Raw genomic sequence first — 57,671 nt, 5'->3', positions numbered from 1 at the left:
GACCTAAGCCAACACGTGGAGCGCAATCCTAACCAGTTCATGGTATACGCAAAGGCTTGCATAGGCATCATCTGCTGCGTAGAGCAGTTGACGATCGGACAGTGTTTTAGCGGCCCAATTCGAGGTTGTTAGTTTCTTGGATTTTTGTAAGTATTGACCAAGCACAACCGCTACCGCCGCTTGCACGCCAACTTGCTGTTTGTAACCTAAACGGCGTACCGCTGCGGATAGCTCTATGGTCGGATCAAGCGTAGTGCCGAGTTTATTGCAGATTGGGCCGCGGTCCGACTTGAGCCCAAACCCTACCTTTACAATTTTATCCGACCGGATAATCTCGCTGAGAAGTTCATTGCCCGGCGAGTAATCAAGTGTAAACAGAAACGCATACTGCCGGGTGGAGATTTGGACAAGGTGGGGGCCGGTTGTCGGTTGATTGGCAACGAAGTTTGGCTTGCTCTCTGTATCGAATCCGACATGACCCACTTTGAAGATTTCATCGTGCGCAAAAAATAAGTCATCCGCTGTACGCACTAAACAAATTTTTTGTAGCGGCAATCCTTCGAACTTTGGCAGTTCGCGAATGGCTTCTTTTGTTGGCCTTTCCAAAAATTGATGGACATTCATATCATTATGACGCTTGAGTTTGTCGTTTTAATTGTCGGGCAACAAAACGCAGTTGCTCGATCTACTGGCTGCTTAATATCTGTCATACTGATTTCCTAGCTTCTGATAGAGCCAGATACAAATCCTGATTTACCACATCACCTGACTACACTAGCGGGGCCGATTGGTCGCTTCGTAAAATTTATCAATCATATGCTCAAACAGTGCTGTTTTACCCAGCATCAATTTAGAACATATAATTCTAAATTTACGTGAATAGTCCCTACTACTTTTGAAATTAAAGCGTTCTGTTTTTGGGTTATCCTCATCATGCTGACTATTCATCTTTTCTCACTATTTCGTGCTTACGCTTAATGGCTTACATCAAGCTGTGATTTGAAGCGAATTCTTAATTCATTATAACTTAACCCGTAGCCCGTAAGGCGGTTTCGCGTAGCAAACCGCCACAGACGCACAACGCCGATGACAGCCTGTCGTAATGTGGTGGATTGCCTAACGGCGAATCCACGTTACAGCCTTAATAAAAATTGAGGGTCGTAGCTTGTGCTGCCGATTCCCTGCGTCGGTCAGCGGAAGTTTATTCAGCCAGTTATCTACATGTCAGCAAAATAGATAAAAAAATTTTAACAGTTTAAGTTTAAGCCACTTGAAAAAAATCATTGCCATCCCCAAATGGGCACCGGGAAAAATTAGTTTTTCCTAAACACGAAACTGTATTAGATAATTTGATTATTGATGGTGAATAAAATGAAAAAAATAACACTGATTTGCTCAAGTTTATTGTTGGCAACAAGCTCTGCCGTTTTTGCAGTTGAAAATCATGGAAAGGCCGCACTTGACCGTGCGAATGCGGCGGCTAAAGCGAGCGATGCAAAAGAAATTGTGAAGCAGGCAAGCGCTGCATTAGAACATAGCCTGGCATCAGCTATAGTACTTAAAGGCGCTCCACAAAAACACATGGAATCTGCTTCCAACCATCTGGAAGAAGCTATTAATGCGGGTAATTTGGGTCAAGCAGATCAGGCTAAAACACATGTTAACGCGGCAATAACCGAAATCCAGGGAGCTAATTCATAAAGTAAATTTAATAGAGGTAGATTGAATTTAACGGAAGCCGGTTTTATACCGGCTTCTTTGTATTTAACAGAATGCTATCCCGAACCTGTTGTTTTTTGCAGCGGCGGGTTGAATATAATGAACCCCAGCGGGTGGCATCAGTTCCGTAGCAAACCGCCACATACGTATAACGCCGATGACAGCCTGCCGCAGTGTGGTGGCTTGCCTAGCGGCGAATCCACCTTAGAGCTTTTCTGAAATAACAGCGCGTAGATTGGATCTCGCATGTGATGATATGGCCGAGTATTTTAAAACGTGGGGAAAATGAGTCTGTCACTTAAGCGTTGAGATACCGTACCCTATAGCCCACCGCATAGATTAAATATTCGCCAGCCTCAACAGCGGTAAATCGGGCATGCTGTTTATGCCCGACATCAACACTGGATAGACATTTCGGATTTTTCAGGAACGACTACTTCGCCAAAAATGCCGATTTTTCAAGGTTGCTTTTAGTTGACCAGTGTATGGCCGCGCTGACGCATACAGGTTTTGAATGATCGTTTAAAGTCCTCGTTGGCTTCATAACCTTTCCACACACCAGCGGGAATGGCCAAAATAGCGCCACCCGCGGCACCTGTGGCAGCACTACCCGCTATAGCGCCAACAGCTGCGCCGCCAGCTGCACCAGTAACAGCGCCAACACCAGCGCCCATACCGACTTCTTTCGTGATATCCGATGCTTGATCTGCCAGTGTCTTGCACTCCAGCATGTCGCGCTGAGCGGTTTCCGGATGTTGATCCATGCGCGGATCGACAATCGGACGCCAACCACTCATTGATGCGCACCCAGTGGCTAATGCAGAAAGCACCAACAGTGTTAATAAACTATTTTTTTTCATGTTTTTTCCCAAAAAAGGCAATCGTTTGAATTAATAAAATAAACTTTCTCATAAGCTTTGACCCTGGGTGCTTGAAGCCAACTGGCTCTATTTTATAAGCAATTATGGTTGGCTAAGATTATCCATGTATGAAATGAATGGGGACTTAACAGAGTTTCAGTGCGTAGTTCCCGCGTAGCAAACCGCCACAGATGCACATCGCCGATGACAGCTTGTAGTCATGTGTAGTGGATTGCCTCAAGGCAAATCCACCTTACAGCTTTCATTTGACCGGCGAAGCTTGAGCCCGCTCTGTTCTGCATAAAAACAGGAAAAAATCGAGCAAATAGAGCGGGCAATCATGCCACAATTCGCTCTAACTGAATAAAGCTCAAGTCCAAGGCAGAGCCGAACAAACCAAAAGCAAAGTCAAGGAAAGGTGATAATAAATGTGAATTGAGAGATCCGTGATAGAAGCCGGGTTAAATCTCATCACGTATAGATTATTTAAGATTCAAGACAAAATGGAGGTTTTAAAATGAAACCCAGAAAATTCATTCCAATCTTTTTCATCCTTTCCTTGCCGGCTCTTAGCGCGTGCATTTCCAGTAGTGATGGCGGTTCATCGAGGCCAAACGATGTCAATGTCATCGTTCCGCCTAGTTCCACAATGATTGATCCGTCTAATGCTAAAACCGACTCACGCAGAATAGACTCACGGTAAAACTTTGCACTGTTCTACAGCCGCTTCGGCAATACGGGCCATTACTTGATTCGAGATGATTACGTTGTCACTGGACACCGAAAGCCCTGAATCATGTAAAGCTTCGGCTACCCAAGTATTGCAGGTGTGAAACAAGTTATATTCGCTCTGCGCCTCGTAAAACAATCCGGCGGGATCATGGCTGTATGAAAGCATCTTCGGCTTTCCTGATGAGTCCTTGACGATATCTTTCCAGATATAAGCCGACAGGGATTGACTGCCATTCGGCGGCAAAAGAAGCGTGACGGTATTTTCGGGAAGATAAGCCTCTACCGGCGTGACACTAAGTCCCACAACCTGAATCGCTGCTGGACCTGGAAAGGGACCCAGCAAATAATCATTCAGGGTGTGGGTTGGCGCAGTGAAGAACGTCTTTTTGCCATAACTAAACATAAGCACGCGAGCGCCGGGAAAAATTTTGCGGTAGAACAACATATTCTCATCCAGCTCCTCAACGGGAATACCGATTTCAACGTGCCATCCTTGATCGACAATATACACCACATCGCCTGTCATAGAGAGCGGGCAGAGAGGCCGGGCAACAGAGCTGCATGCTGAAACCGCAAGGGTGATGAACATAAAATATAAACACTTCATCATGCACATCCTATTGACTAGGTATAAGGGTTCGTTCGTAAATGAGTAAAGCTAATCTACGGACTTTTAGCCGACATTCGTAAGTTATCATTGTCAATGGCACCGCAGGTTGTTATGTTATGCGATAATTGCATGCACTTGATACAAATCCATAATCGACCTGCATTTATCAGTTCAGCGACGATTTTCCTTTAGAGCCGTCGTAGCCGGATCAAAGTTACTTTAACGATACACGTTACCCACCAACCGATATGACAGATATCACTTTTACCTCCGCCGCTTACCCCGAGATTCGCCGTCGAGGCACTTTACTGAATGCTAAGATTTTCAAAAAGCTTAGCAGAGAAGATATCAAAACTTGTGGCCGCCATCTTGGGATATGGCACCAAAAAGCATTGGTGATAGCTAACGAAGAAGAAATGGATTTATTTGCCGATTACGCTACTTACGGCTATCGCCCCCATGGCTTCAATATGGCCGAGAAATTCCTGCGCTTATTCCATAAAGAGGCAGACGATTTTGAACTTGAATTGCTTCGACGTATGCGTTTCGCCCACTACGCAATTTATCAAGTCGAAGAAACGAATGGCACGGATACTCTTAAGATCGTGGATATGTTTAGTAAGGTTCAGTACAACCTCATAGATTACCAGATGGCTAAGACCGCTTTTCGAGGTTTGATCTTGGCCGGTTATCTGGTCGATTTTGATCAATTCTCCATCCAAACAGGCGGAACGGTGAAGGTGACGCGGGAGATTCTAGAGTCTGATGAAGTGATTAGAGTAATTGACAGTATTGATGACAATCAACTTGGCGATTTTTTGAGTAATCCGGTTAATAGCGCTAAGCTCGCAAAAGCGGTTGTTTCTGCGAGCTTTAAGCTAGGACAAGCTTCAAATTTCAGGCATGAGTCATTTTGACTGACAAGGGCCTTAGGCTGTGGATGAATACAATGAAACCCAGCGTGGTTTGCATCAAATCTGGGTTTCGCGATGCTCTACCCAGCCTACCGTGCTGACGCAAGAAAGCCCAACATATCGGAGCCGCAAATTGTTGGGCTTCGTACCTCAACCCAACCTACGCACTGCTTTATCAAGCGGCATGTTCTTTAAGCCACTCTTTCAGCGCGTCATTCATACGTTTTTGCCAGCCGTGGCCGGTGGCGCGGAATGCGTCCAACACATCGCGGTCGAAACGCACTGTAGTGGATACTTTAGTGGGCGACTGTTGTTTACCACGTCCTTTTAAGCTTCGTAGCGTGGTTTGTAACGATTCAGGCAAGGCTGAAAACGGCACGGCGTTTTTAACGTCGTCTTCGGACCATTCCGGGTTGTCATTATCAATCGATTCTGGATTGGCTTTCATAATGCTGTACCTCGCGTTTATTGGCTTTTCTAAAACTAATCACTCGAATGCCGCCGATAATTTCAACGAATACCAAGGCATGCAGGCGATGGTCGACAGATCCCAAAGCGCGATAGCGGGTTTCGCCATAATCGCGCCGGTTATCGATAGTAAATAGAGCGGTTTCAAAATCGAACTCCGCCACACGTTCAAAGCCCAAGCCGCGTTCCAGGATATTCTTCGCGTTTTTGTCCGGGTCAAAGTCGATTTTCATATTTTATTGTAGTAACAAAAAAATATTTAAGCTAATGTTTTGTTTTGTGAGGATATACCCTAAAGCGATGATGAAGTCGGGCATACACGCAAACGTTCCAGCTCTTCGGCGATCCGCTCCCTTGCAAAAAATGGCAAATTTTGAAAAAACGCATAAAGCCCAATGCACAGAAAAATCAGTGCGTAGGTTGGGCTTACGCAAGGAAGCCCAACAGATCGGTGCTGGTAATTGTTGGGCTTCGTACCTCAGCCCAACCTACTCGCTGTATATACGTTTATTTAGCGCGTCAAGGGCCGTAGGATGTGCTGAGGCACGAAGCGCATCAATCGCGAACGATGCGCTTCACTTTGTTTAGCGCATCCTACGTGCTGGTTACAAAACTGTATAAGGATTCAATTCTGTTACTTCTTCTAGCTGCACCTTTTGTGCCGGCACTCATTGTGACTCGATAATTTTTAACAAATTCATTATTATCTTTCTGTTTATATAAACTATAAAATTCTTCTATTTTAATATCTATATCAGGAATATTACGTGTTTCTTTCCATAATTTCCATGCAAGTCCCCATAATCCGTATATATGACTAACACCATAAAATCTATACTCATCAAAATGTAAATTAAATAACGCGAATATATTTGCTACTGAAAGGAAGTTATTCTTAATATTAGTAATTTTTGTGAGATTATAATCTGAATAAGTTTTGTAAAGTTCATCTATCTCTAATGGTTTATCACCGGCAAGTATTTTATCTTCAGATACAAGGAATAGAAGTTCCGTTATAAACTCATGATGCTCGAGCCTATTAGATTGCAATTTTGACACAATGTTAGAAAAAACTGGTAACTCTGAAAGTTCTGAAATTGTTTTGTAAAATAATGTATTCCCATACTGTGCTTTTCTTAATTCTTGATTTGTTAAAGGTTGTCCATTTCTGTTTAATCTATCAAATATATGATTTACAACTGTAACCTCATCAGTCTCTATGTATTCAATAGTTAATTCATACTTCCATAAAACTTTTTTCCATTCAGATAATTCTGGATTATCAAAGTCTCTAAAATAAAGACCGCCTAGCTTTTCGTCACCAAACCCATCTTCTGCAAAGTTCTCTGGGACAGAAATTTTATTTTTTAAAAAGCTAATTATGGCTGATAACCTTTGTTTTCCATCCACGACATCATATACGGTTTTTCCAGTATCATTATCGATATGTTGATGGAGAAATATAGGGGGCATTGGGAAGTTTTTTAAAATAGTATCGATTAAATAAGACTTTTCTATTTCGTTCCATACGTCACCTTCACGCTGATAAACAGGTGAAAATTCATATTTATTAAGGTTGTAATTTTCCCAAAACGTTGCAATATTTATACTATTACTATTTCTGTTTAATATCATCATAATTAGGCCAGAGGTGATGAATCTTTAAAAAATTTTACATTTGTAAATAGAGTGGTTATGACAGCATTAAATACTTCAGGGGAGTTTGGGTTTACTACTTTGACATCTGAAATATCAGCGCTTATTGAAGTTAATATACTATCTATCTCCAATCTATCAACATGCCAGTAAGAAGTTCCACAAATAATAAGCTCATCGGAACTTTTTAGATTTTTTGAGACATTTAATATCGACTTTCGTATTTCACTAGCCCATTCAAAGTCTAACCTATTTGAATCACCTGCTGGAGGCACCATTGCATTAATTGAGTTTAGTGCGGTTAATTCCTCATAATTAACAACAAATTCACTAATTTTACCATCCATTATGTCTTGATTATAATCAACTTTGAATACATCTTTAACTTTAGATATATTATGTGCGAAACTTATTGAACCATGAGGTTTATATATAATAATTTTTTCATCTGTTGGTTCAAAATTCGATATGGTAAAAGAAATACCATTTTTTTTTAAAACTCGCTCAAGCCATACGTCATAATTAAGAGTCACAATATGAATTTTTTCTATTTCTTGGTTATGAGTTGCAGCAACTAAGTATTTGCACCACCCCCAAGAGGATAGATCAATATTTGGAACATTAATTTTGTCATTGTAATAGATAAACAACGCCTTTAAGTACGTCACCAGTTCCTTATAGGCTCTAATATATATACTATCTACATCTCTTGATTGCTTGTTCAATGTATTGGCACAAGTAATAATATTTTCAATTAAGTTTATAGTTTTTGTGGCATCTAAGTTAGGTCTAGCACCTAATATCTATAAATTTGGACAGTGTTTATAAGAAAGAAAGCCAGCGGAATTATCACCTGGCCATGGAACAAGCTCCCCATTTTCAAACAAGTTTGACAGTGAAATATCACTCGCCTGTGGTAAATTGGTTTTTAAATGATTCAAGAAATCAATTGAAAAACCATTTCCCAGTATGATGAATAGATCCTTCATTCTATTAAAATCCCCTTTTCATAGTTAATAAACCGGTTTATTGTTAAAGCTGCCTTAACCGAAGCCTTTACATAAACTTGGATGAAGTCTACAAAATTAAATTAGTTCCTTAGGGTGGTTTCTCGCCAGCAAACCGCCCCACTCTCGCAACGTCGATTATAACCTGTCGTCGTGTGGTGGATTGCCTAGCGGCGAATCCACCTTACAGCTTTAATATATCAAAACCGATTGAGAGCATATCCCTACAAATCAAAAAAATGGTGGACAATAAAAAAACGCCAAGCCATACGGCTCTACTGATCTAAAGCAGTCTATCGGTTGCAAATGCATATTTTCATATGTAAATTGTAACTATAGACTTCACCTGCAACCCGATTAAAAACGAAACTAATATCCGTGAATGTGGGTTGCCGCTGTTGACAGCAAGATTGATGTTTAACAGAGGAATGCTGGTTCGAGAAGCCCCCCGCAAGACAATATTCTGAGCGACGTTTTATCGGCTATAACACAATAGACGGGCGGTTAATGGTAGTAGTATTTTGTACGCCCTCCGATGACTGTATCCACATTATTTCTTTTAGAAAGGCGAATCGACGTGAGGTGAAAACCAAGCCCTCTGATATCGACTGGGCGGCCGTGGATGCCGCACCCTTGGCTGACCCAGCCGGATGAGGACGGCCCGGAATTAACCTCTGCCGAATTCTCCGAACTGCGGCCATTGGTCGAGGTATTGCCGGGGCTGAACTTAAGCAAACAGCGCGTCACTATTATGCTGGATGAAGCAGTGGTTCAGGCATACAAGGCTAAAGCAGGCGGGCGCGGATACCAGACGCTTATTAATGACACATTGCGTCGGGCATTGGAGAGCGATAACGTAAAAGAGGCGTTGCGAGAGGTGATTCGGGAAGAATTGCATCGGGCTTGATGTTGCCAAATACCCACTAATCCGGAGCAATCGCCAAAATAATACGAAAATATTAAAAGGCTTGGCTGACTTTTATTTCCTGCTTAAACCATAATCAGGATGTCTACGTTGGTGCTTAACCACCGTTACCCGAAGCACATCATTTGCCAAAACCCGAAAATAAATAACGTAAGGAAAGCGTTTCATCAACGCTCGACGTATATCACTTTCAACAATTTGCCATTGGGTTGGCAATGCCGCTATCTTAAATATTTGGCGCTCAAACTCGTTCAGAAACTCAATCCCTAAACTTTGCGAGCACTGATTATAGTAGTCGATAATGTCGCGTAATTCCTGCTCAATGGCTGGATGATATTCAACCCGCATTTCGTAGTCTTGCCATTAGCTGCGTATGCGATAAGGGCTCTACTTCACCGTTTTCAATCTCGCTATCACGCCGTTTTGCTAATACGATCGCCTCATCGTCTGAAAGCTCCGGCACTACAAGATACGGGGTTTCAAGGCTTTCCCATAAAGTCTCGGCAAGCATCGCCCTGTCATGCGGGCTTAACTTTAAAACTTCACTAGCAATCTGCTCAATATTCATAAAATAGCCCCAAAATATCGTTTAAAACTGGTGTATAGAGGCAGTTTGCCATAGCCGGGTATGGTTGGGCAAAATCTTTTCGTTGTTCAACATTTGAACATTCGGTAAAGGAAGAGCTTTATCCATTTGCATTTTATTGGGCAATAAAAAACCCGCTAAGCCTTCCGGCTTGCGGGTTTCTATCTATCGGTTTAATAATTTGGTGGAGGCGGGGGGAATTGAACCCCCGTCCGCAAGTACTCCGCCACAAGGTCTACATGCTTATCCCGCTCTTTTGATTTAGCTAGTGACTACCCGTCGGGCCAAGAAAATCACCAGCGATTCCGTAAGGTTTTAGCGCATCCACACCGGACAGATTTCAGCGCGATCTTATGTAGATGACCTCTGAGCGCCTCTCATACCTAAAAGGTACTAAAAACTCCACCCGCATAAGCACAGATGGTCAGAGGAATGGTGCTGTTATTAAGCAGCTATAGCCATTGAGTAGTTTTCGTCATTTGCGAATACTTTAGTTTCAGTAGATTTTACGAGGTGTACTGTCCTCGGCATGCGCTTAAGGTTTCGCTACCCACGTCGAAGCCATGTCGCCCCCGTGATGTGTATATTAAACGAATTGACCAAAAATTGTACAATTATTTTTTTAGGCCAGTATTCATGCGGCTTTTAGGGTGATCATCGGTTGTTTTCAGAAATTTAAATCTATCCTTCTTAAGGATGCGATTATCAAAATGCGGTTAAAACCTAAGGTAACGATCACTCAATCAGCATTCGAGCCAAGGGGCTGTTGCTGTCTATTGCTGGTTGTCGGTCGGCAACACTGCAAAACTCAATAATTCTGTCCAGCTGATTGATCTGCTCGGCATGTTGATTGCCGATGTTTTCTATCGCCAACAACACTTCGCCATCTATCATATTAATGGCGTTGTTCACTCCCTTGTTTAGCCCGCCTAATGCGCTTTTTTCCAACGACGGCTTTAATTTTTTCAATATAAAAAACGGAGTCAGCCAAGTAATGGCAATTAACAGGCTGCTATGTATCGCGAAATCGACGCCCAAATAATCTACATCCGTCATATTGCTGGTGTAATAGCCGATAAAAACCTGATAGCCGACCCAGCAAATGGCAGCAAGCGGCAGGATGATTTCGCATAGGCGCATAAACTTTAAAAAACCGCGATGCAAGGCATTGCCGGGGTTTGCCAGTGCGTGTCGGGCGGCCAGTTCGCTTTGCGCCTGGATGATTTTGGGCGCTTTTTCGCGTACTGGGGACAACTGTTTTTTAAGCGGGCTAACCGGAACGCTATGCTGGTCGGCATTGCTGACAAATTCATCCAGCGCATCGTCAAAGCGTGCCGCGGCCCAGTCATCCCATAAATTGAATTTAGCGCCGGTTGTTACGTATCTGGACGCGGCCGGATTGCTTAATAAATCCGCCGCGTGATCTGCATAGTGTCGCGCCAATTGCTGGATCGGCCATGCAAAACCCTGTTGCAACATTTGCGTTGTACGCTGCCATTGATCCTGCCACAGTGCCGGTAATTGCTGAAGAGCCGAACGGGAGCCCAATAGTCGGCTGATATGTTGCAGGTTTTGCTTTAACTCGTCTTTTTTAATCCGGGAGCTTCTTTGTTCAAGTTGCGCGACGATATGCCCGGTCGCCAACGAGCTGATAGTCGATTCCAATGCCGCAAACTCATCGGCTTGCAGACTTTCGCCGCACACGGTTTTGAATATGACCGGGTCGGTAAAAGCGGCTTTATGCAGTTGCCGTTTAAAATCTTCATACTGCTCGGTCTGGCCTCTGTCCCACTGATTCAGGACAAACAGCCAGGCATGCCTGCCGCCTTCTGAAAGCAGCAAACGCCATGCTTTTTCGTCCCGATAGCGTTCGGGACTGACCACATAAATCAATACATCGATATGCGGCAGCCATTCCAGCACCTGATGCTTGTTGCTTTGTTCGGTGCTGTCGAAATCGGGCATATCGATCCAGATGACACTTTTCCTCGACTCGTTGTCATGCTCGGCAATTTTGATTTGCGCCAGCGGCAGTTGCTCAGGCAGATGCTTTATCGAGACGCTATGGTGATGATATAAGGTAACTTCCCGCGAAGTGGGACGCTCGACTCCGGCTCTGGCGATGGCTTTGCCTGCCAAGCGGTTGAGCAAGGAGCTCTTGCCCACGCCGGTGCCGCCCATGAATGCCACAATCAGTGGTCGTGAGCCGTTATGGTTAAAAAGCGTATCGGGCGTTCGGGTATCAATGTCGCTTAACTGTTGCGCAGCGTCTGCATCAATCCAGCCCGCTGCCAGTGCTTGCTCGGCCCAGCATTTTGTTGTTTGTACCAAACTAGAGTAGTCGTAAGCCATGGCGCTTTTCTGTCAGTTGAAGCTCTGCCGCACGCAGCTGGTCAGGGGATATATTAAAATGATTTGTCATCGATAATTGCTCGGGCAGTTGCAACAACTTCTTGCGCAGACTGTCGATAAATAACGTCTGTTTTACGGTATTGAATTGATTTTGTTTTAATTCGGCTTCCACTTTCTGCATATAGCCGCCTACTGCACTTTCAGCTAACAACGAAGTCACCGTCAGCATCGCCGGGGCAATGACCAAATCATGCAAGCCTATGCCGCCCATATAAAAGGTCACGGCAATAACGGTAGCGTCGGCGCTCGCCCTGGTGGCTCGCAAACTGTTTAAGACCATCGGCTGTTCTTGTAGCTTATGATATAAACGATGTGCGGCGCTTTCCACATCCTGCTGAAAAGAGACATGATAATTTTTTGCCGCCTGGCCAAAATCCTGTAACACATCCTGTCGCTGATTGCGCAACATGCTGTTGACCTGTCTCCACCACTGGCCCTGCTGACTTTGGTCGGCCTTATCCAGCAGCTTGTCGGCCAATTGAATCAACCCATGTTCGGCTATTTGATTTAACAAGGCTATTTCGTAGCTGCTGTCCGGAATATGCAAGCTTTTGCGGCCCAGTTTCATAACCTGTCTGACCGGCCAAGTCAAAATTTTGCGGGTGCCGGCCAAAATACGGGCTAATCCGGGAACTTCCAGCAAGTTCAGCAACTCCGCCATAGCCAGCTGAAAGGTTTCATAATGATGCGGATGATCCAGATAATCGCGTTGATAATTTTCCATCGCCTGTTTGATCATTAGATCGACTAATTCATTCCAATCATTTAACGCCTGATGTTCGGCAAAAACCGGTTCCAGCCAGGTTTGCCAGTGCCGTTTCAATAGCTCTTGTTCGAAACGTTCGTGTTTGTCATGCCGGGCTGTCCCTGCCCGGCCCCCTTTGGGCGCTTCGCGTGCAAATTCGCTCCCGGCGAATTTGTCTAAACGTACTTTATTTGCCAATTGCTTAAGCAACTGTTGCCTGAACTCCGGCCACACCGGCAGACCGCCGAGTTTTTGGTAATGTAGTGAAACGACCTCGGGAAATTCGTCGGTCCTGGCTTGGAGCCATTTTTCTTTTAATGAATTAATAATGACTGATTCGGAACCTTCAACCAGTTTATTCAGGCAAATAATGGTCGGCTGGTGTAGTTCTTCAAGAGCGGTCATGATGTCCCAGACTGATTGATCGGCATATTTTTCCTTACTGACCACCAGGATCACTATATCCGCCAACGCAATCGCCCGAATGACGCCTTCGCGGTAAGTGGCTGAATCTATCGAATCGAAATCGGGTGTGTCCCATAAAACGCCATGCGGCAAGAGCTTTGAATCCGCGGTGTTTTCGGTCAGCGAATAGCAATCATGCCGATCTTTGCTTAGTTGTGTTTGTTGCAACTGTTGGAAGCGTCCGAAATAACGTTGCAGACCGTTGCAATCAGCAATGCTGACGCCATTGCAAAACCCTTGGGGATGAATAGTGTAACCCGCCAACGGACTGACTCCGGCGGCGTTACTGTTTAATAATACGTTGACCAGCGAACTTTTTCCGGCCTGGGTCGGTCCCACCACAGCCATATGCAATATCGGTTGCTGCGCTGCATCGATCAACTGGCCCTTACGTATGAAAGCTTCCGCGAAAATCAGCTGATCTATCCGCTGTTGATAGCTTGTTATGACAGACTCATTGCCCTGTTGAGCCAAAACCGCCTGGTAACGTTGTTTTAATAATTGGATAAATTCCAGCATGAAAAGCCAGCTCAGGATTATAATGACTGACTATTTTACTTCGTTTGACGATCCTGCGTTATATAATAACTATTGCAAACCATGTAAATAGCATGACATGCGTCCCTACTTAAACCTGAGGTTATCTTTATGAAGAAACTACCTATTCTTCTGCTCATTCTCTGCTGCACATCTTTAATTGCCTGTAGCAAGGGGCAACAAATTAACGGTCATAATACCCGCACTGCCTTTCGATCAGTTAAGGCGCTAAAAAACCGTTTATCTCCCGATGCTCGTATTGAATTTGAAGTCTCTTTTTGGACACTTCGCGATTCCATTAAAAATGAAAAAGAATTTCTTAACGCGGTTGACGGTAAAAAACCTGAAGAAATCATTGCAATGGGCAAAGAACTTTACCAGCAACGAAAAAATAGCGGCTTTGCAGGCTATGAAAAATATACAAGCTGGGACGATATGATCGCCAAATTCGGCAAAGAAAGAATCGATCAAGATAACCGTAAAGGTCCAAAAGAAGAACCTAAAGACAAAGCCAACGACGTTTTGTACAAGCTCTAATAATCACCGGCTGGGCAAGGCTTTTTGTTCGGTTAATACCGCAACAAATTGACTTGCCTCAGCGATTGTTTGTTCCATCGCACGGATAAGCTGCGAAATATCAATACCTATCTCAATAAATTCATGCCTTAACGCCGCGATAGCCTGAGCATTGAGGTTATGCTTAAGATATAAAACCTGATCTTTAAATGCCGCCAATACCGGCTGAATTTTGGACTCGGCTTTTTGCATGGACCTGATCAAGCGGACATAATTTTGTCGGGCTACTTTTAACTGCTGCTTACTATGAGCTCGCAAGTTACGGTTAGTGTATTCATTAAGTTCGTTTTCCCATTCTACAAACAGCGCGTCGCTGACCTGTTCAATCGCCCTGATCCTGTCGCTTACCGCATCGGATTTAGCGCAGCAAAACTGGTATTGCCTGTTGAGCAGGTTATATTTATGATCCAGCGCCGTTTCATTAACGCAGACCAGCGTCTTAAACCGTTCCAGCGCATCTTCGAACTCATTCCTGGTTTCCTGCAAACCTATGCAGGCCTGTTCAACATGAGAAACGACTATATCGCGTTTATGTTCTCCAATGGATTCCCTGGCGCTGTAATAAACGGTGCGGATTTTTTTTGAGAGGAAGTTACTGATTATATTTAACGATTTTTTTGCCAAATCGTTGGATGGCGGTTTGTTATGATCGGCCATTAGAATCTTAGTGTGTTTTTATTTCGTTTTCCTGTGGAGCTAAGGCGCGCGCGGCGCGCCCTACGGCTTATTACTCGCGCCGCCAGCTGGTTGTCCCGTCGGGTGAATCTTCCAGAATCACGCCCTGCTCTTTTAAGTCGTTACGGATTTTATCGGCCAAAGCCCAGTCTTTGGCTTTTTTTGCAGCAATCCGAGCTTGTATTTGCTGTTCAATTTGTTCTTCTCCCTGCACCTTATCTCCGCTACCTTTAAGGAAAGCATCAGGATTATCCTGCAATATGCCCAACAAGCCGCTTAGATATTTCAGGGTAGCCGCCAATATGCAAGCTTTCTGCTGATCAGTTTCTTTAGCTTTATTCAGGTCTCTGGCTAAATCAAATAATACCGACAATGCAACAGGCGTATTAAAATCATCATCCATCGCCTGTTCAAAACGGGTTTTATAAGCTTCTTCGAGCACCGAATCAGCTAGAGCTTTAACCCCGCGCAAAGCGGTATACAGTCGTGTTAAAGCCGCTTTGGCGTCATTAAGTTGTTCATCGGAATAATTCAACGGACTACGATAATGACTGGAAAGAATGAAAAAACGGATGATCTCCGGTTGATACTGGTTCAATACTTCGCGCACGGTGAAAAAATTACCCAACGACTTGGACATTTTCTCATCGTCAACGCGCACAAAGCCGTTGTGCATCCACAGGTTGACAAATTTCTCGCCGGTCGCGCCTTCCGACTGGGCAATTTCATTTTCATGATGCGGAAACTGTAAATCCATGCCGCCGCCATGGATGTCGAAATGATTACCCAAGCAGCAGGTAGACATCGCCGAACACTCGATATGCCAGCCGGGACGGCCCAATCCCCACGGCGAATCCCAAGCCGGTTCATTGGTTTTAGCCATCTTCCATAATACAAAATCCATCGGATTGCGCTTAGCCAGATCGACATCAACCCGCTCACCGGCTTGCAAATCGTCCAGGTTCTTACCCGATAACCGGCCGTAATCTTTAAATTTTGTTACTGCATAAAATACATCGCCATTGCTGCCGACATAAGCAAGGTCGTTGTCCACCAAGGTTTTAATCATCGCAATTATGTCGTCGATTGATTGCGTTGCCCTTGGTTCAAGGTCGGGCGGCAAAACGGACAGCGCCCGCTCATCTTCGTGCATTGCGTCAATAAATCGCTCAGTCAATTTATTGTAGTCTTCGCCGTTCTCGATGGCCCGCTGAATGATTTTGTCGTCAATATCGGTAATGTTACGCACATAGGTCAGTTGATAACCTTGATAGCGAAAATAACGCGCAACTGTATCAAACACCACCATAACCCGCGCATGTCCGATATGACAGTAATCGTAAACCGTCATGCCGCAGACATACATGCCGACTTTACCCGCTACGCGCGGCTGAAACTGTTCTTTTTTCCGGGTCAGAGTGTTATATATTTTCAACATTTCATTAAATAATTCAGTTAGGCAATATTTTTCATTACCGCTCAGTCAAGGCAGGTTAAACAAAACGACACAATCTACCAAGCGCATGCTTCTCTTTCAAGACAAAAACACTTAGAATTTGTTCTTTGCATCACTCTACAAGGAAAACCATGCGTGCTTTCATTTTCTCCATGATGCTGCTTTTAACCACAACACTTTCATTCGCAACGGAAAATAAAATGTCTGATACACCATCAAAAGTTAAATTAACAACGTCCCTGGGTGAAATTATTATTCAGCTGAACCCTGAAAAAGCGCCTATTTCATCGGCAAACTTTCTAACTTATGTTAATGAAGGCTTTTACAGCAACACTATTTTCCATCGCATAATCCCTGGATTTATGGCGCAAGGCGGCGGTTTTGATACCGATTTCAAACAAAAAGCGGTTCATGATCCTATCAAAAACGAAGCCGATAACGGCTTGACGAATAAGCGTGGCTCTATAGCCATGGCACGCACCAATGTTCCCGATTCGGCAACAGCACAGTTTTTTATTAATTATAAAGACAATGCGTTCCTGAATCATACCAACCCAACACCAAGCGGCTGGGGCTATGCGGTATTCGGCGAAGTTATCGAAGGCATGGATGTGGTCGATGCAATGGCTAAAGAGCCCACCAGCAACCGTGGTGGGCATCAGGATGTGCCTAAAACCGACATCATCATCGAAAAAGCTGAAGTTATTAAATAAGCTTAAGGCGCAAGGTCGAATATATACTTGTCTGCTTTGCGCCTTCTTTACTTATGAATCAAGAAATCCTGTTTATCTCAGATCTGCATATTTCCCTGGAAAAACCTGAAATCACTCGCAGATTTCTAGCATTCCTGAATGATAGGGCGCCCAAAGCCGCTGCCGTTTATATACTGGGCGATCTTTTCGATGCCTGGATAGGCGATGACGACCCTACCCCGCCTAACAATAAAATCAGGGAACAGCTTAAAAAACTGACAGATTCGGGCACTCTGGTTTATTTACAGCAAGGCAACCGTGATTTTCTGCTAGGTAAACAGTTTTCCGAGGATACCGGCGTTACGCTTATCGATGAATACGCTGTTATCGATTTACAGGGTACGCCGACGCTGCTCACACACGGCGATTTGCTATGTACCGACGACCTGCCCTACCAAGCATTCCGCACAAAATCGCATACTCCGGAATGGCAACAATCCGTACTATCCAAGCCTTTATTTTTACGGTTACTTGCAGCGCGCTGGTATCGTGTTCGCAGTTATTTCCACAAACGCAAAAAATCGCAGGACATTATGGATGTTAATCAGGACACCGTGCTTAACATTATGCGTGAACGACACTGCTTGCGCTTGATCCACGGACATACTCACCGTCCAGCTATCCATACCTTTAAAATAGACGACCAAACCGCCCAGCGTTTTGTACTTGCCGCATGGAGCAAGCATGCAGCGGAAGTATTATGCTGGAACAATGATGGTTATCAAATTGAAGCTCTTTAGCCTATCGGTTCGTTTTTGATATCAACTATCGCTAATTCATATACAGCTTCTTCAGTTTGAGCGTTATTCGCAAAAAGCAATTTTGTCGACCCCTGTGTTTTCAAAACGTTACAAGAGATCGCTTTGCAGCAATACCTATAAAAGTTGACTTTTGGGGCAAAATCATTAAATTTAGGCGCCTAGAGTGAAAATTTCCTGTATCCATGGAGCATGAAAACCACCCTAAAACTAATATTAGTCCTAAAAAACATAATCACTATTCTGTCAAATTAACAGAATACCAGGAGAAATATAATATGAAGAAGCCTTTGAAAAGTTGGCTGCTTGCTTCCAGTGTGGCTGCTTTATTAGCTGCACCAGCAGTTTCAACTGCTAACAGCGATCTTGAAAAACTCACCCAGAACCCAGCTAACTGGGCAACTTGGGGTGGTGATTACGCAGGTACTCGTTACAGTAAATTAAGTGAAATCAACGCCACGAACGTAAAGAATCTGCAACCAGCCTGGTCTTTTTCTACAGGCGTCTTGCGTGGACACGAAGGCGGCCCGTTGGTTGTTAATGATGTTCTTTACATTCATACACCTTTTCCAAATACCGTTTACGCAATTGACCAAAAAACTCAATCTGTAATCTGGGAATTCACACCAACACAAGATGCTGATGTGACTATTCCGGTCATGTGTTGCGACACTGTTAACCGTGGTTTGGCTTATGGTGACGGCAAAATATTCCTGCAACAATCTGACACCGTTTTAACTGCGTTAGACGCTAAAACCGGTAAACGCGTATGGAGCGTACAAAACGGTGACCCTAAGCTGGGCATGACCAATACCGCTGCGCCATTAGTTGTTAAAGATAAAGTTTTAACTGGTATTTCTGGTGGTGAATTTGGTGTTCGCGGTTTCTTAGCGGCTTATGACATCAACACCGGCGAATTGACTTGGAAAGGCTACAGCATGGGCCCAGACAAAGACACGCTGATTGATGCCAAGAAAACAACTACCTGGAAAGATGGCAAAGTTACTCCAGTTGGCCCTGACTCAAGCTTAAGCACTTGGCAAGGCGACCAATGGAAAATCGGTGGTGGTACAACTTGGGGCTGGACTAGTTACGACCCTAAATTGAACCTGATCTACTACGGATCAGGCAACCCATCTACTTGGAACCCTGTACAACGTCCAGGCGACAATAAATGGTCCATGTCATTATGGGCTCGTGACGCTGACACCGGTGCGGTTAAATGGGTTTACCAAATGACTCCGCACGATGAGTGGGATTTTGACGGTATCAACGAAACCGTTCTGGTTGATCAGGAAGTTAAAGGCAAAATGCATAAAACTATCGTGCATTTCGACCGTAACGGTTTTGGCTACACTTTAGATCGTGAAACCGGTGAACTGCTTGTTGCTGAAAAATTCGACAAATCAGTTAACTGGGCAACTCATGTCGACATGAACACCGGCCGTCCGCAAGTTGTAGCTAAGTACAGTACTCAACAAAACGGCGAAGACGTTAACACAACAGGCGTTTGCCCTGCTGCGTTAGGAAGTAAAAACCAACAACCGGTTTCTTACTCGCCACAAACCGGCTTGTTCTATATCTCCGGCAACCATTTGTGCATGGACTACGAACCATTCGAAGTATCATACACAGCGGGTCAACCCTACGTTGGCGCTACCTTAACTATGATGCCTGCAGGCGCTGATGTATTGACTGGCAAGCCGGACAATTCAACTAACCTGGGTCAATTCACAGCTTATGATGCGAAAACAGGTAAAATTGCCTGGTCTAACAAAGAACAATTCTCTGTTTGGTCCGGCTCTGTTTCGACTGCCGGCGGCATAGTATTCTACGGCACTCTGGAAGGCTACTTGAAAGCGGTTGACGCCAAAACAGGTAAAGAACTGTACAAGTTCAAAACACCTTCAGGCATCATCGGCAACGTTAATACTTGGGAATATGACGGCAAGCAATATGTTGGCGTTCTTTCAGGTATCGGCGGCTGGGCAGGTATCGGTATCGCTGCCGGTCTTGACACTGGTGAATCAAACTCAAACTCAGAAGGTTTGGGAGCTGTGGGCGCTTACAGAAGCTTGAGCTCTTACACTAAACTGGGCGGTACATTAACTGTATTCACATTGCCCAGCAACTAAATCGATCTGATTCTTTAGATTGAAATATTAAAAGCCCTGGTTGATAAACCAACCAGGGCTTTTTTTTGGCTCTTTATGCAGTAAACTATGACTCCTTATTAGTTGATACACACAAGGAGATTTTAATGAGGACCTTACCTCGACACATAACATACTTAGCCATCCTGTTAGCCTCGCTCAGCTCTGCTGCCTCAGCAGAAGAAAAATTCAAGGTCTGTGCCGACCCGTTAAACCCGCCTTATTCAACAAAAAACAAAGACGGCTTTGAAAACAAAATTGCCGAACTTTTTGCCAAAGAACTTGGGCAGACTATTGAGTATACATGGCTTCCGCAACGTCTCGGCTTTATCCGCAACACATTAAATGCGCCGTTAAACGACAGCGATGTAGACAGTAACGAATATAAATGCGACGTCGTTATGGGAGTTCCAGCAGATTACGACCTCACTTTAACAACCTCGCCCTACTATCAATCAACTTATGTGCTTTTAATCGCCAAAGGCCGCGGCTGGGATAATATTGCCGATCCCGCTCAATTGGTCGATCTGCCGTTGCAAAAACAGGAATCATTAAAAATTGCGATGTTTGATCGCGGTCCAGGAACAACCTGGATGCAAAAGCATGGGCTACTGGACGTTGGCATTCCCTATCAGTCAATGTCAGGTGACAGTGAAAATAATGTAGCGATGCAAATAGAAAAAGATCTTAAAGCGAAGAAAATTGACATGGTTATTTTGTGGGGGCCTATGGCAGGTTATGTCGTCGCACAAAGCCCCAAAAACAGTTATTCAATGATTCCGATGAAATCAACTCCTGACATGAAGTTTGATTTTGCTATGGCGATGGGCGTTCGCAAAGGCGATAAGGCAAGAAAAGAAACCCTTAACAAGCTGATAGCGGCCAAAGCAGATGAAATTCGATCTATTATGACGAGTTATCATATTCCTTTGTTACCACTGCCTAAACAAGCTATTAAAGAAGACAACCATTAATCTTGATGGGGGCGACCTACAGGCCGCCCCAACAGGCATTATTTACGATTAAACAATCCAACCAAATACGCAAACCTGACCGCACGTTCATGTGACAGCTGATTCCACTGAAAGCGCCACTTCCAATTACCCACCATCGTACCTGGAGTATTCATTCGATGCTCGGAATTCAGCTCCAAAATATCCTGCATCGGAATTACTGCAAGATTTGCAACCGATGCCAATGCGGCATGAATTAATGCACAATGCAATGGCATTGCTGGATTGCCGAGATAATTATAAATGTAATTCCTCTCATCATTGCTAATGCCCTGCAACCAACCTAAAGTCGTGTCATTGTCATGGGTACCGGTATAAACAACACAGTTTTTTTCATAATTATCAGGCAAATAAGGATTATTAGGGCCGCCGCCAAATGCAAACTGTAAAATCTTCATACCGGGCAAATCAAACTCATCCCTTAGCGCCTCGACTTCAGGAGTAATAATCCCCAAGTCCTCGGCAACCAATGGAATCGCACCATGCGCCGCTTTTATCGCGTTCAATAATGCCTTGCCTGGCGCCTTAGCCCATAATCCATTAATTGCGGTATCTTCATTGGCCGGTATTTCCCAAGCGGCTTCAAGCCCCCGAAAATGGTCGATCCGAATAATATCAAACAACTCAAGCTGGGTTTCCATCCTGTCAACCCACCAATGGAATCCGGTTTTTTTCAAGTGGTTCCAGTTATAGTGCGGATTACCCCACCGCTGCCCTGTTTCAGAAAAATAATCAGGCGGCACACCTGTGACGACAGACATTTCGCCTGATTCATCAAGTTTAAAAACCTCACGGTGAGCCCAGACATCCGAACTGTCATAAGACACAAAAATAGGAATATCACCAAATAAAAAAACCCCATGCCTATTAGCATAGGCTTTTAATTCCAACCATTGCTGGAAAAATACATATTGCTCAAATTTAATGCATTCAATTTGTGTTTTTAACCGACGACGCGCTTCTTTTATTGATTTTGTATCCCTTTCCTTAAAATGCTCAGGCCACTCATTCCAAGATTGCTGATTAAACTCAGCCCTAAGAGCCATAAATAAAGCAAAATCATCGAGCCAAAATGCTTTTTCCTGACAAAAATGTGCAAAACTATCCTTATCCTTTTGCTCCGCACGCTCCGAAAATCCATGGTACGATTTTGCTACCAGACATATTGTGGCGCAGTTTCCGGCACACTCTTCACACTTATCAGACTGTTGCAGCCAGCCGCGCTTCACCAGCCAATCAATATTAATTAATGCGGCATTACCGGCATGGGCAGACAAGCACTGATAAGGAGAACCATCGGCATGAGTCATGCCTAAAGGCAAAACCTGCCATACACTTACCCCGCTATCATGCAGAAATTTTACAAAATTGAAAGCTTCCTCACCGAGGTCTCCTTGGGGACCTGCCCCCGGTAACGAGGTAATATGCAATAGAATACCGGCGCGTCGTTTATTTAAGATGTCATTCACACTTAGTGATCTCTAGTTTATTTTATGTTTCAGTTGCTGGTTTTGATAAATGCGGAGGACTAAATACTAATAACCATCAATCATGTAAGTTCGACGCCTGGACGCATTGCCCCTCCCATCGCGGGAGCACCGGAACCCTGCGTAAACGACATCGATAAATAAGCGGGCGGTTCTTCTCCCAACAATCTATATAAGTTTGCTAAATTAAGCCGATATTGTTTTTCGAAATTACTGACCGCTTCCCCTGGATTGTAATCGCCAAACCACCAAAACCAGTCGGAACCTTCACAGACGGCCAGCTGCAACTCAGCCTGTTGCACTTGTTTATCCGTTAATCTGCCGGCGGCAATTACCTTATCAAATGCCCACTTAACATCGCCAAGCATATCCCAACCGCGATTCTTGTCTGCATCGCCTATCCAGGTCGAGAACGTACCGTAGACCCAACTGCCTGCAACCAACTTTGTCAGTGGCTTTATCTCAACCTTATTTTGCAAACATTCCGAAAAAGTAGTTAATTCAATACTGGGATGCCCCGCCAGCCGTTCATACAAGGCACTGAGAAAGTAATAACCATTAGCAGGAAAATATTCCCATGCATTCTCGCCATCCATGATGATTGAAACCACCTTGTCACCGGGTTCGTGATCAGCAATATTTTCAAGATGATGAATCAAATCGCCGACAGCATCATCGGCATGCCATTTTGAATACTCAAAACCGATAAGGTCTGATAAGCCATCATCACGAAAAAAGCAGGCTATATCAGTTTCTTTAAGCTTAAAAGGATGATGAATCCCTGTTTTATCGTTTTCGGGAAGACTCAAACTATTATGCAGCACTGAACCGCCGCTTGCAGTCCAGTCAAAGCCAAAATCACTCAATACTTTCAGCGTTTGATCGCTAATACTGCCTTCCGAAGGCCAGCAACCTTTAGGTCTAAAACCGAATAATCGCTTAAAGGTTTGGACACCCTTATCAAGATGCCACAAAACGCGCTCTGCTCCGCCCGGATAAGTATCCAACTCCGGCAAAGGTGCATCAGGCATAGCTTCATGGGTAGAATTCAAATCCAGCAAAAGCGGCAGGATAGGATGGGCGTAAGGCGTCACAGAAAGCTCCACCTGCCCTTTTCTGGCTAATGACTTATATCTACAGATAATACTGGTCAATTGCTCGGCAATGACCTCTATAATTTCGATCCTGTCGTGCAGCGTATAGCCGGATCCTTTTTCTATCAGGCGTTTTATTCGACTATCCGTTAGCTTTATGGTTTCTCCCATCCAAATCAAATGATACCAAGCCAGAACATCACTGATAAATTGAGAATTAACATAGGTTAATGAATCATAATGATGTTCAAGCCAATCGGCCATTTCAACCAATCTTTTGAAAGTCGGGTAACGGTTTATTTGCCTCTCCCTGTTGGCGCGCATGCAATCTTTAACCAGCTTCATGCGCTCTTCAGGGTCTGCCGGGATACAGGGATTAACCAGCGCAGCCAGCAAAGGATCGGTAATTGAAATTCGATCATGCAGATAGCCGTTGACCTGCCTGGCATATTCCTCGATTTGCTCCAGAAGTATCGGCGCGAAATTCACTACCGCCTTGGCCTGCGGCACTGCTTCCAGATGCGCGGCCATATCTACATAATCTTTAATGACATGCAAATACGTCCATGGCAGCTTAAATTCCCCTGATTGCAAATCCCTGTATTCCGGCTGATGCATGTGCCAGCATAAGACTAATTTCAATTTTTTTTTATCTGACATAATGTCTTTTTTGCCCCAGCATATCCGGTGTAACCAAAACGACTCCGCCGGGACTGACATGAAATTTCTTTTCGTCTTCGGCCCTATCCTCACCAATTATAGTGCCTTCCGGAATTTCACAGCCTTTTTCTATAATCGCCTTGGTAATACGGCAATGACGACCGATATTAACTTCCGGCAAAACAATGGTATCTTGCAAAACCGTATACGAATTAACGCGAACATTCGAAAATAATAAGGAATGCCTGACTTTCGCTCCGGAAATCACACAGCCTCCTGAAACCATGGAATCAACGGCCTGGCCTCGCCTTTTATCGCTATCGAAAACGAATTTAGCCGGTGGCGTTTGTTCCTGGTAAGTCCATATAGGCCAGGTTTTATCGTACAAGTTCAAATCCGGCTTAACCCCAATCAATTCCATATTCGCAGACCAATAGGCATCTATGGTACCTACGTCGCGCCAGTAGCTCTGTTCCCCGCTTTGCAAGTCCAAAAAGGGGTAAGCGTTGGCTATATATTTATCGATAACCGCTGGAATAATATCTTTACCGAAATCCCGGCTTGAACTTTTGGTGTCGGCATCTTTAAGCAATTGCTCGAACAAAAACCTGGCATTAAAAATATAAATCCCCATGGACGCCAATGCAGTGTCGGTTCGGCCCGGCATAAGCGGCGGATGCTCCGGCTTTTCGACAAAAGCCCTGACCCGCCGATTTTCATCCACATCCATAACGCCGAAAGCCGTTGCATCCTGCAATGAAACTTCTATACAGCCTATTGTTAAATCGGCATTTTTTTCAACATGATCGGCAAGCATCGCGCCGTAATCCATTTTGTAAATATGGTCACCGGCCAGCACTAAAATGTGCTCTGGATTGCGGCTGCGCAGTATGTCAATATTTTGAAAAATGGCATCCGCCGTGCCCTTATACCAAGAATTTTCATCATGCCGTTGTTGAGCGGGCATTAAATCGACGTATTCGCCAAATTCACCACGCAAAAATCCCCAGCCTTGCTGAATATGCCTGATCAGCGAATCCGACTTGTATTGAGTCAAAATGCCTATCTTGCGTATACCGGAATTCATGCAGTTTGACAGGGGAAAATCAATAATCCGGAATTTACCCCCAAAAGGTACAGCCGGCTTGGCGCGCCAATCGGTCATATTCATTAACCGTGAACCGCGACCACCGGCCAATATTAACGCGATGGTATTACGGGTTAAATGACCAACATTATGATCATGCTTTTGATTGCTTGACGCTGACATTTTTCATCTCCATGTGGAATAGACTGACAACTCTTGATGTGTTTGGTAACATTCACCTAACTATTATTCCACTACGCCGAGGCTATTCATAGTGAAAAAGCAATCTAAAAACGCACTTGATTCTGATGCTGTAAAAATCATGGAAGCCAGACATCATGATCCTTTTTCAATTTTAGGTCGCCATCTCAAGGACAATCACCTTCAAGTTAAGGTGTATCTGCCTTATGCAGAAACAGTATGCTTTAGCCATAACGGCGCGGCTTTAAACCGGCTACCCGATACAGACTTTTTCGAATATAACGCCGAACATGGACAATTGCCAGAACATTATCAATTGTCCTGGGTAGACAAGAGTGGTTACAGCCACGAAAACTATGACCCTTATGATTTCGGCACCCAAATGCCGGAGTTCGACCAGCATTTATTCGGCGAAGGCAAACACTGGCATATTTATCAAAAACTGGGCGGCCATCTACACAATGTAGATGGTATTGACGGTGTTTTATTTACCGTCTGGGCTCCGAATGCCGGACGCGTCAGCGTAGTGGGCGATTTTAATCGCTGGGACGGACGCTGCAATCCAATGCGCAGCTTAGGCGGCAGCGGTATCTGGGAGCTGTTTGTGCCGGATTTACACGCCGGCTGTTACTATAAATTCGAGATATTAAACCGCAACACCCATGAGATTCTGTTAAAAACCGACCCTTATGGCCAACAGTTCGAGTTCCGTCCCAATACCTCGTCGATTGTGGTCCATGAAAACAGCTATCCGTGGCAGGATCAGCAATGGATGAACGACCGTATCCGCCATAATTGGCTGCATGAGCCTATGTCTATCTACGAGGTTCACCTGGGCTCCTGGCGCCGCGACCATCTGGGCAATTTCCTCAATTATCGTGAACTAGCCACGCAACTGGTCGAATATGTCAAAGAAATGGGCTTTACCCATGTTGAGTTATTGCCGGTAACCGAGCATCCGCTGGATGCTTCCTGGGGTTATCAAACCACCGGTTATTTTGCTCCGACCAGTCGTCACGGCACACCGGATGATTTTCGCTATTTCATCGATACCTTTCATCAAAACGGTATCGGAGTCATTCTGGATTGGGTGCCCGCGCATTTCCCTAAAGACAGCTTTGCGCTGGCCCGTTTTGACGGCAGCGCGCTTTATGAACACGAAGATCCGCGCAAGGGCGAGCACCGCGACTGGGGCACATTAATTTATAATTACGGCCGCAATGAAGTGAAAAACTTTTTGCTGGCCAGCGCCATTTTCTGGCTGGAGGAGTTTCATCTTGACGGCTTGCGCGTCGATGCCGTCGCCTCAATGTTGTATCTGGATTATTCCCGTAAAGATAACGACTGGATTCCCAATATGTATGGCGGCAACGAAAATCTGGAAGCAATCGATTTTCTGAGAGAACTCAATTCCGTCACTCACCAGCAACATCCCGGCACAGTGATGATGGCTGAAGAATCCACATCATGGCCTCAGGTGACCCGTCCGACCTGGACCGGCGGACTAGGCTTCTCGATGAAATGGAATATGGGCTGGATGCACGATACGCTGGCGTACATGAGCCAGGAGCCGATACACCGTAAATATCATCATGACCAGCTTACCTTCGGTATGCTCTATGCCTTTACCGAAAACTTCTGCCTGCCTTTTTCCCACGATGAAGTGGTACATGGCAAAGGCTCACTGGTCAGCAAAATGCCGGGGGATGAATGGCAGCGCTTCGCCAACCTGCGCCTGCTGTACACCTTGATGTACACCTATCCCGGCAAAAAACTGCTGTTCATGGGCTGTGAATTCGGCCAAGGCACCGAATGGAATTTTAACAAGGACTTGGACTGGTATGTTCTCGACTATCCGCACCACCAAGGTATACAAGCGCTGGTAAAAGACCTGAATCATCTTTACAGAAAACACCCGGCTTTATACCAGCATGATTTCGATCATCAAGGTTTTGACTGGATCGACTGCCACGATGTGCAACAATCCATTATCAGTTATCGGCGCAAAACCGAACATGAAGATTTGATTGTCGTGCTCAATTTCACACCGGTCACCCGTGAGCAATACCGGATCGGCGTGCCTGTGCCAGGCAGCTATACGGAAATATTCAATTCCGACTCCGGCTACTACGACGGCGGTAATATCGGCAATGGCGCTGCCTTATCAGAACCTACACCCTGGATGAATCAGCCCCACTCTATCAGCCTTACTTTACCCCCTCTGGGGGCTGTAATCTTGAAATTATAGTTATCAAAACCAGCCCTCTATATCTAATAAAAATTACAAACAGGTAAATGAAAAAAATACTTTTTGTCACCAGTGAAGCCCATCCTTTAATTAAAACCGGCGGCCTGGCAGATGTTTCCGGCAGCCTGCCCAAGGCGTTATCGGAGCTGGGTGAAGATGTGCGCATTATCATGCCCAATTATCAGGCTATCAAAACGACTGAAGAGGTTCGCTACCTCAGTACAGTGTATGTAAACAATTATGCGGTAAATATTCTGGAAACCCGGTTACCGGAAACCAGTGTCATCGTGTGGTTGGTTGATTGTCCGGAATTCTTTAATTTTCCGGGCAACCCTTATGTTGATGAACACGGCAAACCGTGGGCGAACAGCGCTGAACGTTTTGCCCTGTTTTGCCGCGTCACGGTAGAAGTTGCGATGAACCGGAGCTGGTTGGACTGGAAGCCCGACATCGTCCACTGCAACGACTGGCAAAGCGGCCTGGTGCCTGCGCTGCTGTCGCTCGAATACAGCCGCCCCGCTCTCGTCTTCACGATACATAACATGGCTTATCAGGGAGTTTTCCCAAAAGCCACTTACCTTTCCTTAAACTTGCCGGGACAACTTTGGAACCCGAGCGGTATAGAATTCCATGACATGCTGTCGTTTCTTAAAGGCGGCCTAGTCTATTCGGACCGTATCACCACGGTTAGTCCGACCTATGCCAAAGAAATTCAAACTGCCGAATTCGGCTACGGACTGGAAGGCCTGTTAAGTTACCGGAAAGATTTCCTGAGCGGCATCATCAACGGCATAGATACCGACCACTGGAACCCTGAAACCGACGTCAACATCAGCCAAACGTTTAATCGTTTATCAATCAATAAAAAACTGCTGAATAAAACAGCGCTACAGGAAAAGCTCTCCTTGCCCGTAGACAAAAACATTCCCGTGTTCGGGCTGATCAGCCGTTTGGTGGAACAAAAAGGTATCGACCTGATACTGGACTGCCTCCCTGAAATGCTGGATCATCCATTACAATTTGTATTGCTTGGCAGCGGCAGCAAAGGTTTTGAGCAACGCCTGCATAATTTTGCCGAAAGCCATCCCGATAAAATATCGATCACTATCGGTTATGACGAAACGCTGGCGCATTTAATTGAAGCGGGTGCGGATATTTTCCTGATGCCATCGCGCTTTGAGCCCTGCGGCTTAAACCAGATATACAGCCAGCGCTACGGTACGATCCCCATAGTCAGAAAAACCGGAGGACTCGCCGATACCGTCATCGATACAGTCCCCGAAACACTGAACAATCACACCGCAACGGGATTTGTTTTCAATGAAGCAAGCGCCGGAACGTTGATGGAAGCCATTAAACGCTCGCTTATTTTATATAACCACCCTAAAACCTGGAAACAGCTACAAACCAATGGTATGCAAAAAGATTACTCATGGAGCAAAAGCGCCCAGCAATACATGACCTTATACAGCCATCTGTAAAGTAATTATCCCCTGCCACTCCGACACCCACAAAAAATCAAGTGGGTAGGATGAGTAAAGGCACTAGCCGAAACCCATCATAACGAATCATAGACGCGATGGGTTTCACTTCGTGCTTTACAAGTCGCGTTGCTCTACCCGCTACATTAACCCGATCTACTTCTCTTGCAAGATCAGCAATCACATCAAATGACATTTAAATCAACACGTAACGGATTCCTTATCGCCATCAGCGTTATTGGTTTGTTACACACATTTTTTGGAATCAGCCTAGGTTGGCTGCTATTGCCAAGCACCATTTGTCTGGCATTAATCATTTACGGTTCGGCAGTCATTCAATCCAACTTTCACGCCCAAGCCTATTGTTATGCGAATGTCTCGGAAAAAGAAATTGCCCTGTCGTTTGACGATGGACCAAACCGGGAATACACCCCACAGGTGCTGTCAACATTAGCCCAGTTCAATGCTCCGGCAACTTTTTTTGTTACCGGCAAAAACATAGAGGGCAACGAAAATATTTTGAAGCAAATGGATGCAGAAGGGCACAGCATTGGCAACCACAGCTACACGCATTCTTTTTATGTCGATTTTAAAAGCTTGCAAGGTTTTAAGAATGAACTAGACAGAACAACAGAAAGTGTCTTCAAAGTCATCGGCAAACGCATGAAATTATTCAGGCCGCCCTATGGAGTGACTACACCCAATCTTGTAAAAGCCTCAAATAGTTTGAATTACAGCATCATCGGCTGGACCATCCGCTCATTCGATACCACCGCCGACACCTCGCAAACCATAACCCGGCGCATACAAACACAACTAAAACCGGGCGCTATTATTCTGTTTCATGACACTTCGGATAAAACCGTGCAGGTATTAAAACAAACGCTTAATTTTGCGAAAGAAAACGGCTATAAAATTGTCAGTATAGAGCAGCTTTTGAAGATAGACGCCTATGAATAAATGAATGATGAGGGATGATATGGACTCCTCATACATTTTGAACAACTCTGTCGTAAAGGTTGGTTTGACATTTTGCGCCGTAACCCGGCGCGGCATTGTTTTCCGATCAGTTTTGCAACGGCGGCACCCGGCTCAGCACGGCCACTAGTTCCGATTGTCTGCGGGTACCGGTTTTACTAAACAGGCTTTTCAATTGACTACGCACGGTATTCAGCGTCACGCCTGCTTCTTGCGCATATTCTTCCGGAGATTTTCCGACCAATAAAGCCGAAGCCACCCGCAACTCGGCGGGCGATAAATTATACAGACTGCCCAACAACTGTAACATCGATAGGGAAATACCATCTTCTATCACCAAAACCAGTGCCAACGGCATTTGCCAGTCTCGGGTAAACGGTGACGCAGCAGGTAACGGCGTCACAAACACTTGCCGGGTCTCCTCACCGCTCAAAAACATCGCCCCGCCCATGGCTGGATAGCCGGTAGCTTCCGCGATTAAAACCGCCAGTCGGCTCTTGTTGGGCAGATGAGAGGCAGACAAACGACCCGCCTTGCTGATCAGGCCACAAAACCCTCTGTTTAGCAAATGCTCTGCACCGATGTTCAAATGCAGGATGACGCCCTTGCCATCGACGATCAGCATCGACATAGCCAGAGCATCAATCGCCCTAGCCCCCAGCTCCGCCTTAGTGTATAAGCTCTGGGTGTGCCTTTGCAGGCGCAGGGCTCTTTGCAAATGACTGCTGAAGCGCTGAGCGGCCAGCTGGTTGACATGATCGAACGGCTGTTGGCCTACTGCACGCAGCACACCCAGAACACTATGATAATCCTCGTTGTCATCAACCCAAGCGCACATTGAATAACGAGCACCTTGGCGGATAAAAAAATCCTGATAAAACTCATTGTGACTAACGAAATTTTGATCGAAACTGTTATGGCAGCATGACCATTCATCGATAACGGTGTCACGAAGAATACTTACGCGCGGATCGATGCTGATGTAGTAATTCGCAAAATCGGCCCCACCTTGCAGAGGAAGCGTCGTTGCCGCCATTACAGAAGCTATAGGGATATTAAGTTTTTTGTCTAGCGTTAGCAGCTGAGCATCAACACCGCCCGCATATTGCCCGCAAAGCCCCACCGCCTCTCTCCAACGACTGGGATCCAGTGTTGTTTCATACAGTACACCAATTAAATGATCCAGTTGTTTGTCGTCTGTCATATCGGCGTGAGTAAAAATAAGAAAAATGATTTAGGAGTTTAGGTAAATACAACCCCAAAAACAAGGTAAAAATAGACTTACATCACCCATATGGGTGATGACGTATTTGTTACAGATCGATACAGTACACGCCAGATGGCAATCCCGACTTTCATAATGCAACCGCTTTGAACAAGGTTCTTCCGCTAATGCAACGAAATGAAACTTTATTCCAGAACCATCCGGCGTTTTGATTAGATTCAAAATTAGCACATTGAAGTTTAACCCCATCAACGTCGATGGTTACCTGACCATTTAAATACGAGGTTTATTTATGATAAAAAAATTATTATTACAGTTATTTTATGTCGCGTTAATATTAAATCCAATAATAGCGGCGGCGGTTAGTGATTCGGATAGACTTTTTAACTACGCTGAACAAACCTATCCGCAACACTTTAGTCCTTCCGGTGCAGCCACATTCACCATAGGTAGCTATCTTGCACGTTATTATTCTGGTACCGACACCTACATAGGAACTCTGGGCAATGATGTCTATGTTTATGGAAATAAGTTTGGCGGGTTAATGAAAGTTGGTCAGATAAGCGACTTTATTACCACTCAATCGTCGAGTATTGCTGGAAATTGGAACGTACAGGAAGTTGTTGATAGCACAAATTGTGGTGAAGGAGTTTATACGATCAACTACACCGCGATTGCCACTGTAAATGGTAGTGAAATAACTGTTTTGGCCAACGGAGTGGCGAGAACAGGTACATTGAACGCTAGTGCAATTAAATTCAATGTATCCTATCCTGAAGACGGAGGCACAACCGCATCAACAGGTACGCTAACTTTCAATCAGAGTACATTTACAGGAAATAGTAGTTGGACATGGTCTGGTAGTGGCTTTAAATGCTCAGGTACGTCCGAAATTTCTGCTTCAAAGATTTAATCGGGAGATATAGCTATACCCTTCGTTCCATACACGTCAAATGAAGGTAAAATAATGACCAGTTTATTATGAATCTGCCGCCTGTTTGTCTACAGAAAACCAATATGGCGGGTTTTGAAGTAAGCCCTCGGCTTTGCCGATGCACTTATTTTGCAGGTAGTGATATATAGAAAAGCACCAACAACGAACAAAAAAATTTAAGGAAGTTACTATGCGTTCACTCATCATCCATTTTTTCGTCCTGTTGGGTTTGTTTTTTTCCACCTTCGTAATAGCTGCACCTATTTCTAATGATCGCGTGTTTGCCTTTGCCGAAGGGAGTTACCCCAGCCTTTTCCCAGGGACTGCAGTGGCTCAACAATTTCAGCAATATAATTATCGCTACTATCCAGTGAGTGGTAACTATTTAGCGGTTGACACTTCAGGTATGATTTTTATGTTAGGGCCAAGTACCAAGAACGTATTGACATCCGTTGGTCCTGTAACGAATTTTGAAAGTGCTATCACTGCTTGGGAAGGAACACTTACATACACTAAAACTATTCTAGCCAGACTCACATTTGATAGTTATTTTTATGATAGTCATATGGGCTATTCTATTACCACTGTGGGCTATTTTACCCCCAAAGATATAGCCACCGATGGTATCAATCTGTATGTTGCGCTACCATATAAAATTCTTAAGATTGCGATTGCCACGGGAGTTATCACCACCTTGGCCGGAGCCAATTATTTTGAACCTGGCTGCATGAGTGGTCAAATTATGCCATGTGGCCCTTTTGATGTTGGGGAGATAATTCACATTACTACTGATGGCACTAGTGTGTACGTGGATAATGACAGACGCGTACTTAAGATCGTGATCAGCACTGGCGTAGTCACAACCTTAGCCGATTTGTCATCCCCATCCCCCTTCCATGGCCTTACTACTGACGGTACCAGCCTATATGCGATTGATGGTCCCTACATTCGTAAGATCGTGATCGGCACTGGTGAGGTCACAACCTTAGTCAAATTGATAGGCCCCTCTGGCCTTACCACTGACGGTACTAGCCTGTATGCGATTGAGGGTGTTTTCATTCGTAAGATCGTGATCCGCACCGGCGAGGTCACAACTTTAGCCGGTGGTGGAAAAGTAATTAACACTGAGGGCGGAACGGGCGGAGATGGTGTAGGCACTGCTGCATCCTTCTCTGCCCCTAACCGCATAACTACTGACGGAACCAACCTATATGTGTCTGATTTTAACAACCGACATATTCGTAAAGTCGTGATCGCCACTGGTGTGGTCACAACCTTAGCTGGATCATCCATATCACCAAACCCCAATAATTTGGCTATCGTTGACGGTAAAATTTATTCGGCTTTAGCAAGCTGGCCAGCTGGGAGCAAGACAAGCACCTTTGACATTAATAAGTTCTCACCTAGCAATGTTCTACCAACATGCTCATATCCACAAGTCTTACAAAACGGTGATTGTGTCGTAGCGCCAACGTGTACATCAACACAAGTTTTACAAAACGGTGTTTGTGTCACGTCAGATCCAACAAATGCTCGGAATGTCGCGCTGGCTTGTCAAGCTTTACCATATACGGGGGCGAGTGGTACTCCGCAAGTTGATACAGGTTGCCAATTGGTTCAATTTGATGCTTGTTTGAGTCGAGCTGGATATAAACAGTACGATACTGAAGCGATTGCAGAATGCTCTGTATTAAATGGCACCACTAATGCGACTGGCAGCAAGTGGAGTTGCCTCTATTGCTCGGGTTATCCAAATACACGGTAGCTAAATAGGTAAGAAACGAATCACAAAAGAGCCATCGAGTGTGCGTTTCTATAATTAGTCGGGTAGATACTCTGTACAAAGTCAAACTTATGTCGTTAATTTTTAGCTATCCGACAGATGCCGGAATTATATAAAACGGGTATTGTCGAAGGGCTTGTCGCGCTTAAATATACCGTGGATAGAGTTGTAGGGATTTGCCGTGAGGAAATTCGCCACAAACGGCTCGACAAAACAGTATTTTGTCAGTTTTTATTCTGAAAAACCGAACTTGAATAAGACCCAAGTATGACCCGCAGGCTTGGACCTATTGGCCGAAGCCTACAGTTAAGTGATGCCCGCAATACTGCCCGGAAATGTAGCTATTTAACAAGTGTTCTGGCAGCTACTGCTCTGGACAAAAGGCCATCCATTATTGCTAGCCTACTGCCGTTAAAAACTGTGAAGCTACAACAAACAAAAAATTCAAGGAAAAATAACTATGCATTCACTCATTATCCGTTTTATTATCCTATTAGGGCTGTTTGTTTCCACCTTCGTAATAGCTGCACCTATTTCTAATGATCGCGTGTTTGCCTTTGCCGAAGCAAACTACCCCAGCCTATTCCCAGGGACTGCTACGGATCAACAATTTCAGCAATATAATTATCGGTACTATCCAGTAAGTGGTAACTATTTAGCGGTTGACACTTCCGGTGTGATTTTTATGTTAGGGTCAAGTACCAAGAACATATTGACATCCGTTGGTCCTGTAGCGAATTTTGAAAGTGCTATCACTGCTTGGGAAGCAACTCTGCCTGGAACAGGGCAAAAGATCCAAGGATTATCTGCCACACAACAAGCAGATGGAACTCTATACTTTCGTGGTACTTACCAAAATAGTGCAGTGCGCTTTACACATCAAGGTAACATCGGGCAAGGCAAATGGGACGTATATAGCGGCACATCAAACGACCGCACACGCGTTACTATCAGCGATACAGAAGGCTTGAAGGAGGCTCTGCTGATGGATAATGGTCAGCGGATGACGGTTAATATAGTCGGCACTGAACGCATCGAATATCGAAATTACTCAAATGACAGAAAGTTTTTATTTGGATCTGTGCTCTATCGCAATGGTGACAAGTGGTTACAAGGGCTAATGTTCACCGAAGCATTTTCAGATTACACCGACTTAGTCACAGTAACGGACGTAACCTCGCAGATCACGAAAGGCCTTGAGCAATATTCTATGCTGATTACCCCCGCAGTATCTAAGCAAACGCGCTGGTTTGACCTGATATTATCTCCCGCCTATGCAGATTTGAATCTCAGTCTCACCAATAGCACAATTAGTGGATTTATCTGGGATAATATAAAGGCTGTTGCTTTTGTAGGAGCTGGCAGCATAAAAGGGATCGTTACGACAACGATTGGAATTGCTAACTCGCGTGGAGTGGTAGCGACTACGCAAGGCGTTATTATTGCTGGTGCTATTACTCTTCTCGGAGCCCCTGCTGTGACGGCGGCAACGATTATTGGTGCTGGCTATTTGCTTGGTTCATTTGCTAGAGATTATGTTGACAATCATACAGTTGCAGTTTCAAATGACTCTGAATCAGATACGAAAGATTATCTTACTGTGAGCTCATCTACTACTTACACCGAAGAAGATCCAATCCCGGCACCAATACAAACGGTTATTTCACAGGAAGGAGAGCGCTGCTCTACTGATGGTGGCGTTACTTATGGTGTTATACAAAACAATATTTGTGTGTTACCACCGACTTGCATACTACCAGAAGTCTTACTAGACAATGTTTGTGTAATACCAGTTAGTAGTGTAGTAACTACTGTAGTTTCTGCTACTGGTTCTCGATTAACGGAAGGAGGAAGTAATACTTTTCCAGATGGATCTATTGAGAAAGTATCGTGCACAACACCAATTTCTGCAAAAATTACAATAAATATAGACTTTGAAAAATTAGAGATCACTCAAGACCATATATGGTCTTATGGAAGAGGAGTATGCTCGGCTCCAAACCATCAAGTTACACCAAGTGGCCCTGATAAATTTAGATGGGTTACACCATTTACCATTACTGAGAATTTGTTAAATTCAAAAAATATTAACGGAACTTTAAGCAAAACTGGGATTACAGGAAAATATATTTATCATGGAGAAAATAAGCAATATGCAGTGACTTGGGATTTAAACGGACAGTTTGAAGTTTTGTTTTAGGGATCGTCGAGTAATGCTTTTCTCTACAAGATACGCTCCCATCTTAATCTAAAAGGTTTAACTATCAAGCTTGCTATATAGTCGAGTAGACCTCGCATTAAAGGAATACAGGAATTTAGTTGAACGATTTTTTTCAAAAATTGAAAAATTTTCTTAGATACGCGAAAAGGTAAACTATCACCCATCGTTTTCTTATCTCAAATTCAGGTTAATAAACATACGCTAACTCAATAATACACCCTGAACGACTGCTGTATTTGCTCGAACTCATACAGATAAGGCTTCGCGACTTCGTGGTTGGCGGCCACGATCAGCAAGTCATGGGAAAACACCGAGGTGTTGTACCAGTTGAAACTGCCTTCGATCACGATGTAATCGTCGATGATGCAATATTTAGAATGGATCGGCGAATACGGCACCGGATGGTCGTCCTGGCCGTAAACCAGGCCTACCGCGATACCGGCATGTTTTAACCGGTCTACTGTCGGCAGTAATGGGCGAGCCAGTTCTTCCGCCATCGGCCGTTCCACTCCGATACGTCCCTGCCTGGCCAGATGTCCGTTAAGCAGAAGATGGACGTGGACGCCCCGGTTCTTTGCGTTGATCAATGCATTGACCACGCTGTCATGATGATCGCCCAACAAGTCGCCGATCAGGAACAAGGACACTTTAATCGAATACCGGGCGCGATTGATCTCGGCCAATATCGCGTGATGCGGACGGTACGGTTTGCCGTTAAGCATGACATGACGGCCGAAGGTGTACAGGAGGTTGAAATGGCTCAACGGATCGATGCCGTATTTTTGGATCACGCCGCCGCGCTGGCTTTGGAAAATATTATCCAACAAGCGGCAGATGCCTTTGGAATGAAAGGTCATGCCCGATTCCCAATTGGCCCACCAGCGATCGAAGGTGATATTGAACGAGCCCAGTATGCAGTCCTCGTCATTAAAAATAATGAATTTGGTGTGCATATCCGGCTCCACTTCGATCAAATGATGCTTGGGGCTGCAAAATACGCCGATCAATTCAATCCGCGAACGCTTTAAACGCGCATAGCTTTGGCTATTGGTCAGGGTCATTTTTCGCCAGTCTACGATGCACTGCACCAAAACCCCCTGATCGCTGGCGCTTAGCAAATGGGTCGTAAAATCATGGTCGTCAATGCAATCCACACTGACTTTTATCGTGCATAAGCGCCCCGGATTTTCGTGCTTGGAGCGGATTACCTTATCGATAAGGTCGTGAATATAACGCTTCGGATGATAAGGGTGGTGCTGCTGCCCTTTGGTGAATTTGGGTACCAGTTGCAAAGCATCGAAATGATGGTTGTACCAATCCACATCGCTTTGCAATTCACCGGCATTCAGCTCATGAGCCCGATAGTTGCTGGGAGTTGCCCAATCGCCGGTAATCTTTCGGTGCTGCGGCTGGTCGCCCTGAAGTTGATGCCAGTCCATAAAGATATATTCGTTTTGGGAAGCAGTAGAGCACTCGCCCAGATGCACAATAAACGCGAATTTAACACAATTGATTTTGCCGAAGTTGCTCGAAAACGGGTGTATGTAAAAATCCCGTGTACAACGTTTATGCCTATCCCAGTGAATATCGTAAGCATCGGTGTCGACGATGTAAGTTTCGCAGATCGCATCGCGATAGACTTTTAGAATAACCTTTACATTAGCCTGAACGCCGTAAAATACATCAAAATCTATTTTTCCCCAGCGGATATAGAATTTGTCATTAAAATCGTTCACTCTTTGAAAAGAGCCGCCCAGGTTTCCATGAGTCGGCGAGGCATAGTGTTCAGCTATCTGCATAGTTTTATCTCCAAAAAGGCATAGGTATCTAAACAACTCGTCATCCCGGCAGGAAATTCTCAAGCCGGACGGGGTTTTATCGCGTTCTCACGCACTGTATCACTGCCATTAAGTTAAGAGTTTAACATTATTGTGGGCGCGAATTTACTTGTGCCCCATAGGGTATTCGCGCTACAGGTTCTAAAAACGTGAATGAATTCGCGCCCACGGCATTAAAGTTTAAGACGCGCAGGCTTCGCCTTTTACCTTTCTTATACCTGAGGCTCAAAGACCATAAAATAACCGCAATGATCGGAAACCCTTCCATAATCCTGCTCGGTAAACAAAACTCTCGCTGATGTGACCTTCAGCTCGCTGGTTTTATTCAAGAAAACATAATCGATACGATAATCATCGCTTAGATAATTTTGCCAATACGGATCGTTAACCCTGAAGATTTTTTCAAACGTGCCCTGCGAATTGGCCGCTAAATACTGGTCGTCATATTGATGTCCATCGACGACCAAATGATAGCCGGTCGATCCGGCGGCAATATTAAAATCGCCGCACAACAGGGTGGCGTTAACATGCGCAGACTGTTTAGCTTCGGCCCACTCGCACAAGCGTTGGAATTGCCCGGCAAAGCCGTCCTCCCACCAGCTTAAATGCACGGAAAAAACATTCACCCGTCCGATATAAGGCACTTTAACTTGAGACATGACCACTTTTCTGGAGTGAATACTGTGGACATCATGGCTGTCCGACACATACTTGGCTTCCTGTTTGGTCAGCGGATATTTGCTTAAAATGGCAACGCCTTCGCGATACTTGTCAAAACCCAAGTGCGACCAGTCGGTATGGATATGGTAAGGCGCAGCTAAACGGTCATTAATGATTTTGGCCGAATTGGACTCCCAGTCCCCTGCCCCGTTATTCCAAAGCTCAGCCACTTCTTGAAGACAAACGACATCGGCATTCAATTCGTTAATCGCCTTGGCTATCTGGGAAAATTTATAATCCTGGTTATCTTCCTGGTAACAGTGCAGGTTAAGAATCAAAACTTTTAGCGGCTCGCGGCTAAGCGAGTAGTTCTTGCCGTAGTTATTATCCCAAAAAACATGGCCGTTGCGTTCAATACAGATGCTGTATTGCAGACGAAAAGCTTGACCGATCCTAAGCCAGCTTTTCCAGATGGCAACACCGTACTGATTGGGGTTTCTGGCATTGCTGAGCGCCACTTTATCCCAATAGTTTCTTTTGAAATGGCAGGGGGTTTTATGAGTGTGACGCCAATTATCCGTTGTCCAGTGCACAGTCACTTTGTCGGCATCGTTAAATTTATCTACTGCAACCGTGATCGGGACGTTTTTTTGTCCGTCATCCAGTTTGTCGGCAAAGTCGATATTTAAAACCGGAACAGCGCCGGCCAACTTGACGCCTGAATCGGCCTGACTGGAATAATTCAAGCCTTGATTATTATCCCAGTACTCGGCATTAGCCGTCTGGTAGCACAATCCGAACCGGATATTACCGGGTAGCGATTGATCGGGAGTAAGCTGGAAATCTATTTGGGCCCGCCAGAACTCCTTATCGTGGTCCAGTTTGCTGTGATAGCCTGCCGACAGGGTTTGCCATACGCCGTCTTCACCCGACCAAACCACGTCAATCCGTTTGTCGTAACCGAGGCTTTCCACCTGCATAAAGAAAGTCAGCGTCTGCTGAGCTTTCGCTTTTTTTCGGGTAATCACATTTTCAACATACAGCAGCTGGATTTTGTTCATCCGTTGTCTCCGGTGATTGCTGTCCTGAACTATAGGTCAGCAGGAACGATAAATCATCTAACGCACAAAATTGCGCTCACTGTGTTCGGCACATCCTACTGAATTACATCCTAAGGCCGAGCGGGTTTGGAACGCACCTCTACGCTTGAAGGATTGTAATTGCGAAAATCGATGTCAGGGAAAATGTTATCCATGATTTCCAAAGCAGTCAGGTAACGCTCATTAATCCTGTTCTTACGAATACTGTCGTGTAAATAGTTAAACCGGGCCAAATGATCGGTAATGCGCTTGTTCGCATAATCTATCGTAGTCCCCGATTTCAGGATAAACGCCCAATCGGAGGCTTGCGCCAGCAAAATCGATCTGGCCGCCTGGTTTAAAGCCCGCGTCTGTAACGGGGTAAGCCCCAATCCACGAACATCCCGCGCCAATTTCTCCATCTGCTGTTCGGCCTTGTGGAGTAAGGGATAAATCCAGTCATTGGTTTCATTGATCCAGTAACCGGAATAACCTTGAGCGCCCCAGGTCGATGCATCGGGTGTAGCGATTTGGAGAGTTGTCTGCTGTTTCAAATAATCGCAGCAGCTAATCAACTGAACGCCATTGGTGCTTTCGCTCGCTAATCTCAGTACGCATTCCAGCCAGTAAGTCCCTTCAAACCACCAATGACCGAACAGCTCGGCATCGTAAGGCGCGACAATAATGGGCGGTCTGTCCATAGCTGCACCAAGCCGATCGATTTGATGCTGCCGTTTAGCAATGAAATCCTGCGCATGTTGATACGCCTTTGCCTTTGCCTGCCTCGGGTTATAAATTTCCTTGGGCAAGTTGTCGCCGGTCACGCGATGATATTTTATGCCTGTATTGATACGGGTTTTGCCGTCGAGAATATAAGGCGCAATATAATCCGGGTCCAGCTCAAACCCGATATCGCTATAGTATTCGCGGTAGTCGTAATCGCCCGGATAACCTTCCTTGGCGCTCCAGACCTGCCGCGACGACTCGGGGTCGCGCGCAAACGCTGCGACGCCGTTGCCGCAAGCTATCGGCGCATAAACGCCGTCACGCGGCTGCTGACTGGCATCCATAATGCCGTGGGTATCGACAAAAAAGTACTCGATCCCGGCATCGGCCAATACGGTCTCAAGGCCGGGATAATAGCCGCATTCAGGCAGCCAGAAACCGGTCGGAGTGCAATTGAAATTAGCTTTAAAGGTTGCGATACCGGTATTGACCTGATTGCGGACGGCGGTTTCGCTGACATTGAGCAGCGGTAAAAAGCCGTGAGTCGCGGCAGTCGTTATCAACTCAAGCTTACCGGTGTCTTGATGTTTTTTAAAAGCCGCCAATAAATCGCCTTGGTAGCGTTCTTGGTAAATGTTTAGCGCGTTCAGGAAAAAACGGCGATAGAGTCGCGCCAGTTTTTGATATTCCGGCTGCTTGCGGGTTCTGATGATTTCTTTTTCAGCCAATTCCAGCCGGCTGCGCAGATATTTCAGATAACGCGTTTGCAACAAATCGTCGCGCAGCATGGATATCAGCGTCGGCGACAATGACAGCGTCAGCCGGTAATTCACATTATCGGCTTGTAACCGGTCAAGCACGCCGATCAGCGGCAGATAGCATTCAGTCATGGCTTCGAACAGCCAGTTCTCCTCAAAAAAACTGTCATGCTCAGGGTGTCGCACATACGGAAGATGTGCATGGAGAACAATACTCAGGAATCCTTGCTGACAAGAAGCATTATCGGAACGGGGGAAGCTTTCTGTTATCACGCTTATTTGCTGACTCCTTGACCTGAAGCGTTTTTGCTCGGGCAATGGGTGGATTTTTGATGGTCTTGATACCACGCCGTTCCTCCATGAGGGGCATGAATAATATTCGAATGGGCAAAAACGATAAAATTATCATCTGCACAATATTTGCCGATAGCGGCTGAATAAGCCGTTTCATCAACAGGATCGGGCAAGGACACTTGCTGCCGGGCCTCGGGCCTATCAATGGCGATATCGAACCATGATACTGTTTCGGTTGCTACCTTCTCTTCATCGGGTTGCGCGTAAATCCTTAACGTCAGTTGGTCCTTGTGCTCGTTATCAGGCGTAGCGGTTTCCCGGTTTTCTCCAATATTCCAATAGGCGTAAATATGCCTCGGATCGACGGGCAAGAGGGTTACTTCGGGGATAGTGCAAGACACTTTAGATGCATAATCGCGGCCGATTTCCTCGCTGATATCGAACAGTTCCTTTGACGAAAGCCTGATTTTTTCAACAAGCTCGGGCGTTCCACTTGAAAAACATGGCGTAAAATCCCGGCTGATTTCCTGACTGATTTCAAGGATTTCTTGTGCCGATAGATTGATTTTGGAATTGTATCCTGAATGCAAAAACGTCATTATCAGCCTTAAACGTTACGATTACCTTATCTAAAATTTCCCTTGCACCTAACCCTTCTTTTTCTTGGGTTATCGTTAAAGATGACCTGAAAAAACAAGTGTATTCAAGTATACGTAGTAAATTCCGCAGGGTCCAGCTGCGGAATTTAATTACCTTCGAACACTCCGCATTTTCCATAGCGGCCACATCCTCAAATTAGTAATCCATATTCTCAAAAACCACTACAGTCCGGGTATTTAGCGGATAACAATGTGCGTGCATCGCTTTTTGATCTTGTAGCGGTACGATGTCCTGCGGCGATTGCAGCGACGTATCTAAAGCCAGGCACCATGCGCGGCCGGAAATAAGCGGCAATTCAATGATAACCTGCTGATCCGACATGTTTATTGCAACATGCAGGTCGGGCTCGTCGTTTTCAACGCCTGCCAGAGTAAAGGCCAAAACCCTCGCTTCATAATCATCCCAGAGCGGCTTATTGATTTCCGTACCATGCCATTGAATTTCAGCTATTCCCCTGCCATTGACAGGTTTTCCGGTCAAAAAGCGCCGCCGCATGATGGACGGATGCCTTTTGCGCAACGCTATCATCAATTGGACAAAACGCAGCATATCGGCATTCTGCTTAGTCATACTCCAATCTATCCAGGACAATTCGTTGTCCTGGCAGTAGCAATTATTATTGCCGTACTGGCTGTTTAATAACTCGTCGCCCGCCAATAACATCGGGACGCCATGACTGAGCAACAACATCGTGAAAGCATTTTTCACCTGTTTCCTGCGCAACGCCAGAATACTTAAATCTTCGGTTTCCCCTTCTGTGCCGCAATTAAAACTTAAATTATTATTGCAGCCGTCCTGATTATATTCGCCGTTAGCGTAATTATTTTTTTCGTTGTAACTGAACAAATCGTACAGCGTAAAACCGTCGTGGCAGGTTACGAAATTAATGCTGTTAATCGGCAAGCGGCCTTTATATTCATACAGGTCGTTACTGCCGCAAAGACGGGTTGCCAGCTCGTTGACCAGCCCTTTATCGCCGCGCACAAAACGCCGGATCACATCCCGGTACCTGCCATTCCATTCGGCCCAGCGATAACCGGGAAAACTGCCGACTTGGTACAGGCCCGCCGCATCCCAAGCTTCGGCAATCAACTTGGTTTTAGCCAGCTGTTCCGACAGCTCGATAGCCCATAGCAAAGGCGGATCCTGCAACACTTCGCCTTCCTCACCTCGCGCCAATGCGCTGGCCAGGTCAAAACGAAAACCATCGACATGCATTTCCCTGACCCAATATTCCAGGCAGCTGATGATAAAGTTGGCCACCAGCGGATGATTGGCATTGACCGTATTACCGCAGCCGGTATAGTCATGAAGAATGCTTTTATCGAACTTGTCATGATGATAAAAAATATCATCCCCGATGCCCCTGAAATTAATGATCGGACCATCGGCTCCAGCTTCTGCGGTATGGTTGAACACAACGTCCATAATGACGCCGATGCCTGCCCGATGCAGCGCTTTAACCAGGTCGCGAAATTCCTGTACATGCGTTCCCTGCTCCGGCGTAACGCAATAGCCTGGATGCGGACTGAAAAAACTGTGGGTGCTGTAGCCCCAATAGTTTTTCAATCCCAAATCGGAGGTATGTATGGGAACATCCTGCTCATCGAAAGCCATTACCGGCAATAGTTCAACGTGAGTAATGCCGAGCGCTTGCAGGTAAGGAATTTTTTCTATCAATCCGGCAAAAGTGCCCGGATTAGCCACGTTTGAAGAAGGATGCCGGGTAAAACCGGCTACATGCAGTTCGTAAACAATGGCTCTTTCGCTGCGAATGCGTAGCGGCACATCGCCTTCCCAATCATAAAGATCATCAACGACAACGCAGCGCATCGCGGTAAGCTTATTATCGCCCGGCATACAGGCGGCCTTGCGGCTCCAGCGTTTATGGCTGACTGCACGCGCCCAGGGATCAACCAGCTGCTTGCCCTTATCAAAATGCAATCCCGCTTCACGGATATGATTAGGACCGTCCATGCGCCACGCATACCACGTACCCACCGGCAATCCGGTCACATAAACGTGCCATGAAAAAAAAGTGCGGTTAACGTCTTCCTGTAACACGATGGTTTGGAAGGGTTCATCGCAGTCTGAGGTATCGAAAAGCAACAGTTCAACATACGTCGCATAACGACTGAAAATAGAAAAATTAACACCTTTTGTTTTAGCTCTGGAACCGGAAGGATAAGGGCTTCCCGGCTTTAACTGGTATTCTTTTTTGTGCATATCCTCAACTCACGCTTTGTCATCACAAAGCCTAATTTAATAATGGGTCGTCTTCAATTGAAAACAGGAACTTATGATAGCTATTATCCACTGACTGCAAGACAAAAAAATTTAAAATTCATAAATATATAATTATCGACTTTTAACCGCTTGAATTCATATAGATATAACACCCCTTAAACAAACCGGAAAGCAGCGTTTTCATCGATTAAAACCAAGGGAGCGGTCGATCGGTACTTACATCTCTGAAAGAATATCCAACGCCTCCGAAAGCGTAGAGACTCCGTGAATTTCTAAGCCGTCAATCGCTTTTTTAGGCGCATTGGCCTTGGGAATAACCGCTTTTTTAAAGCCGTGTTTTGCCGCGTCGTTAAGCCGCGCATGGCCGTTGGCGACCGGCCTGATTTCACCGCTCAGGCCGATTTCCCCGAAAAAGAAAACATCATGCGGAATCACCTTATCCCTAAGACTGGACACAACGCCTATCACAATAGCCAAATCGGAACTGGTTTCCGTCACTTTAATGCCGCCGACCACGTTGGCGTAAATCTCATCATTTGCGGTAAAAATGCCGCCGTGCCGGGACAGCACGGCCAGCAGCATCGCCAGACGATTCTGGTCGAAGCCCACCGCCAATCGCCGGGGATTGCCGTACTGACATTCGGTCACCAGCGCCTGGATTTCCACCAGCAGCGGCCGCGTCCCTTCCCACAACACGGTCACCACACTGCCGGAAGAAGGTTTGTCCGGCCTGTTTAAAAACATCGCAGAAGGGTTTTTAACTTCTTTTAATCCAGTGCTGTCCATCGCGAAAAAGCCCAATTCGCCGACGCTGCCGAAACGGTTCTTATCCGCCCGTAATACCCTGAACCGGGCATCATCGGTCGATCCCAGCATGACTTGAGTATCGACAATATGACTCAAGGTCATCGGCCCGGCCAGCGATTGATCCTTGGTGACATGGCCCACCATAAAAATCGACACGCCCTGCTTTTTGGCATATTGGGTTAAATAACTGGCAGACTCCCTGACTTGCGAAACCGATCCCGGCGCCGACTCCGTATCCTGGGTATGCATCACCTGGATCGAGTCGATCACCAGAATTTGCGGTTTGATCTCATCCATCACATCGCAGATGCGCTGCACCGAGGTTTCGGCCAGCATCATGATTTTGTCCGCAGGCAACTTGAGCCGGTGCGCCCTTTCGGCAATCTGTTGCAGCGACTCCTCGCCGGACACATACAGCACACTGACGCCGCGCGCCGCAATATTGGCGATAGCCTGTAGCAACAACGTACTTTTGCCCGCGCCAGGCGCTCCGCCGATCAGCACCACGCTGCCGCAAACAATCCCGCCGCCCAGGACGCGGTCGAATTCGGAAATTCCGCTGAAAATTCTTTCCGCCTTGGAAAGATTAACATCCGATAATAATCTGACCTCGGACCGGCTTCCGGCATAACCGGCCGAGCGGTTATTACGCTCCGTTGTTCCGCCCAGCCTGACTTCCTTGATAGTGTTCCATTCGCCGCAGCTGGTGCATTGTCCGCCCCAGCGGGGATAATCCGCCCCGCACTGATCGCAGACAAATGCGACCTTGTTTTTCTTACTCATACGCTTTAAAAAATATCGTCAACAGTTGTTAAATGATCCAGCAATCGCCGACACTGATCCGCATCTGGCCGCCCCTGCAAATATGAGGCGCCGGGATCAATGATAAATTGTTTATCCATCGCCGTGCGTCCCAGCAACATACGAAAACTCATACTGTCACGGTTGGTCAGTGTCATTTCGGCCTTTATCACCGACTGCCCCAGCACCAGCCGGGTTTCTATCACATAACGGCGTTGCTTGTGGCCTCCGGAATCGGTCACGATGCGACGGTCTTTAACCTGCGCATGGCATTCAATCGCCACATCGCAGCTTTTTTGCAATGGATGAATCGCAAACATCACCCAACGTTGCCCGCCTTTTCGATAAGGATCGATAGTGAACGCATGCAAAGCCGATGACCGCGCCCCGGTATCGATTTTTGCTTTAATCTCCGCCAGCTTGAGTTCCGGCAGAGCCACCCATTCACGCCAGCCTAACATTGGTTTGTGTATCATCTGTGTAACGCCTTGATCTAAAGATCCCAACAACTGCCGGAGTACCTGTAAAATGTCCGCCATTATCCTTGAATACAGCAAGCGGATAAAAAATATTTATCAATAGGAACAAACCATGTCCGAATCATTGAGTTACGCTTCCGAAAAGTCAGGTTTGCCGCCCGGCTCGCTGGTGCATGTCGGCGAAGTGCATGAACACGAGCATAAAATCACCGTCATTAGTTACAACAAATCAACGCTAGTCAGGCATACCGTCAAGAATATTGAAGAACTGTTGCCTTACCGGAGCACCGATACCGTCACCTGGGTGATTATCGACGGCCTGAAAGACGTTTCAATCATTGATGCGATCGGCCGGCATTTTGATATTCATGCGCTGGTACTCGAAGATATTCTTAACACCCATCAGCGCCCGAAGTTCGAGGAGTTCGACGATTATTTGTATATCGTTCTCAAAGCGCTTTCCCTGGCCGACAATGAATTCAATGTGGAATATGAACAAATCAGTTTATTGCTGCTGGATAAGTTTGTTTTCACCTTCAAAGAAAAACCGGATGCGATATTTGATCAGCTGTTCAGCCGGCTTAACAACGATAAATGCCATATCAGGAGTCTTGGCACGGATTACCTAACCTATATCATCATGGATACCATCGTCGATGAATATTTCGCACTACAAGATACTTTCGATGAATTGATTGAAACCGTTGAAGACGAATTGCTGACCAATCCATCGGCGCAAACCCTGAACACCATCCAGAAAATCAAGCGTGAACTGATCTTTTTACGCCGCAGCGTGTCGCCGCTGCGGGAATTGCTGGCCTCCATCCAACGTAGCGAATCGCAGCTACTGAATGAAAAAACCAAGCGCTATTTTGGCGATGTTTACGATCACGTCATTCGCGTCAGTGAAGCGATGGAATCTTACCGGGACTTGATCGCCGGTATGCTGGACATTTATTTATCCAGCATCAGCAATAAAATGAACGAAACCATGAAAATATTGACCGTGTTTGCGTCGATTTTTATTCCGCTGACTTTTATCGCCGGTGTCTACGGCATGAATTTCGAGTACATGCCGGAGCTGAAATGGAGATGGGGCTACCCGGCATTATGGGCAATATTTATCGGCGTAACGGTTTTTTTGCTCAGGTTTTTTAAAAAGAAAAACTGGCTTTAGAGCTGCGTGTTTTTACTCCCACGAAGAACACGAAAGAAAAAATGTAACTACTCGGCAGATGCTGACCTTGCAAAATGCCAGCCATAATACCGAACGGCAGAAATAAAAAATCCTCTGACAGGTGAGGTATTGTCAGCTGCCAATCGTCTCAGCAGAAATGTTAGAACTTTTTTGAATGTTGGGTACTCCATCTACCAGAAGACTACGAAGAAATGACTGTCATTTACCTGTCACCATCAAAAAACCATTGCCGTCTCAATGAGGAAAATCATGTTTTATACGATTAACAGACTAATCACGTGCGCCTTGCTCCTAACCGCCGCATGCACGACGGCTTTTGCACAAGCGATTCCCGACGTCAACATCGTCAATGACACCATCCAATACGACGTGCAGACTGACGGCCGCTACACCGTTGAAGAACGCGTCGCCTTGCGCATTGAAACGCCACAAGCTGTGCAGCGCTTTGGACAACTGCCGATGCCTTACAGCAGTACGCTGCAGCAGTTGGACGTGCTGGAGGCTTATGTGCTTGGCAAAGACGGCAAGCGCACTGATGTGCCGGCAGACCGCATCATGGTGCAGCAGACACCGCAAAGCGCTGGAGCACCGATGTTTGACGACGGCAAAGTCAAGGTCATCATTTTCCCCGGCGTGGAGGTGGGTTCGGTGCTGCACCTGCACACACGCAAGACGCAACTCAAGCCGCTGTTCCCAGGCCACTTCTCGATGGTGGAGACAGCCCTGGGCATGTTTAACGTCGAGTCTGAAGTGATCACGCTGAGGGCGCCGGCGGCACTGAAGTTACACGTCGATGCCGTTAATTTTAAGGGCGGTGCCGTCAAGGCCGAGCAAGCGGATACACAGAATTGGCGTTGGGAGGTCAAAGACTGGAAAGCACTGCCCTTAGAGGCCGGTTCAGTAGCGCCGCAGGATTCCAGCCCGCGCGTAGCGGTTACTACTATGGCCGACGACCAAGCAGCCGCCACCGCCTACCGCGAGCGTGCGCTACCGCAAGCCGCTGTGACACCCAGTATCCAGGCGCTGGCCGACGAGATTACCAAAGGCATCACCGACCGCCGTGCGCAGGCCGAGGCCATCTATGGCTGGGTTAGCGCCAACATCCGCTATGTAGCGATCTTTCTGGATGTGGGCGGCGTTGTACCGCATGCCGCAGACGAAATCGCCAAGGCGCGTTACGGCGATTGCAAAGACCATACTACCCTCTTAGGCGCTTTGCTCGCGGCTAAGGGTATCCCAAGCAGCCCCGTGTTAGTCAATGCCGACTTGCGCTTTTGGAAACCGGCGGTAGCGGTAACGCCGGGCGTCTTCAACCACGTCATCCTGCGCGTCCCGGAGTTCGACGTAATCTCGATTCCACCGCCAAATTCTCGCCTTTCGGCACCTTAGGAATGACGCTCCGAGGCAAGCCTGCATTAGTGGTGAGCGACATCGGTCAAGCTAAAACGGTGACACTGCCGCTATCCTTACCGGCTCAGGACCAGGTGCGTGTGGCGATGAATCTAGTAGTTGAAGCCGACGGCACGGTGCGTGGACATGCCGATGTTGAAAGCGAGGGCATGTTCGGCCTGATCGCGCGCGGGTTAATGGGCACCATTCCGCAGGGTGTAGAAGCGCAGGTAGTGGACAAGGTACTCACCAAGACGGGGCAAAATGGCAGTAGCGGCTTCACACGCGGAAAACCGCTCGACCTGGCGATTCCTCATCGTTACAGCACCGATTTCACGCTACCAAACTATATACAACTACCCGGTCCGGGGGCGTTCATTGTGCCGCAGGGATTTAGCAGCCCCACCAATATTGCGGCGACGTTCGAGCAATTGGGACTCTCGCAACGCACATTGCCGGTGCCGTTGCAGGGCCGACGCATAGAAGAAACGATCACGCTGCAGCTGCCGGAAACCTTCAAGCCGACCGCACTTCCAAGCGGCGTACAGTTGAAGTGGACGCATGGCAGCTACGAATCGAAAGTGAAGGCTGAAGGCTGAAGACTCAACCGTCACCATTACCCGCGTGCTCTTGCTCGCGCTGCCTAGACCGCTGCTGCTGCCGCAAGACTACGCTGAGTTCCGCATCTTTGGACAAGCTGTGATGCGCGATTTGCGAACTCAGCTTGTTTATTGAACAACCGTCTAGTACTCAGTCAATCTTGTTTTGTCGGGTGGTAATTTAATTGTGGGAGCGGCTTTAGCCGCGATTGTCGCGGCTAAAGCCGCTCCCACATAGCCTTCTTCACTCGACATTATAAATTTGACTGAGTACTAGTGTCTTTAAGCGCAGCCGATAAGAAGCAGGGTCGTTTTGTACGGATCGATACGCTGGAATTATCGGATCAACAGGTCGTGCGCGGCTGGCTAAAAGGGTATGCAGATAAGGTCCTTTTAGTTCGGCAAGTCTTTACAAACAAAGACGGCAGCACAGGGTTGTTGAATCTGGTCTGCAGCGATTTGACGTGCAACGGCGACACGATCGCAACAATCTATCAAAAACGATGGGAAGTTAAAGTGTTTCATAAGTCCTTGAAATCCAATGCCGCATTGGAAAAATCGCCAACTCGCAGGGTCACTACGCAAAACAATCATGTGTTTATGGCGATTTACGCGGTATTCAAGCTGGAATGCTTGAAGTTAAAACACAAAACGAACCATTTTGCGTTGCGAGCTAAGGTCTTTATTAAAGCAACCCGTCAAGCCTATGCAGAACTTCAGACTCTGCGGGCTGCGTAACATCAGTTACTAACTCTGGACTGTATAATAGCCGCAAAAGTATAATAGCCGCAAAAGTTTTGGTATCAATCTAGACTTGTTGGCCGATGACTCAGTACAAGGTCAGCCTTGTACTCCAGAGTAATAAGCCATCGCATTTGATAACGGCTTGGGCTTAGCTCGATAACCGTCATTTAAGCTATTCAGTCAAACTGGAACATTCGGAGTTCAAAGCTGGCTTTGAACAATTGACATGAGTAATCGCCAATATTGAATGCCGAAACTGATTGGACGATTAATACTACTTCAAGGCCACGGCTTAATTTACTGAGGATCGAGGAAGAGTTATCGGCGGCTCAGCTACGTTCACATTTTTTAGGGAAATGCACAATGAAAAACAGCAATTTGATTATGCAAAACTCAAGACCTGACAGTTCGCAGTTTCCGCTTTTCCGTGCGGAGAAACGCCCATGATCCGCCACATTCTTGCCATCCTGTCCGTCCTGGTCTGCGGGTTGCTCTCCGTGCCCGCCCAGGCGGCGACCTACACCATGGCGGCGGGTAGCCGTCCGACGTGCTCCAGCGGTTGGTCCGTCAGCGGCAGCACCTACACCTGCCCTCCCGGTGCAACAGTCACTTTGAATTCCGGTGACACCATCGTTCCCGCCTCGGCCATCACCATCGTAGTTAACGCTGGCATCACCCTGAATGGCAACAACACTATCGGCAGCGCATCAGCTCCAGTCAATTTGACGACTACCTACGGCAGCCTGACGATCACTAGCACCAGCGCGGTCTACGGCAACCTGAACACGAGTTCCGGCGCCGTTTCCCTCACCGGTACAAGCGTGAATGGAACCGTAACGACCAGCGGCACGCTCAACACATCCGGCGGACAGATCACCGGCAACGTGTCGGCGAACAACGGCGTCACCTCGACCAATGGGACGGTGTTCGGCGGCAGCGTGACTTCCACCAACGGCGGGATTTCGTTTTCCAGCGGCGGCTCGGTGGTGGGCAACGTTACGTCCAGCGGCAACCTGACGGCCACCGGCGGCGTGGTGTTCTCCGGCAACGTCACTGCGACCAACGGCACGCTGACCCTGACCGGCGGCAACGTCACGGGAGCGGTCCATTCCGGCTGCTGCGTGGTCACGACCAACAACACCAACGTCGGCAACGGCGTCAGCAGCGGTGCGATAAACGGCAGCGGCGGCAGTACCGTCATCATCAACGGTGGCACGGTGTCCGGCAATATCGTCACCAACGGCGGCAGCGGGATCAGCATCAACAACGGCGCGAACATCACCGGCAACGTCACCAGCAACTGCTGCACCGTCGCCATCAACAACAGCACGGTCACCGGCAACATCACCAGCAATGGAGGTTCTGGGGTCCAAATCCAGAACGGGTCGACCATTACGGGCGACGTCAGCGCACCAAGCTACCAAGCTCCCGCCACGGTGGTCGATCCGACGAGCGTCGTTCACGGAACCTGCGACTCCCAGACGAGTTCGTCGAACGATCCCGGCAGCTACAGCAACCGCTGTGACGGCGGCGCGGCCGCTACGCCGCACCATCTGGAGCTTGACCTGCCCTCCGCGAGCGTACTGACCTGCACGTCCAGCACGCTGACGATCAAAGCGTGCGCCGACGCCGCCTGCGGCACGTTGTACACCAGCGGCGTCAGCGGCACTTTAAGTTCGAGCGGGGTGACCGTGAACTGGTCTGGCACGTCGAGTTTTTCGATTGCCAGCGGCAACGGCACGACCACCAAGAGCGTCCAGGTGACGACACCGGGGAATGCCGTGCTTGGCGCGGCCAGCTCGCCTGCGGCGAGCGCGGCCACCACCTGCAATTTCGGGGGAATCACCAACTGCACCTTCACGGCGGCGGACGCCGGTTTCCTCGTCAGCGCGCCGACCCACAGCGCCGAGAGCGCATCGACATTGACCGTGCAGGCGGTGAGTTCGGCGTGCGTCGCCGCCTTTACCGGCGCAAAAACCGTCAATCTCAAATGTGCGTATGCGAATCCCGCCACCGGCACGCGCTCGGTACTGGTCGGCGGCACGGCGTTGAATGCGGTGAACAACGCTTCGGCTGCTTGCGACGGGACGGGCAGGAACGTGGCGCTGAATTTCAACGCATCCGGCATCGCCACGCCGAACCTGCAATACGCCGACGTGGGGCAGGTCAGCGTCACCGCCACCTACACAGGTACGGCCGGAACTCTGGAGGAAGGGCTGAACATGACGGGCAACGGTGCGTTCATCGTCGCGCCGGCGTCGTTCTCGTTCAGCAACGTCGCTACGAGTCCGGTCAAGGCGGGCAGCGGATTCAGCGTTACCGTAACGTCGCTGAACGCGGCAAGCGCGGCGACGCCCAATTTCGGCAAGGAAACCGTACCGGAAGGTGTAACGCTGACTTCCACGCTGGTGATTCCCAATCCCGTGACCTATCCGTCGGCCGCGAATCCTGCATTGGGGAACGGTTCGATAACGGGCAGCGGATTCAGCAGCGGCGCGGCGACGATAACGAACCTTTCCTGGGGCGAAGTCGGCAGCATCACGCTGACAGCCAGCCTGTCGAACGCCAACGGCTATCTCGACTCCGGCCTGCATCCGACCGGAACCAGCGGCACGTTGCGCTTCATCCCCGACCATTTCAACGTCGAGGTGCTGACCGACGCGGGCGTTCCAATGGCGTGTCCGGCCGGGCTGGTCTGCCCGCAGATGTCGCCCGTGATGGATCCGTCTCGGAACGGCTTCGTTTATTCCGGCCAGCCGTTCGTAGCCAGGGCCTATGCGCAGAATGCGTCGGACGAGACGACGCTGAATTACAGCAGCACATACGGATTGTCCAAGTCGGTCGCGCTGAGTGCGCACAACAGCCCCGGCAGCGACGACCCACCCAGCGGCGCGGGCACGCTCGGCAACAACACCGCGTCCGCCAGCCTTTTCGTCGCGGGCGTCGCCGCGATAATGGGAGCGGCCAAGCCGAACTATGCGTTCACCGACGAGCAGACCTCGCCGGCGGACGTCCACCTGCGCGCCATCGAAATCAGCGGCGATGGCGTGACGTCGCAGCAGGCCGCCGCATCGGTCGAGGGCGGCGTCAAGGTGGCGAACGGTCGGGTTATGATGTCGAATGCATACGGTTCTGAATTGTTGCCGTTATTTCTGGACGCAACCGTGCAGTATTACAACGGTACGGCTTGGGTTCCAAGCTCTACAGATACGGTGACGGCCATTTCAGCCGCCAACTTCGCACTGGCATTCCCGAGCGGGACGGTTAGTAACCCCAATAACTTGGCAGCCTGCGAGACAGTATTATCGGTTACCGGTATTTCGCCGAATTTTACGGTGGGCCTGAGTGCACCTGGAATTGGAAACACTGGTTGGACTAATTTGACGCTCAATCTGGATGCAACGTCGGGGCAGAAATGTGTTTCTCCCGGTGGTCCGGGTGGAAGTTCTACAGGTGCTAATCTTCGGTGGCTGCAATTCCCTTGGGTCGGTGGTAGTAGTGTGATAGATCCGACCGCCCGTGCCACGTTCGGTATCTATAAAGGCAACAGTAAATTTATTTATATCCGTGAGCTTTATTAGGGCTACCGCAAGCATAAAAATCCCATCACAATAGCGTTTTTGCAAAACAACTCAAACCCACAGAGATGAAACAAGTCATTGCCTCATCAGTCACAGCCTGAAATGGCTATTTGTAGGATTCTCAAGAAACGGTTTTGAAGCGAGCGGGCAATTTTATCTGGAAAGGGGAGAACGATGGTAACGATGATGGCAGGCGCCTATGAAAAGGGCATTAAATTAGAGTATTTCTTCGTTAGTTAATGCCGATTGCACTTATGGGTTGAATCTAAGAACGAAACCATGAAAATACTGACCGTGTTTGCATCGATTTTTATTCCACTCACCTTTATCGCCGGTGTCTACGGCATGAATTTCGAGTACATGCCGGAGCTGAAATGGAGATGGGGCTACCCGGCATTATGGGCAATATTTATCGGCGTAACGGTATTTTTGCTCAGGTTTTTCAAGAAAAAGAAATGGCTTTAACTCAGCCGTAAATCCGCGCCTCGAAGCCCCGGATTCCGCCAGCTCTAGCCTACTCGGTCAAAGCCGTCGTGGGCACAAACGCCCAAAGATGCGCGGCAACCAAGGCTCGCCAGGGAGAAAACGGCGCTAACCATTGCCGGGCTTGGTGCTCGCTGACCGGATCGGCAGTCCCCAGCAATCGCTGTAATCCGCGCCGCATCGCGACATCGCCATGCAACGAACCGTCCAGCCACCCGAAGCCCCGCAGTAACGCATAACTGACCGTCCACGGTCCGATGCCGCGTATGTTCAGTAATTGTTCGCTAATTAGATCGACCGGCAGTTCCTCTGCGCTATATTCCAGCATCAGCTCACCGGCAACGATCATCCGGCTCAACGTCAGCAGGCACCGGGCTTTGCTTTGCGAAAACCCGGCCTGACGTAAGTCGCTTTCGCTGAATTCGGCCAAATGCTGCGCATCCGGGTAACAGTACAATCCGCTGGAATGACGCAAACCCACGCCTTGAATCAATTTGCGGCGTATCGTCACCGCTGCGCTGACGCTGATTTGCTGGCAGATAATCGCCCAATTTAACGCTTCAAAAACCGATGCTGCGACCGGCACCCGCAATCCCGGCTGACCGGCGATTAAAATACCCAACTGCGGATGATCGCGAAAACGCCGTTCGAATTCCGCTATCGGCTGATCCAAGCCCAGCATCCGTTGCGCCAACTTGCGCAACGCTTCCGTGTCATCTACTCCGGCGGTGCCGTCAATTGCCAATTCCACCTGGGCGCAGGCGTCTTCAAAGCCTATCGCCAGGCAAGCGGGCGAACCGTTCCAGAGCAAGCCTTTGCGCAATGAATTGGCATCAACGGCCTCGGCAACTGCCAATACATCGCGATGATGAAACTTTAATATATCGGCGAGACGAAAATCATCCGGAAGCGGCAACAAACAACTTACCGTATTCATGCTTTGCTTTCCCGCCGCAGCAATTCGGCCTTGCGTTCAACACCCCACCGATAGCCCGAAAGCGTACCGTCCGAGCGCAGCACGCGATGACAGGGAATGGCCACCGCCAGACTATTGGCTGCACAAGCGCCTGCCACTGCGCGCACGGCTTTAGGCGCACCGATGCGCTGCGCAATGTCGGTATAACTGACGGTTTGACCGGCCGGAATGTGTCGTAGCGCCAGCCACACGCGCTGCTGAAACGCCGTGCCGCGTATATCCAACGGCAGATCAAGCCCCAACGCCGGAGCTTCGACAAAACCGACGACTTGCGCAATCCACTGTTCGAACGCGCCATCATTCCCTATCAGTTCGGCTTGCGGGAAGCGGTCTTGTAAATCGCGGGCCAGTGCTTCCGGATCATCGCCTAACGAAATCGCACAAACGCCTTTTTCGCTGATTGCGACCAAAATCGAACCCAATGAACATTCGCCCAACGCAAAGCGAATCCGGCTGTTACTGCCGCCGGTTCGATAATCGGATGGCGTCATGCCCAGAATTTGCGCTGCTTGTTCGTAGAAACGGCTATTGGCGTTATAGCCCGCCTGATAAATGGCTTGTGTAATCGTCGGACTTTTTGTCAGTCCGGCTCGAATCTGTTTAGTGCGATGAGCCGCCGCATAAGCTTTCGGCGTCAGGCCGGTAATACGCTTGAACACGCGGTGAAAATGGTATCGGCTAAGACCCGCATGTTCGGCCAGTTCGGAAAGCGTCGGCATGCTTTCCGCCGTTTCGATCAGGCGGCAGATTGCGGCTACCTTGGCGGCCTGTTGCTGATGCAAGGAAGGCTGATCCGGCTTGCAGCGCAGGCAAGGCCGAAACCCGGCCGTTTCGGCTTCCGCGCAGGTGACGTGAAACCGGACGTTTTCCGGATTGGCGATACGTGCCGGGCAGGAAGGCCGACAGTAGATGCCGGTGGTCTTGACGGAGTAAAAAAATGTGCCGTCAGCCGCCGGATCGCGCGCCAAAACGGACTGCCAGCGGGGATCAGCCGGTGCCTCCGACAGGCTTGTTGTAGTAGTGATGCGACTCATGTTGACTCCTGAAGTGATGCACTCATGCAGTACATTCTACCGAATCGCAGCACTCGCGCACTCCGGATATTGCTGTCAAATTAGGGCATTGAAAAATACGTTTAATTTAATGGAACCCCATCACCCGCTAAAAACAAACTTGCAACTCAGCCATTAATTAAATAGTCTGTAGCAAGTTAATAAATGCATAGTTAAATCAGTGCTCTATTAACTATCTCCAAACGCTTGACCCAGTATGCTTCCGGTCCCATATAGCTGTTACTGTAACTGTGGATATATTTTTCCGGCCCATTATTTTCGGGTCGATCATGAGATACAGATTTTGAAAACACTTCCTCGTCTTTCGACAAAAACAGCCCCTCCTCTATTTTCCGGCCAACCCTATGCCCTGCCGGCACTTCAGCCTAAAAGCAAAGTGTTATTCTTCATGCGCTGGGCTAGGCTATTTGTATGGCTGCTGGCCGTGAACATTTTGACTTTTCCGTGCTTCGTGAGCGCTGAACCGCAACCGCCCCTGCGCATCGGTTCGGAAATCGACTTTCCCCCTTACGTCGATATCGACGCCCAAGGCCAAGCAACCGGTTTCGCTGTCGAACTGTTCACTGCGGTTGCCGCGGTAATGGATATTCCCATTACCTTTCATCCCGATCAATGGGATACCGTCTGGCAGAATTTGAAAACCGGCAAGATTGACGCTCTGCCTCTAGTGGAGCGCATACCGGAGCGCGAAGGCCTGGTGGAATTCACCCGAACTCACACGATCGGTTATGACAGTTTCTTCGTTCGCAAAGATAGCGCAGTCATTGATTCCATTGATCAGGCACGCGACATGAACATCATTGTGGTGCGCTCGGATGCCGCCCATGAGGAACTCGTCAATCGCGGTTTCACGACTCAACT

Annotated in this window: 46 protein-coding genes, 1 other RNA gene and 2 pseudogenes (1 of these 49 only partly in view); 22 read left to right on the top strand and 27 right to left on the bottom strand. The window is 47.2% G+C overall.

Annotated elements, in window-relative coordinates; translation table 11 throughout:
• Positions 1–3: 3 nt before the first annotated feature.
• A complete protein-coding gene (locus V7051_RS05175) occupies positions 4–624 on the bottom strand; it encodes a 3'-5' exonuclease (protein WP_333873614.1) in 621 nt (206 codons plus the stop codon).
• 747 nt (positions 625–1,371) lie between these two features.
• Here V7051_RS05175 and smbP point away from each other — a divergent pair.
• A complete protein-coding gene (gene smbP / locus V7051_RS05170) occupies positions 1,372–1,701 on the top strand; it encodes a small metal-binding protein SmbP (protein WP_333873613.1) in 330 nt (109 codons plus the stop codon).
• Between the two features lie 488 nt (positions 1,702–2,189).
• Here smbP and V7051_RS05165 read toward each other — a convergent pair whose 3' ends face one another.
• Both V7051_RS05165 and V7051_RS05160 read right to left on the bottom strand, forming a co-directional pair.
• Positions 2,190–2,579, bottom strand: coding sequence for a glycine zipper family protein (locus tag V7051_RS05165; RefSeq protein ID WP_333873612.1), 390 nt, complete (start codon positions 2,577–2,579; stop codon positions 2,190–2,192).
• A 694-nt stretch (positions 2,580–3,273) separates the two neighbouring features.
• Positions 3,274–3,921 carry a DUF2459 domain-containing protein gene (locus tag V7051_RS05160; protein WP_333873611.1) on the bottom strand — a complete coding sequence of 216 codons (648 nt, stop codon included), beginning with the start codon at positions 3,919–3,921 and terminating at the stop codon, positions 3,274–3,276.
• A 248-nt stretch (positions 3,922–4,169) separates the two neighbouring features.
• On the opposite strand from V7051_RS05160, the gene V7051_RS05155 reads away from it, so the two are divergent.
• On the top strand, positions 4,170–4,838 hold the full coding sequence (locus V7051_RS05155) for a hypothetical protein (protein ID WP_333873610.1): 669 nt from the start codon (positions 4,170–4,172) through the stop codon (positions 4,836–4,838).
• Between the two features lie 172 nt (positions 4,839–5,010).
• Here V7051_RS05155 and V7051_RS05150 read toward each other — a convergent pair whose 3' ends face one another.
• From V7051_RS05150 to V7051_RS05135, 4 genes are all read right to left on the bottom strand, one after another.
• Positions 5,011–5,283, bottom strand: coding sequence for a BrnA antitoxin family protein (locus tag V7051_RS05150; RefSeq protein ID WP_333873609.1), 273 nt, complete (start codon positions 5,281–5,283; stop codon positions 5,011–5,013).
• Entirely contained in the window at positions 5,258–5,536 is a 279-nt protein-coding gene (locus V7051_RS05145) for a BrnT family toxin (protein WP_333873608.1), read from the bottom strand. The genes V7051_RS05150 and V7051_RS05145 overlap by 26 nt, the downstream gene beginning before the upstream one ends.
• A 361-nt stretch (positions 5,537–5,897) precedes the next feature.
• The gene (locus V7051_RS05140) at positions 5,898–6,941 is read right to left on the bottom strand and encodes a DUF262 domain-containing protein (RefSeq protein ID WP_333873607.1); all 1,044 of its coding nucleotides are present in this window, start codon (positions 6,939–6,941) and stop codon (positions 5,898–5,900) included.
• Positions 6,942–6,943: 2 nt separating this feature from the next.
• Positions 6,944–7,684, bottom strand: coding sequence for an SIR2 family protein (locus V7051_RS05135; protein WP_333873606.1), 741 nt, complete (start codon positions 7,682–7,684; stop codon positions 6,944–6,946).
• A 744-nt stretch (positions 7,685–8,428) separates the two neighbouring features.
• On the opposite strand from V7051_RS05135, the pseudogene V7051_RS24605 reads away from it, so the two are divergent.
• Together V7051_RS24605 and V7051_RS05130 are read left to right on the top strand one after the other, a co-directional pair.
• A pseudogene (locus V7051_RS24605) lies at positions 8,429–8,620 on the top strand (BrnT family toxin); the annotation flags it as partial.
• Positions 8,589–8,873: a BrnA antitoxin family protein gene (locus tag V7051_RS05130; protein ID WP_333873605.1), complete on the top strand. Its 285-nt coding sequence runs from the start codon at positions 8,589–8,591 to the stop codon at positions 8,871–8,873. The pseudogene V7051_RS24605 and the gene V7051_RS05130, both read left to right, overlap by 32 nt.
• 72 nt (positions 8,874–8,945) lie before the next feature.
• Here the strand turns inward: V7051_RS05130 and V7051_RS05125 are convergent, their stop codons facing one another.
• The 5 genes from V7051_RS05125 to V7051_RS05105 all read right to left on the bottom strand — a co-directional run bounded on the left by V7051_RS05125 (position 8,946) and on the right by V7051_RS05105 (position 13,618).
• A complete protein-coding gene (locus tag V7051_RS05125) occupies positions 8,946–9,239 on the bottom strand; it encodes a type II toxin-antitoxin system RelE/ParE family toxin (protein WP_333873604.1) in 294 nt (97 codons plus the stop codon).
• On the bottom strand, positions 9,229–9,459 hold the full coding sequence (locus V7051_RS05120; RefSeq protein WP_333873603.1) for an addiction module protein: 231 nt from the start codon (positions 9,457–9,459) through the stop codon (positions 9,229–9,231). The genes V7051_RS05125 and V7051_RS05120 overlap by 11 nt, the downstream gene beginning before the upstream one ends.
• Before the next feature lie 200 nt (positions 9,460–9,659).
• Positions 9,660–10,051: a transfer-messenger RNA gene (gene ssrA, locus V7051_RS05115) on the bottom strand.
• 161 nt (positions 10,052–10,212) lie between these two features.
• Positions 10,213–11,829, bottom strand: coding sequence for a GTPase (locus V7051_RS05110; protein ID WP_333873602.1), 1,617 nt, complete (start codon positions 11,827–11,829; stop codon positions 10,213–10,215).
• Complete coding sequence (locus V7051_RS05105; RefSeq protein ID WP_333873601.1) at positions 11,810–13,618, bottom strand: GTPase domain-containing protein; 1,809 nt, start codon at positions 13,616–13,618, stop codon at positions 11,810–11,812. The genes V7051_RS05110 and V7051_RS05105 overlap by 20 nt, the downstream gene beginning before the upstream one ends.
• 129 nt (positions 13,619–13,747) lie before the next feature.
• Between V7051_RS05105 and V7051_RS05100 the strand changes: the two genes are divergently transcribed.
• Positions 13,748–14,173, top strand: a complete 426-nt coding sequence (locus V7051_RS05100; RefSeq protein ID WP_333873600.1) for a hypothetical protein — start codon at positions 13,748–13,750, stop codon at positions 14,171–14,173.
• A gap of 3 nt (positions 14,174–14,176) precedes the next feature.
• Here V7051_RS05100 and V7051_RS05095 read toward each other — a convergent pair whose 3' ends face one another.
• A complete protein-coding gene (locus V7051_RS05095) occupies positions 14,177–14,869 on the bottom strand; it encodes a DUF2959 domain-containing protein (RefSeq protein WP_333873599.1) in 693 nt (230 codons plus the stop codon).
• Positions 14,870–14,939: 70 nt separating this feature from the next.
• Positions 14,940–16,325, bottom strand: a complete 1,386-nt coding sequence (cysS, locus tag V7051_RS05090; protein WP_333873598.1) for a cysteine--tRNA ligase — start codon at positions 16,323–16,325, stop codon at positions 14,940–14,942.
• Positions 16,326–16,543: 218 nt separating this feature from the next.
• Here cysS and V7051_RS05085 point away from each other — a divergent pair, with 218 nt between their 5' ends.
• The 4 genes from V7051_RS05085 (at position 16,544) to V7051_RS05070 (ending at position 20,980) form a co-directional block, all read left to right on the top strand.
• Positions 16,544–17,056: a peptidylprolyl isomerase gene (locus V7051_RS05085; protein ID WP_442919620.1), complete on the top strand. Its 513-nt coding sequence runs from the start codon at positions 16,544–16,546 to the stop codon at positions 17,054–17,056.
• 53 nt (positions 17,057–17,109) lie between these two features.
• Entirely contained in the window at positions 17,110–17,835 is a 726-nt protein-coding gene (locus tag V7051_RS05080; protein WP_333873596.1) for a UDP-2,3-diacylglucosamine diphosphatase, read from the top strand.
• Positions 17,836–18,131: 296 nt separating this feature from the next.
• A complete protein-coding gene (locus V7051_RS05075; protein WP_333873655.1) occupies positions 18,132–19,988 on the top strand; it encodes a methanol/ethanol family PQQ-dependent dehydrogenase in 1,857 nt (618 codons plus the stop codon).
• 125 nt (positions 19,989–20,113) lie between these two features.
• A complete protein-coding gene (locus V7051_RS05070; protein ID WP_333873654.1) occupies positions 20,114–20,980 on the top strand; it encodes a quinoprotein dehydrogenase-associated putative ABC transporter substrate-binding protein in 867 nt (288 codons plus the stop codon).
• A gap of 38 nt (positions 20,981–21,018) precedes the next feature.
• On the opposite strand, the gene malQ is transcribed toward V7051_RS05070, so the two are convergent.
• From malQ to glgC, 3 genes are all read right to left on the bottom strand, one after another.
• Entirely contained in the window at positions 21,019–22,488 is a 1,470-nt protein-coding gene (malQ, locus tag V7051_RS05065; RefSeq protein WP_333873595.1) for a 4-alpha-glucanotransferase, read from the bottom strand.
• 80 nt (positions 22,489–22,568) lie between these two features.
• Complete coding sequence (locus tag V7051_RS05060; protein ID WP_333873594.1) at positions 22,569–24,260, bottom strand: glycoside hydrolase family 57 protein; 1,692 nt, start codon at positions 24,258–24,260, stop codon at positions 22,569–22,571.
• Positions 24,250–25,530, bottom strand: coding sequence for a glucose-1-phosphate adenylyltransferase (glgC, locus tag V7051_RS05055; RefSeq protein WP_333873593.1), 1,281 nt, complete (start codon positions 25,528–25,530; stop codon positions 24,250–24,252). Before glgC ends, V7051_RS05060 begins: the two co-directional genes overlap by 11 nt.
• A gap of 91 nt (positions 25,531–25,621) precedes the next feature.
• Between glgC and glgB the strand changes: the two genes are divergently transcribed.
• From glgB to V7051_RS05040, 3 genes are all read left to right on the top strand, one after another.
• Positions 25,622–27,796 (top strand): 1,4-alpha-glucan branching protein GlgB, encoded by a 2,175-nt coding sequence (gene glgB, locus V7051_RS05050; RefSeq protein WP_333873592.1) that lies wholly within the window; start codon positions 25,622–25,624, stop codon positions 27,794–27,796.
• 47 nt (positions 27,797–27,843) lie between these two features.
• Entirely contained in the window at positions 27,844–29,277 is a 1,434-nt protein-coding gene (gene glgA, locus V7051_RS05045; RefSeq protein WP_333873591.1) for a glycogen synthase GlgA, read from the top strand.
• Positions 29,278–29,466: 189 nt separating this feature from the next.
• A complete protein-coding gene (locus V7051_RS05040) occupies positions 29,467–30,237 on the top strand; it encodes a polysaccharide deacetylase family protein (protein ID WP_333873590.1) in 771 nt (256 codons plus the stop codon).
• Between the two features lie 106 nt (positions 30,238–30,343).
• Here the strand turns inward: V7051_RS05040 and V7051_RS05035 are convergent, their stop codons facing one another.
• The gene (locus V7051_RS05035) at positions 30,344–31,459 is read right to left on the bottom strand and encodes a helix-turn-helix transcriptional regulator (protein ID WP_333873589.1); all 1,116 of its coding nucleotides are present in this window, start codon (positions 31,457–31,459) and stop codon (positions 30,344–30,346) included.
• 313 nt (positions 31,460–31,772) lie between these two features.
• Here V7051_RS05035 and V7051_RS05030 point away from each other — a divergent pair, with 313 nt between their 5' ends.
• The 3 genes from V7051_RS05030 to V7051_RS05020 all read left to right on the top strand — a co-directional run bounded on the left by V7051_RS05030 (position 31,773) and on the right by V7051_RS05020 (position 36,397).
• A complete protein-coding gene (locus V7051_RS05030; RefSeq protein WP_333873588.1) occupies positions 31,773–32,393 on the top strand; it encodes a hypothetical protein in 621 nt (206 codons plus the stop codon).
• 211 nt (positions 32,394–32,604) lie between these two features.
• Positions 32,605–34,179, top strand: coding sequence for a hypothetical protein (locus V7051_RS05025; protein WP_333873587.1), 1,575 nt, complete (start codon positions 32,605–32,607; stop codon positions 34,177–34,179).
• A gap of 478 nt (positions 34,180–34,657) precedes the next feature.
• Positions 34,658–36,397, top strand: a complete 1,740-nt coding sequence (locus tag V7051_RS05020) for a hypothetical protein (RefSeq protein ID WP_333873586.1) — start codon at positions 34,658–34,660, stop codon at positions 36,395–36,397.
• 227 nt (positions 36,398–36,624) lie between these two features.
• Here the strand turns inward: V7051_RS05020 and V7051_RS05015 are convergent, their stop codons facing one another.
• From V7051_RS05015 to V7051_RS04985, 7 genes are all read right to left on the bottom strand, one after another.
• On the bottom strand, positions 36,625–38,217 hold the full coding sequence (locus tag V7051_RS05015; RefSeq protein WP_333873585.1) for a phospholipase D-like domain-containing protein: 1,593 nt from the start codon (positions 38,215–38,217) through the stop codon (positions 36,625–36,627).
• 251 nt (positions 38,218–38,468) lie between these two features.
• Positions 38,469–39,977, bottom strand: coding sequence for an endonuclease/exonuclease/phosphatase family protein (locus V7051_RS05010; RefSeq protein ID WP_333873584.1), 1,509 nt, complete (start codon positions 39,975–39,977; stop codon positions 38,469–38,471).
• Positions 39,978–40,087: 110 nt separating this feature from the next.
• Positions 40,088–41,752: a glycoside hydrolase family 57 protein gene (locus V7051_RS05005; RefSeq protein WP_333873583.1), complete on the bottom strand. Its 1,665-nt coding sequence runs from the start codon at positions 41,750–41,752 to the stop codon at positions 40,088–40,090.
• Positions 41,753–41,754: 2 nt separating this feature from the next.
• On the bottom strand, positions 41,755–42,372 hold the full coding sequence (locus V7051_RS05000) for a DUF4912 domain-containing protein (protein ID WP_333873582.1): 618 nt from the start codon (positions 42,370–42,372) through the stop codon (positions 41,755–41,757).
• Between the two features lie 196 nt (positions 42,373–42,568).
• Entirely contained in the window at positions 42,569–44,659 is a 2,091-nt protein-coding gene (gene glgX / locus V7051_RS04995; RefSeq protein ID WP_333873581.1) for a glycogen debranching protein GlgX, read from the bottom strand.
• A gap of 237 nt (positions 44,660–44,896) precedes the next feature.
• Positions 44,897–46,270, bottom strand: a complete 1,374-nt coding sequence (gene radA / locus V7051_RS04990; protein WP_333873580.1) for a DNA repair protein RadA — start codon at positions 46,268–46,270, stop codon at positions 44,897–44,899.
• Positions 46,271–46,275: 5 nt separating this feature from the next.
• Complete coding sequence (locus V7051_RS04985) at positions 46,276–46,764, bottom strand: ATP-dependent zinc protease family protein (protein WP_333873579.1); 489 nt, start codon at positions 46,762–46,764, stop codon at positions 46,276–46,278.
• A gap of 115 nt (positions 46,765–46,879) precedes the next feature.
• On the opposite strand from V7051_RS04985, the gene corA reads away from it, so the two are divergent.
• The 6 genes and pseudogenes from corA to V7051_RS04955 all read left to right on the top strand — a co-directional run bounded on the left by corA (position 46,880) and on the right by V7051_RS04955 (position 54,743).
• Complete coding sequence (gene corA, locus V7051_RS04980; RefSeq protein ID WP_333873578.1) at positions 46,880–47,944, top strand: magnesium/cobalt transporter CorA; 1,065 nt, start codon at positions 46,880–46,882, stop codon at positions 47,942–47,944.
• Between the two features lie 270 nt (positions 47,945–48,214).
• On the top strand, positions 48,215–49,354 hold the full coding sequence (locus tag V7051_RS04975) for a DUF3857 domain-containing transglutaminase family protein (protein ID WP_333873577.1): 1,140 nt from the start codon (positions 48,215–48,217) through the stop codon (positions 49,352–49,354).
• A 2-nt stretch (positions 49,355–49,356) separates the two neighbouring features.
• Positions 49,357–49,953, top strand: coding sequence for a hypothetical protein (locus tag V7051_RS04970; RefSeq protein ID WP_333873576.1), 597 nt, complete (start codon positions 49,357–49,359; stop codon positions 49,951–49,953).
• 273 nt (positions 49,954–50,226) lie between these two features.
• Positions 50,227–50,691: pseudogene (locus V7051_RS04965) on the top strand (IS701 family transposase); the annotation flags it as partial.
• Positions 50,692–51,140: 449 nt separating this feature from the next.
• On the top strand, positions 51,141–54,278 hold the full coding sequence (locus V7051_RS04960) for a DUF6701 domain-containing protein (RefSeq protein WP_333873574.1): 3,138 nt from the start codon (positions 51,141–51,143) through the stop codon (positions 54,276–54,278).
• Between the two features lie 279 nt (positions 54,279–54,557).
• On the top strand, positions 54,558–54,743 hold the full coding sequence (locus tag V7051_RS04955) for a CorA family divalent cation transporter (protein ID WP_333873573.1): 186 nt from the start codon (positions 54,558–54,560) through the stop codon (positions 54,741–54,743).
• Positions 54,744–54,792: 49 nt separating this feature from the next.
• On the opposite strand, the gene V7051_RS04950 is transcribed toward V7051_RS04955, so the two are convergent.
• Together V7051_RS04950 and ada are read right to left on the bottom strand one after the other, a co-directional pair.
• Positions 54,793–55,698, bottom strand: a complete 906-nt coding sequence (locus V7051_RS04950; protein ID WP_333873572.1) for a DNA-3-methyladenine glycosylase family protein — start codon at positions 55,696–55,698, stop codon at positions 54,793–54,795.
• On the bottom strand, positions 55,695–56,771 hold the full coding sequence (ada, locus tag V7051_RS04945) for a bifunctional DNA-binding transcriptional regulator/O6-methylguanine-DNA methyltransferase Ada (RefSeq protein ID WP_333873571.1): 1,077 nt from the start codon (positions 56,769–56,771) through the stop codon (positions 55,695–55,697). Before ada ends, V7051_RS04950 begins: the two co-directional genes overlap by 4 nt.
• A 322-nt stretch (positions 56,772–57,093) precedes the next feature.
• Between ada and V7051_RS04940 the strand changes: the two genes are divergently transcribed.
• Positions 57,094–57,671 carry the beginning of a PAS domain-containing protein gene (locus tag V7051_RS04940; protein ID WP_333873570.1) on the top strand. 2,779 nt of this gene lie beyond the right edge of the window, so the window shows 578 of its 3,357 coding nt (coding positions 1–578); its start codon is at positions 57,094–57,096; its stop codon lies off the right edge, out of view.

Source organism: Methylobacter sp. (assembly GCF_036845245.1).
Lineage (GTDB): Bacteria > Pseudomonadota > Gammaproteobacteria > Methylococcales > Methylomonadaceae > Methylobacter_A.
The sequence above is the reverse complement of the archived record's forward strand: the minus strand, read 5'-3'. Positions and strand labels throughout refer to the sequence as shown.

What these genes read in the sequence shown, in the direction of transcription:
- V7051_RS05175 (WP_333873614.1), bottom strand. Translation starts at nt 624, where the DNA reads ATGAATGTCCATCAATTTTTGGAAAGGCCAACAAAAGAAGCCATTCGC.
- smbP (WP_333873613.1), top strand. Translation starts at nt 1,372, where the DNA reads ATGAAAAAAATAACACTGATTTGCTCAAGTTTATTGTTGGCAACAAGC.
- V7051_RS05165 (WP_333873612.1), bottom strand. Translation starts at nt 2,579, where the DNA reads ATGAAAAAAAATAGTTTATTAACACTGTTGGTGCTTTCTGCATTAGCC.
- V7051_RS05160 (WP_333873611.1), bottom strand. Translation starts at nt 3,921, where the DNA reads ATGATGAAGTGTTTATATTTTATGTTCATCACCCTTGCGGTTTCAGCA.
- V7051_RS05155 (WP_333873610.1), top strand. Translation starts at nt 4,170, where the DNA reads ATGACAGATATCACTTTTACCTCCGCCGCTTACCCCGAGATTCGCCGT.
- V7051_RS05150 (WP_333873609.1), bottom strand. Translation starts at nt 5,283, where the DNA reads ATGAAAGCCAATCCAGAATCGATTGATAATGACAACCCGGAATGGTCC.
- V7051_RS05145 (WP_333873608.1), bottom strand. Translation starts at nt 5,536, where the DNA reads ATGAAAATCGACTTTGACCCGGACAAAAACGCGAAGAATATCCTGGAA.
- V7051_RS05140 (WP_333873607.1), bottom strand. Translation starts at nt 6,941, where the DNA reads ATGATGATATTAAACAGAAATAGTAATAGTATAAATATTGCAACGTTT.
- V7051_RS05130 (WP_333873605.1), top strand. Translation starts at nt 8,589, where the DNA reads ATGCCGCACCCTTGGCTGACCCAGCCGGATGAGGACGGCCCGGAATTA.
- V7051_RS05125 (WP_333873604.1), bottom strand. Translation starts at nt 9,239, where the DNA reads ATGCGGGTTGAATATCATCCAGCCATTGAGCAGGAATTACGCGACATT.
- V7051_RS05120 (WP_333873603.1), bottom strand. Translation starts at nt 9,459, where the DNA reads ATGAATATTGAGCAGATTGCTAGTGAAGTTTTAAAGTTAAGCCCGCAT.
- V7051_RS05110 (WP_333873602.1), bottom strand. Translation starts at nt 11,829, where the DNA reads ATGGCTTACGACTACTCTAGTTTGGTACAAACAACAAAATGCTGGGCC.
- V7051_RS05105 (WP_333873601.1), bottom strand. Translation starts at nt 13,618, where the DNA reads ATGCTGGAATTTATCCAATTATTAAAACAACGTTACCAGGCGGTTTTG.
- V7051_RS05100 (WP_333873600.1), top strand. Translation starts at nt 13,748, where the DNA reads ATGAAGAAACTACCTATTCTTCTGCTCATTCTCTGCTGCACATCTTTA.
- V7051_RS05095 (WP_333873599.1), bottom strand. Translation starts at nt 14,869, where the DNA reads ATGGCCGATCATAACAAACCGCCATCCAACGATTTGGCAAAAAAATCG.
- cysS (WP_333873598.1), bottom strand. Translation starts at nt 16,325, where the DNA reads ATGTTGAAAATATATAACACTCTGACCCGGAAAAAAGAACAGTTTCAG.
- V7051_RS05085 (WP_442919620.1), top strand. Translation starts at nt 16,544, where the DNA reads ATGTCTGATACACCATCAAAAGTTAAATTAACAACGTCCCTGGGTGAA.
- V7051_RS05080 (WP_333873596.1), top strand. Translation starts at nt 17,110, where the DNA reads ATGAATCAAGAAATCCTGTTTATCTCAGATCTGCATATTTCCCTGGAA.
- V7051_RS05075 (WP_333873655.1), top strand. Translation starts at nt 18,132, where the DNA reads ATGAAGAAGCCTTTGAAAAGTTGGCTGCTTGCTTCCAGTGTGGCTGCT.
- V7051_RS05070 (WP_333873654.1), top strand. Translation starts at nt 20,114, where the DNA reads ATGAGGACCTTACCTCGACACATAACATACTTAGCCATCCTGTTAGCC.
- V7051_RS05060 (WP_333873594.1), bottom strand. Translation starts at nt 24,260, where the DNA reads ATGTCAGATAAAAAAAAATTGAAATTAGTCTTATGCTGGCACATGCAT.
- glgC (WP_333873593.1), bottom strand. Translation starts at nt 25,530, where the DNA reads ATGTCAGCGTCAAGCAATCAAAAGCATGATCATAATGTTGGTCATTTA.
- glgA (WP_333873591.1), top strand. Translation starts at nt 27,844, where the DNA reads ATGAAAAAAATACTTTTTGTCACCAGTGAAGCCCATCCTTTAATTAAA.
- V7051_RS05040 (WP_333873590.1), top strand. Translation starts at nt 29,467, where the DNA reads ATGACATTTAAATCAACACGTAACGGATTCCTTATCGCCATCAGCGTT.
- V7051_RS05035 (WP_333873589.1), bottom strand. Translation starts at nt 31,459, where the DNA reads ATGACAGACGACAAACAACTGGATCATTTAATTGGTGTACTGTATGAA.
- V7051_RS05030 (WP_333873588.1), top strand. Translation starts at nt 31,773, where the DNA reads ATGATAAAAAAATTATTATTACAGTTATTTTATGTCGCGTTAATATTA.
- V7051_RS05025 (WP_333873587.1), top strand. Translation starts at nt 32,605, where the DNA reads ATGCGTTCACTCATCATCCATTTTTTCGTCCTGTTGGGTTTGTTTTTT.
- V7051_RS05020 (WP_333873586.1), top strand. Translation starts at nt 34,658, where the DNA reads ATGCATTCACTCATTATCCGTTTTATTATCCTATTAGGGCTGTTTGTT.
- V7051_RS05015 (WP_333873585.1), bottom strand. Translation starts at nt 38,217, where the DNA reads ATGCAGATAGCTGAACACTATGCCTCGCCGACTCATGGAAACCTGGGC.
- V7051_RS05010 (WP_333873584.1), bottom strand. Translation starts at nt 39,977, where the DNA reads ATGAACAAAATCCAGCTGCTGTATGTTGAAAATGTGATTACCCGAAAA.
- V7051_RS05000 (WP_333873582.1), bottom strand. Translation starts at nt 42,372, where the DNA reads ATGACGTTTTTGCATTCAGGATACAATTCCAAAATCAATCTATCGGCA.
- glgX (WP_333873581.1), bottom strand. Translation starts at nt 44,659, where the DNA reads ATGCACAAAAAAGAATACCAGTTAAAGCCGGGAAGCCCTTATCCTTCC.
- radA (WP_333873580.1), bottom strand. Translation starts at nt 46,270, where the DNA reads ATGAGTAAGAAAAACAAGGTCGCATTTGTCTGCGATCAGTGCGGGGCG.
- V7051_RS04985 (WP_333873579.1), bottom strand. Translation starts at nt 46,764, where the DNA reads ATGATACACAAACCAATGTTAGGCTGGCGTGAATGGGTGGCTCTGCCG.
- corA (WP_333873578.1), top strand. Translation starts at nt 46,880, where the DNA reads ATGTCCGAATCATTGAGTTACGCTTCCGAAAAGTCAGGTTTGCCGCCC.
- V7051_RS04975 (WP_333873577.1), top strand. Translation starts at nt 48,215, where the DNA reads ATGTTTTATACGATTAACAGACTAATCACGTGCGCCTTGCTCCTAACC.
- V7051_RS04970 (WP_333873576.1), top strand. Translation starts at nt 49,357, where the DNA reads ATGACGCTCCGAGGCAAGCCTGCATTAGTGGTGAGCGACATCGGTCAA.
- V7051_RS04960 (WP_333873574.1), top strand. Translation starts at nt 51,141, where the DNA reads ATGATCCGCCACATTCTTGCCATCCTGTCCGTCCTGGTCTGCGGGTTG.
- V7051_RS04955 (WP_333873573.1), top strand. Translation starts at nt 54,558, where the DNA reads ATGAAAATACTGACCGTGTTTGCATCGATTTTTATTCCACTCACCTTT.
- V7051_RS04950 (WP_333873572.1), bottom strand. Translation starts at nt 55,698, where the DNA reads ATGAATACGGTAAGTTGTTTGTTGCCGCTTCCGGATGATTTTCGTCTC.
- ada (WP_333873571.1), bottom strand. Translation starts at nt 56,771, where the DNA reads ATGAGTCGCATCACTACTACAACAAGCCTGTCGGAGGCACCGGCTGAT.